This is a genomic window from Flavobacteriales bacterium (assembly GCA_013214975.1).
GTDB lineage: Bacteria > Bacteroidota > Bacteroidia > DT-38 > DT-38 > DT-38.
Window position 1 is genome coordinate 1 of the sequence record JABSPR010000004.1, and the last position, 48,722, is coordinate 48,722.

Annotated in this window: 41 protein-coding genes; 17 read left to right on the forward strand and 24 right to left on the reverse strand. The window is 36.0% G+C overall.

Annotated elements, in window-relative coordinates:
• The coding region (locus HRT72_00165; protein ID NQY66128.1) for a hypothetical protein at window positions 1-629 on the reverse strand (629 nt) is incomplete at its 3' end.
• A 128-nt stretch (window positions 630-757) separates the two neighbouring features.
• Between HRT72_00165 and HRT72_00170 the strand changes: the two genes are divergently transcribed.
• A complete protein-coding gene (locus HRT72_00170; protein NQY66129.1) occupies window positions 758-1,240 on the forward strand; it encodes a DinB family protein in 483 nt (160 codons plus the stop codon).
• A gap of 2 nt (window positions 1,241-1,242) precedes the next feature.
• Here the strand turns inward: HRT72_00170 and HRT72_00175 are convergent, their stop codons facing one another.
• Both HRT72_00175 and HRT72_00180 read right to left on the reverse strand, forming a co-directional pair.
• On the reverse strand, window positions 1,243-1,707 hold the full coding sequence (locus tag HRT72_00175; GenBank protein ID NQY66130.1) for a MazG-related protein: 465 nt from the start codon (window positions 1,705-1,707) through the stop codon (window positions 1,243-1,245).
• Window positions 1,708-1,716: 9 nt separating this feature from the next.
• The gene (locus HRT72_00180) at window positions 1,717-4,149 is read right to left on the reverse strand and encodes a PD40 domain-containing protein (GenBank protein ID NQY66131.1); all 2,433 of its coding nucleotides are present in this window, start codon (window positions 4,147-4,149) and stop codon (window positions 1,717-1,719) included.
• A 228-nt stretch (window positions 4,150-4,377) separates the two neighbouring features.
• Here HRT72_00180 and HRT72_00185 point away from each other — a divergent pair, with 228 nt between their 5' ends.
• Complete coding sequence (locus tag HRT72_00185) at window positions 4,378-5,181, forward strand: hypothetical protein (GenBank protein ID NQY66132.1); 804 nt, start codon at window positions 4,378-4,380, stop codon at window positions 5,179-5,181.
• A gap of 492 nt (window positions 5,182-5,673) precedes the next feature.
• On the opposite strand, the gene HRT72_00190 is transcribed toward HRT72_00185, so the two are convergent.
• From HRT72_00190 to HRT72_00200, 3 genes are all read right to left on the reverse strand, one after another.
• Entirely contained in the window at window positions 5,674-7,023 is a 1,350-nt protein-coding gene (locus HRT72_00190) for a glycosyltransferase (protein NQY66133.1), read from the reverse strand.
• A 67-nt stretch (window positions 7,024-7,090) separates the two neighbouring features.
• Window positions 7,091-7,846 carry a class I SAM-dependent methyltransferase gene (locus HRT72_00195; protein ID NQY66134.1) on the reverse strand — a complete coding sequence of 252 codons (756 nt, stop codon included), beginning with the start codon at window positions 7,844-7,846 and terminating at the stop codon, window positions 7,091-7,093.
• A 47-nt stretch (window positions 7,847-7,893) separates the two neighbouring features.
• A complete protein-coding gene (locus tag HRT72_00200; GenBank protein ID NQY66135.1) occupies window positions 7,894-9,039 on the reverse strand; it encodes a hypothetical protein in 1,146 nt (381 codons plus the stop codon).
• Between the two features lie 354 nt (window positions 9,040-9,393).
• Between HRT72_00200 and HRT72_00205 the strand changes: the two genes are divergently transcribed.
• Together HRT72_00205 and HRT72_00210 are read left to right on the forward strand one after the other, a co-directional pair.
• Window positions 9,394-10,740, forward strand: coding sequence for a gliding motility-associated C-terminal domain-containing protein (locus tag HRT72_00205; protein ID NQY66136.1), 1,347 nt, complete (start codon window positions 9,394-9,396; stop codon window positions 10,738-10,740).
• Between the two features lies 1 nt (window position 10,741).
• Window positions 10,742-12,196, forward strand: a complete 1,455-nt coding sequence (locus HRT72_00210; protein ID NQY66137.1) for a PorP/SprF family type IX secretion system membrane protein — start codon at window positions 10,742-10,744, stop codon at window positions 12,194-12,196.
• A 31-nt stretch (window positions 12,197-12,227) separates the two neighbouring features.
• On the opposite strand, the gene nadD is transcribed toward HRT72_00210, so the two are convergent.
• The 5 genes from nadD to HRT72_00235 are packed head-to-tail and all read right to left on the reverse strand — an operon-like array spanning window position 12,228 to window position 15,532.
• Window positions 12,228-12,791 (reverse strand): nicotinate (nicotinamide) nucleotide adenylyltransferase, encoded by a 564-nt coding sequence (gene nadD, locus HRT72_00215; GenBank protein NQY66138.1) that lies wholly within the window; start codon window positions 12,789-12,791, stop codon window positions 12,228-12,230.
• A 9-nt stretch (window positions 12,792-12,800) separates the two neighbouring features.
• Window positions 12,801-13,361 (reverse strand): guanylate kinase, encoded by a 561-nt coding sequence (gmk, locus tag HRT72_00220; protein NQY66139.1) that lies wholly within the window; start codon window positions 13,359-13,361, stop codon window positions 12,801-12,803.
• Window positions 13,362-13,366: 5 nt separating this feature from the next.
• Window positions 13,367-14,242: a YicC family protein gene (locus HRT72_00225; protein NQY66140.1), complete on the reverse strand. Its 876-nt coding sequence runs from the start codon at window positions 14,240-14,242 to the stop codon at window positions 13,367-13,369.
• Between the two features lie 49 nt (window positions 14,243-14,291).
• Window positions 14,292-15,179 carry a DMT family transporter gene (locus HRT72_00230; GenBank protein ID NQY66141.1) on the reverse strand — a complete coding sequence of 296 codons (888 nt, stop codon included), beginning with the start codon at window positions 15,177-15,179 and terminating at the stop codon, window positions 14,292-14,294.
• Window positions 15,179-15,532 carry a hypothetical protein gene (locus HRT72_00235; GenBank protein NQY66142.1) on the reverse strand — a complete coding sequence of 118 codons (354 nt, stop codon included), beginning with the start codon at window positions 15,530-15,532 and terminating at the stop codon, window positions 15,179-15,181. Before HRT72_00235 ends, HRT72_00230 begins: the two co-directional genes overlap by 1 nt.
• Before the next feature lie 32 nt (window positions 15,533-15,564).
• On the opposite strand from HRT72_00235, the gene HRT72_00240 reads away from it, so the two are divergent.
• Together HRT72_00240 and HRT72_00245 are read left to right on the forward strand one after the other, a co-directional pair.
• Entirely contained in the window at window positions 15,565-16,620 is a 1,056-nt protein-coding gene (locus HRT72_00240; protein NQY66143.1) for a flippase-like domain-containing protein, read from the forward strand.
• A 53-nt stretch (window positions 16,621-16,673) separates the two neighbouring features.
• Complete coding sequence (locus HRT72_00245) at window positions 16,674-17,819, forward strand: cystathionine gamma-synthase (GenBank protein ID NQY66144.1); 1,146 nt, start codon at window positions 16,674-16,676, stop codon at window positions 17,817-17,819.
• Window positions 17,820-17,934: 115 nt separating this feature from the next.
• On the opposite strand, the gene HRT72_00250 is transcribed toward HRT72_00245, so the two are convergent.
• From HRT72_00250 to HRT72_00280, 7 genes are all read right to left on the reverse strand, one after another.
• The gene (locus HRT72_00250; GenBank protein NQY66145.1) at window positions 17,935-18,375 is read right to left on the reverse strand and encodes a hypothetical protein; all 441 of its coding nucleotides are present in this window, start codon (window positions 18,373-18,375) and stop codon (window positions 17,935-17,937) included.
• 19 nt (window positions 18,376-18,394) lie between these two features.
• A complete protein-coding gene (locus tag HRT72_00255) occupies window positions 18,395-19,315 on the reverse strand; it encodes a hypothetical protein (protein ID NQY66146.1) in 921 nt (306 codons plus the stop codon).
• A gap of 87 nt (window positions 19,316-19,402) precedes the next feature.
• Window positions 19,403-22,174, reverse strand: coding sequence for a DNA polymerase I (gene polA / locus HRT72_00260; GenBank protein ID NQY66147.1), 2,772 nt, complete (start codon window positions 22,172-22,174; stop codon window positions 19,403-19,405).
• 1 nt (window position 22,175) lies between these two features.
• Window positions 22,176-23,165, reverse strand: coding sequence for a M28 family peptidase (locus HRT72_00265; GenBank protein NQY66148.1), 990 nt, complete (start codon window positions 23,163-23,165; stop codon window positions 22,176-22,178).
• Window positions 23,155-24,621, reverse strand: a complete 1,467-nt coding sequence (locus HRT72_00270) for a cysteine--tRNA ligase (protein NQY66149.1) — start codon at window positions 24,619-24,621, stop codon at window positions 23,155-23,157. Before HRT72_00270 ends, HRT72_00265 begins: the two co-directional genes overlap by 11 nt.
• Window positions 24,622-24,686: 65 nt before the next feature.
• Window positions 24,687-25,601: a toxin-antitoxin system YwqK family antitoxin gene (locus tag HRT72_00275; protein ID NQY66150.1), complete on the reverse strand. Its 915-nt coding sequence runs from the start codon at window positions 25,599-25,601 to the stop codon at window positions 24,687-24,689.
• Window positions 25,602-25,727: 126 nt separating this feature from the next.
• The gene (locus HRT72_00280; GenBank protein NQY66151.1) at window positions 25,728-26,660 is read right to left on the reverse strand and encodes an NAD-dependent epimerase/dehydratase family protein; all 933 of its coding nucleotides are present in this window, start codon (window positions 26,658-26,660) and stop codon (window positions 25,728-25,730) included.
• A gap of 132 nt (window positions 26,661-26,792) precedes the next feature.
• On the opposite strand from HRT72_00280, the gene HRT72_00285 reads away from it, so the two are divergent.
• Genes HRT72_00285 through HRT72_00295 form a run of 3 tightly spaced genes read left to right on the forward strand, consistent with a single transcriptional unit; the run spans window position 26,793 to window position 28,485 of the window.
• Window positions 26,793-27,248 carry a hypothetical protein gene (locus tag HRT72_00285; protein ID NQY66152.1) on the forward strand — a complete coding sequence of 152 codons (456 nt, stop codon included), beginning with the start codon at window positions 26,793-26,795 and terminating at the stop codon, window positions 27,246-27,248.
• Between the two features lie 10 nt (window positions 27,249-27,258).
• Window positions 27,259-27,744: a leucine-rich repeat domain-containing protein gene (locus HRT72_00290; GenBank protein ID NQY66153.1), complete on the forward strand. Its 486-nt coding sequence runs from the start codon at window positions 27,259-27,261 to the stop codon at window positions 27,742-27,744.
• Between the two features lie 6 nt (window positions 27,745-27,750).
• Entirely contained in the window at window positions 27,751-28,485 is a 735-nt protein-coding gene (locus HRT72_00295; GenBank protein ID NQY66154.1) for a VIT1/CCC1 transporter family protein, read from the forward strand.
• A 3-nt stretch (window positions 28,486-28,488) separates the two neighbouring features.
• On the opposite strand, the gene HRT72_00300 is transcribed toward HRT72_00295, so the two are convergent.
• Genes HRT72_00300 through nadA form a run of 4 tightly spaced genes read right to left on the reverse strand, consistent with a single transcriptional unit; the run spans window position 28,489 to window position 34,134 of the window.
• Window positions 28,489-29,673 carry a hypothetical protein gene (locus tag HRT72_00300; protein NQY66155.1) on the reverse strand — a complete coding sequence of 395 codons (1,185 nt, stop codon included), beginning with the start codon at window positions 29,671-29,673 and terminating at the stop codon, window positions 28,489-28,491.
• 23 nt (window positions 29,674-29,696) lie between these two features.
• Window positions 29,697-31,556, reverse strand: coding sequence for a M1 family metallopeptidase (locus HRT72_00305; GenBank protein ID NQY66156.1), 1,860 nt, complete (start codon window positions 31,554-31,556; stop codon window positions 29,697-29,699).
• A complete protein-coding gene (gene nadB, locus HRT72_00310; GenBank protein NQY66157.1) occupies window positions 31,556-33,121 on the reverse strand; it encodes an L-aspartate oxidase in 1,566 nt (521 codons plus the stop codon). Before nadB ends, HRT72_00305 begins: the two co-directional genes overlap by 1 nt.
• Window positions 33,118-34,134, reverse strand: a complete 1,017-nt coding sequence (nadA, locus tag HRT72_00315) for a quinolinate synthase NadA (protein ID NQY66158.1) — start codon at window positions 34,132-34,134, stop codon at window positions 33,118-33,120. The genes nadB and nadA overlap by 4 nt, the downstream gene beginning before the upstream one ends.
• A gap of 153 nt (window positions 34,135-34,287) precedes the next feature.
• On the opposite strand from nadA, the gene HRT72_00320 reads away from it, so the two are divergent.
• The 6 genes from HRT72_00320 (at window position 34,288) to HRT72_00345 (ending at window position 43,300) form a co-directional block, all read left to right on the forward strand.
• On the forward strand, window positions 34,288-37,392 hold the full coding sequence (locus HRT72_00320; protein NQY66159.1) for a DUF2723 domain-containing protein: 3,105 nt from the start codon (window positions 34,288-34,290) through the stop codon (window positions 37,390-37,392).
• 35 nt (window positions 37,393-37,427) lie between these two features.
• Window positions 37,428-38,045, forward strand: coding sequence for a polysaccharide deacetylase family protein (locus tag HRT72_00325; protein ID NQY66160.1), 618 nt, complete (start codon window positions 37,428-37,430; stop codon window positions 38,043-38,045).
• Window positions 38,046-38,138: 93 nt separating this feature from the next.
• Entirely contained in the window at window positions 38,139-41,213 is a 3,075-nt protein-coding gene (locus HRT72_00330) for a PAS domain S-box protein (protein NQY66161.1), read from the forward strand.
• Complete coding sequence (locus HRT72_00335; GenBank protein ID NQY66162.1) at window positions 41,210-41,764, forward strand: glutathione peroxidase; 555 nt, start codon at window positions 41,210-41,212, stop codon at window positions 41,762-41,764. The genes HRT72_00330 and HRT72_00335 overlap by 4 nt, the downstream gene beginning before the upstream one ends.
• Before the next feature lie 41 nt (window positions 41,765-41,805).
• Window positions 41,806-42,075: a DUF3817 domain-containing protein gene (locus tag HRT72_00340; protein NQY66163.1), complete on the forward strand. Its 270-nt coding sequence runs from the start codon at window positions 41,806-41,808 to the stop codon at window positions 42,073-42,075.
• A gap of 46 nt (window positions 42,076-42,121) precedes the next feature.
• Window positions 42,122-43,300, forward strand: coding sequence for a glycosyltransferase (locus tag HRT72_00345; GenBank protein NQY66164.1), 1,179 nt, complete (start codon window positions 42,122-42,124; stop codon window positions 43,298-43,300).
• Here HRT72_00345 and HRT72_00350 read toward each other — a convergent pair.
• A complete protein-coding gene (locus HRT72_00350) occupies window positions 43,289-44,713 on the reverse strand; it encodes a DUF5106 domain-containing protein (GenBank protein NQY66165.1) in 1,425 nt (474 codons plus the stop codon). The two genes, HRT72_00345 and HRT72_00350, sit on opposite strands and share 12 nt — an antisense overlap.
• Before the next feature lie 399 nt (window positions 44,714-45,112).
• On the opposite strand from HRT72_00350, the gene HRT72_00355 reads away from it, so the two are divergent.
• Both HRT72_00355 and HRT72_00360 read left to right on the forward strand, forming a co-directional pair.
• Complete coding sequence (locus tag HRT72_00355) at window positions 45,113-46,690, forward strand: CoA-acylating methylmalonate-semialdehyde dehydrogenase (protein ID NQY66166.1); 1,578 nt, start codon at window positions 45,113-45,115, stop codon at window positions 46,688-46,690.
• 107 nt (window positions 46,691-46,797) lie between these two features.
• On the forward strand, window positions 46,798-48,084 hold the full coding sequence (locus HRT72_00360; protein NQY66167.1) for an aspartate aminotransferase family protein: 1,287 nt from the start codon (window positions 46,798-46,800) through the stop codon (window positions 48,082-48,084).
• Between the two features lie 242 nt (window positions 48,085-48,326).
• Here the strand turns inward: HRT72_00360 and HRT72_00365 are convergent, their stop codons facing one another.
• Entirely contained in the window at window positions 48,327-48,704 is a 378-nt protein-coding gene (locus HRT72_00365) for a hypothetical protein (GenBank protein ID NQY66168.1), read from the reverse strand.
• Window positions 48,705-48,722 lie beyond the last annotated feature (18 nt).

The following is a 48,722-nucleotide window of genomic DNA, read 5'->3' on the forward strand; positions in this document are numbered from 1 at the left end:
TCAGATGTAGCCATTATCTGGTAATCGTCCATCGGGCTTTCGCTTCCATGTAGATATGCACCTTTTGAATCACTTACCATATGAATTCCACTAATTGGAGGTAAATTAACATAACTGATTAGCGCAATTGTTCCGATGTAGCCAGTTATTACTGTGGTAGACAATTGTGATTCCCAAGTCACACCACCATCTTCAGTTCTGTAAATATTATTGCCCGATGAAACATAATATATATCGTCATCTACAGCACTAACATCGCCATTATCGTGAGAATATATTAGCTCCCAAGATGAGCCACCATCCATGGATTTATATAAACTTGATGCATCCAAAACAAGAAGTTTACTCTCTGATATAAATTCTATTTTTTTAATTCTCTGGGTAGATCCTAACTCAACATCTGCCCAACTTGTTCCTCCATCAATAGATTTAAACAAGATCCCCTCTGAAGTACCCAAGTATCCAACTTGTGAGCTATAAAAGTTAATCGCACTTAAATCTGTCGAATCTGCCGGAGATTCTAGGACTGTATGATTAACTGAATATACGATCTCAACTACCCTCTTTTCACAAGAGTAAATTGCAACCAGGACTATAGTTAGAAGGAAATATTTTGAAAATAATCTCAAATTCGTTGGTCTATTGAATACAAATATATAGTGTTTTAAACAATTGTAAGTTACTAATTCCCCATCTCTTATATCTAAAACGTCTATCTATTATCCTATTTTAACACTTCTTAACCAAACAAGATTAAATGCCTACTCTTTCAAACTATACAAAAGCAATAACCTTTGGTACCGAATACCTATTAAAATTAGTTGATGGTTTTGATGAAGAAGACTGGTTTTACAGTCATGAAGAAAGCAACAACGCACATTGGAATCTTGGCCACATTGTAGAAGAACGAACGTTGTTTCTGCAATCTATCGGTGTAGATGTATCCCCAAATAGCTGGGAAAGCATGTTTACGTTTGGTGAAGAACCCAATGAAGAACAAAGTTCTGTTTCGGCAGAAGAACTAATAGAAGCTTTACGTCAACGAGAAAAGGAATTAGTTAAAGCATTACCCTATGTTAAGGCGAATATGAATCTGCCATTGGCAGATGAAGAATGGCCTATTTGGGATGAGTTTAAAACCGCCGAAGATTACATGAATTTCAACCTATTTCATGAAGGTTATCACATTGGGCAGATTGGTATTGTTCGTAAGATGCGAGGAAAAGGAAGGTTGATGTAGGTCTAACTCAACTGCTCTATATCAATCAAATCTACCTCTCTTCCTAATTTCTTTTTATAGGCAATTAATTGCTGTTTGGGAATTAAAGGAACCGAAATTCCTAAAACTTCGACCAATTCCGAATCTTCAAAATTTATAATCTCTTGTTCCCACTGGTTTGTTTCTGGGTTTCGAAAAACCGTGTTGCCAGCATTTACAATCTCTATCAATTGTCCTTCATAAGAGAATTCTACTATCTCGCATTCCATGATATCGTCTTTATATATCATTGGTCCTTGAGTTATATGCTCCTTTACCAGATCGCATAATTTCCTGAAACTTACAGAAGGAACTTCTATGTCGATGTCGGCCAATTCTCGTCGCGCCCCATAGGCTCGTGCTGCAAAACCACCCAATATCTGAAATGGAATTTCATTAGTGGTAAGCAATTTAACTATCCAGTGCAATGCTTTTTTCGTGTCCTTCATTCCAGGGTTTTATTCTCCTACTTCAATCTCTGGCGTAATCTCTTTGGGTTCCTTATCGCTATCTACCTTTAACAAGTCTGAGCCAGTGCTTACTACTTGAAAGGTGGTTCGTCTATTCTCGGCATGCTGTTCATCTGTACAATCTGATTTAACTTTTCCCTCGCATCCGCAATCGTTCACCAATTCAGATTCTCCATATCCTATTCCCGTTATCCTATCGGGATCAGTAATTTTCCCGCTTATATAGTTTGCCGATGCCTTAGCTCTTTTATCCGATAACTTCATGTTATACTTTTCACTACCTCTACAATCTGTATGAGAGCCTAGCTCTACCACCATCTCTTTATAATCGGTCATAATCTTTACGATTTTATCTAACTCGATTGCCGCATCTTGCCTGATATCCGATTTGTTAACATCAAAACCAATCGCATTAATTTGAACTAAATCCGATAAGTTTTTAACCTCAACATCCATAGAGAAATCCAATAAATCGGAAAATTTCGTTTTGCCATCTATCTTATAAACGACCTCTACATTTAAGGACTTTGTAAAATAGCCTTCCTTGGAAAGTTCAACAGAATACATAGCCTTTTCATCTTTCTTCTTATCACCTATTGATTTCACAAACTCGCCAGTATCTATAGTAATAAACGTAAATGCTTCACCTGTAGATTGATCTACAATTTGTACACGAACCCCACCTAGGCCATCTTTCGTTTTTGAATCGGTTACCAAACCATACCACGATAAGTTGCTGAAAATTTCATCTTCTTCATATTCTGGAATTATTTCGGGCTCCGGTTCTGGAATTACAATTGGCTCTGGAATAGGTTCTGGTTCCGGTTCTGTAGCGGCTATATACTCGAGCTTAATGTTCTTCATGATTTCTTGAAAACCACCAGTGTTCTTAAACTCAAACGTATCTATATACGTCTTATGATTCAACGCTTTTACAACCAGTTTATATCTGGGACCTGGGTTTAATAACATCACATATTTTCCAGTAATACCATTTGGTGTGTACTTTCCAATTAGTTCTCCCGATGCCTCGTCAACTATACTTAGAATAGGTTTTTCTGATCTAAATGGCTTTTCACCTTGCTTTGTAGAAGTTACCTCTCCACCTATCAACACCCCATTAATCTCTTCGCCATTCATATATATAACATATATATCTGACGCCCCAAATCCATCTTCTCGAATCGTTGAATAATAGCCTCGCCTCCCATCTGTAGACAATACAAAAAACAGGTCGTCCTGTACTGTGTTAATTGGGTACCCCAAGTTTTTAGGCTTAGACCAAGTTGTGTCTATCAAATTCGATTGAAAAATATCATGCCCTCCCATGTTCTCATGACCTGTAGAACTAAAAAACAGCTTCGATCCATCGGGATGGATAAAAGGGGACTCCTCATCACCAGATGTATTTATTGTTGGTCCTAAATTCGTTGCCAAACCCCAAGTGCCATTTGGAAGCAATTGAGTCTTATAAAGATCCATTCCTCCTTCACCTCCTATTCGATCGCTACAGAAATAAATAATTCTACCGTTTTCCGTTATTGTTGCGCCCGATTCTATGCCAGCAGATTTTATATCATTCCTATAAATTAATGGGCCTCCCCAGCCATTTCTATTTTGCCTAGCATAATAAAGGTCTCCTGATCCGTAATCGTTCGATTTATAAATAAACATTAACTGCCCATCGGGAGATATTCCAACTGCAGACTCATGTTTCGCAGAATTAATAAGGTGACCTAAATTTCTAGGTTTAGTCCATTCTCCATTCTCTTTTACCGATGAGTAAATATCCTCGAAATATAAACCGTCTAATCTATTCTCTGGACCTCTATTTGAAGGTCTTCTTGTCGTAAATAGCAGCATATTCTCATCCATAGAGAGCACTGGGCCATAGTCTGGGAACATGGTATTAACTTCTCCGCCTAAATTCTCAATCTTTACATTAACAGGGTTAGCTACAGCCGAGATAGCATATTTAGTTATGGCAATCTTGTGTTCTATTTCTTCAGTACTAAAATCTTTCACCCCTAACTCTGGATTCATCTCAAAATTCAAATATTCATTATAGCATTTAAGAGCATTGTCGAAATCCATGGTGGCATGATAAGCCAAGCCCAAATAAAAGAGAGCTTCTATATGACCTCCCTTCGTCGCGAATTGCAAGAATGGAATACAAATCTCTTTATCATTTTCTATAAGATACTTACAAACTCCTATTCTTAAATTAAGTTCTACTATAGAACTATCTAAAGAATAAGCTATCATATAAAACTTAAGAGCTCTTCTAAAATCGAGTTTATAATATGCCTTTTCTCCAGAAACTAAAGCTGGTCTTAAATCCACTTCCGAATATTGGGCATGGCTCACCTGAATCGTCAGAGCAAATGATAAAAGAAGGATAATAAAGTGCCTAAGCGTCATTTAATTACGTCTTTTCCTTTTCTTAAAGATAAATAATTAGATAAATAAACGTCCAAGGAAGACTCCTAGTAAGAGTCCTCAAATTTTAAATACAGGTTATTTACGAGATCCTAATAAAGAAGTTATTGTCGGACATGGATCTATTACACACCTTTCTAGGTACTTAAAAAATATTCTTGAATTTATAATTTTGTATTTTAGTGTCACAACATTCAAAAAACAAACATCATGAAATCTAAAATTCAATCACTGACCTCAGTTATTCTAACTTTTAGTATCCTATTTCTGGCAAGTTGTGAAAAAGCAGAAACCTTACCGAATACTCCTCCTAGTCTTCCTACAGAAGGTAGTTTCGTTTTAAACATGGATAACTTTTCGGATATCACTAAATCCATAGAACCAAAATCAAAAATAGCCACTATAGCAGCGGGATTAACAGTTCTGGTTTGGAATACTATCATGAATGTAACTTTAGTTGTTCCGGTAGCAGCTTTCAAAGAAGCGTTTAATCACGAAGGTAAGTGGGACGTAGATAAAGACGGTTATGTTTGGACATATGATGTAGTGAGTGGATCAAACACTTACGCATGTGAACTGGTTGGATCGGTGGCAGATGCAAGTAGTACTAATTGGGAAATGTATGTTTCAAAGAGTGATGGGTTTCAAAATGTATTGTGGTATGAAGGTACTGTGGCTAACGATCACTCCAGCGCTTCCTGGAAGATGAATAAAGATGGAGACGACCCAACGGCATATCTTGAAATCGGCTATTCTAAGACGGATGAGAACAATGCAACATTGAAATATAAGATTGTAGAAAGTACAGATTATGAGAATTCGTATATCGAATACACTATATCTGATGATGAAATGTACGATAGAAATTACGATGTGTACTCATCGAAGGAGGATGTATACGTTGATATCGTATGGCATAGTACTGAGAAATATGGATCATACACCAACTCCAATTCAAACGAAGGAAACACATTTTGCTGGAATGAATTAGGTGAAGACACTGATTGCGAATAGAGCACTCATATAATCATAAATATTGAAGCCAGAACTTACAATGTAAGTTCGGGCTTCATCTCAATGCAATGACGTGATTGCATTAATCAGGAAACGCTATTTTCAAATTCTCTAGGAGAGGTACTCTATTAAAGTCGTACTTAAAACAAACAATGTAAAAAAGGCTAGAGCCGTTTTTAATAAGATGTAATCTTTTTTGATTTTTTTCATATCCTCTAATTTCATATCACACTTTCAAATAATATGCCAAGAATGGTAAACGATATTTTAGAACACAAAAAAGGTGATTAGTCTTATGATACTAATCACCTTTTAAGTTCAGGTCAGCTTAGATTCTTTTTAATTCTGCAGAACTTCCGTTGACGTTTTTGGGTTCTTACTATATATATCCATCAAACTTGCCTTTCCCCTAGGAGGAATTGCATTTTTATTTCAATAAAAATTGAAATAATATGTATGCAGCTTAATATATGATAGTTACGCCTGAAAAAATTACCAAAATTTTATTTTGGTAGTAGCATACATACACATTCGGAGAAGGATAAAACCATGTTTAAACCGTGAAATATTGGTGTCTCCATAGATACGTTCTTGGTATCGTATTGGTAAATCGATCAATTTTAGATTTAATTTATAGGCTCCGAATATCAGATCAAAATCACCGAAAGGATCAAAATCCCCAAAGAACTTTTTGTTCTTTATCAGTTTCTCATAATCTGTTCTAAACATAACTTTGGTTCCACAAAGAGTATCTTTAATCGATGATTCCAACAACCAAGAGAATGCCATACTAAAGAACTTATTACCTAAGATATTCAAGAAGCGCATGGCGTCCTTCTCCATCGGATACACCAATCGACAACCATTTATGAATTCCCCTTTCCCAAAAGCTAGTGCGTCATAAAATTTCGGAAGTTCTTCTGGAGGCATAGTTAAATCCGCATCTAATATCATTAAGATATCTCCAGTGGCAGCTCGATATCCTTTTCGTACTGCATCGCCTTTTCCCTTTCCTTCCTGTTGCATAATTTTTATATCATGCGTATCGGCATATTTAGATTGTATCTCCTTTATCTTTTCCCATGTGTCGTCGGTAGAATTACCCTCAACAAATATGATCTCTATATGTTTCCCGAATTGAGGCATTCTTAATATTGCATCCTCAATATTTCCGCTCTCATTTCTAGCGGGAATTACAATCGTTGAGCTATATCTGTTCTCAAAATCAGCATCGTCAATTATTGGACGTGAAATGATGTAATTATTTAAACAAAGATTATTTAGTAAAGGAAGTCGAGCAAAGAATTTATTAGCAAACCAGGAGATTACAGGAATATTTATGGGAATCAACACGCCTTTAGCCGATCTGTAAGATTCAAAACCGGTTAGATGCAGCATATTCCGTATATCATTTGGTGTAAGCCAACTCGATTCTGGTGCCTTCTTCTTCAACCTTAATAATTCACCCAAACGAACTATTGGATACCAAAAATAATTCGGACTTGTGATAAAAATTTTAGTCCGTGGATGGCATACTCTCTTCACAGAATTCAAAACATCGATTACATTATCGAATATGCTAACTACATTGCTTAGTACAATGACGTCGTACTTATTATCCAATTGAATATTTTCTGCATCCATTACATGAAACTCAATATCTGGATGAAGTTCTTTTGCGACATCAATCATATTCTCGCTAAAGTCTATCCCCGTTTTATTGATACCCTTTAGAATTGACAGCGTATCTCCTGTACCACATCCTATCTCTAAAACAGAATCGTCTTCATGAATAAAGTAATTATGGTAGTGAGCAATCATCGACCAGTAATACCGATACATTACTCTGTATCGCTTAAAGTTTAGAGCAAAATCTTGAAAGTGCTTATAGAAAAGTTTTCCTACTTTATCAGTCATCAATCTTATTTACTTCGATAGTTTGAAACATAGCAATCGCAGGGAACAATGGCGATAAGATTCTTTCTAGAAAAGATACCACACCAAAACTCCAACCCGGAACAAGAGATTTATAGGATAAACCACCCGTTAATAAATAGCGAAATGGAGTGTGTAATGTTATGCTTCTCAATTTTAAACTTTCGAATTTAGATTGAAAGATATGTAAATCTCTATTAAATATTATCCACGGAAGAGCACCGTTTGCATCTGTCATCGGGCCCATTGAACTAAATTTCCAATCCGCGTTTTCATCGAATAGTTCATGATGAACATTCTTATAGACCAATCTAGAAAAGATGGTATTCGCTGGTTCTACTAAAACGAGTTTCCCTTTGGGTTTTAATACTCGCTGTACTTCGTTGAAAAACTGTTCACAATCTGGAATATGATGCAATACATTAACCATAAAAATAGAATCTAATGTGGCGTCTTCAAAAGGCATCTTCTCCGCCATAAAGCACATATCTACTTCTTCAATATCCATTATATCGGAAGTAATGATACTAGGCATAATAGTTTTCAAGAAACCTCCTCCTGAACCAATTTCAAGATGCTTGGTATCTTCTTCAACAGTTATTCTCTTGATATAATGACTATACCACTCTTCGTGCAATTTTTTCAGAAATGGCTTCGCTAAAATTATTTCGCGATGTACAAGTGAGGCATCTGGCGAATCGAGATTAAGAATATCTGACTCCTTGAACATTGTAAATTAATTTTTCAATGGAGTGAAGGAGAAATCAAATCTTCACTTTAATAATTAGCATAGAATGCCCGAATCTTTCCAGCTAGTTGATCATATATAGGTTTTGTAAACTCTATAAACAGATCCTGTGGCAGTGGCGGGTTAAGTTGCTTTAAACCAAGTATTTTTTTCTGTTCTTTACTTAGAGCTCTTTCATCTCCATTAAAATATCCCCATTCACAGAACCAATTGTAAGTACCAGGAAACTTTTCCTGTGTTAGTACTACATCTGTATTAGGATCGATTATTTTAAAATCGAGTAATCCAGTGGAAATAACCGTTTTTTTAGAAGTATGCAAGGTGGCCTTTACTGTTGCATAAGCTGGATGTACAGTTCCGTTTGGAAGTTTAACTTCAGAAACCACCACACTATCTTTAGAAATTTCCTTCTCTGTTTCCTTTATGTGAGTTTGCCCAACAATAAAATCATCAAATCTTATTTTAATAAGATGATTTACAACTTCTATTCCCTGAGTTTTTGCCTCTTTAGGTGAATAGAACTTTACAAATTCATTAACCGGCAATGTGTGTATTAGCTCGCTAATCTTGTTTTCAAAGAATTCATTGCTAATCTCCATAGACTTTGAAACTTTAGGGAGAGGATCTAATACTACTTTAAGAGTAGCATAAAATTTAGAGTCCGCCATCTTATTAATAACGTCTTTGTATCCAGGTTTAAGGCTATTTGCTTTTTTATAATGTAAATAAGCTTGCTTTGCTCTATTTCTATCAAGCTTGTTCTCTAATTCTTTTTCGGCCAATGCATATCTCACTTCCGCCGCTTTCTCTACTGCTCCATCATACTCAGCGGTGTATCGCACTGCCTGAACAAAGTTCAGGCAAGCAGGACATCTGTTTATCTCATCATACTGGCGATTCATAGCCTTGTACTCTGCCATTACTTTTTCCCATTTATACACATCACCAGATGATTTAAATTGGGCTATTCGTCCTTCATGCCATCCTTTAGCAGCTGGATATGCTTGCGACAGAGCGTCAATAGCCTTCTTATTCTCACCATTCTTTCTAAGTTTCTTCACAGCTTTCAGAACGGCCGCATCATAATTTCCACTTTGATAGGATTTTTGACTACTGTTACATGAAAACAATAGAAACAACGCTACAATGGGCAATACAATAATTCTTCTCATCATTAAATAATTTATCACGGATCGAAGATAGGAAAACAAATTGTGTGCCATATAAATATTCACTTAATCTATATTACAAATGATTCAATATCTCTCCTAAATAAGGGAATCTTATAATAATTAGATGATTGAAATAAAAAAATCGAACACTTTTAATCTTTGCTCGTAGAACGATCACAATTGTATTGAATAAAAATCTACATACATATAACAATAATTCATTTCGATTTGAATGGATTTAGAGTAAAGAATTTTTACATTTGAGCAACTAGCATGCATAAAACAAACACAAACTATACACTTTAAAGAGTTACCGCTTTAATTAACAGCAAAGTAACACACTAGAGCATAAGTATAATGAGAAGATACATTTTATCCATAGTATTAATTTTAGGAGGAGCAATAAGTTCTATTGCCCAAACAACGCCTACAATTGTGTTTTTTCCGCCTAGCGGATGTGTTGACGCTGACTTAACTTTTACGAGTAGCTCGTTTGTGGCGGATGGCATTCAAGACACGGAATGGGATTTCGATAATAATGGAACAATAGATGCTACAGGCCTAACTGTAACAAACCCTTTTACTAATTCTGGTCCGCAATCAGTTAGATTAACCGTTACTTCAAATGCTGGCATTACAAATTCAACAGTTGCAACAGTATTGGTTTATCCAAACCCAAGTGCCGCAATTAGCATTCCAACAGTAGGATGCCTTGAAGCTAACGTTGCGTTTACCGCCACGGATACTTTAATTTTTGATTATAACGATATCGCTACTTTTTCATGGGATTTTGGTGATGGTTCCCCCGTATTAACTGGGTCGTCCGTATCACATACATATACGACTGTTACTACTGGGGTATCCCCTTCCTTAACAATGACTTCTAATGAAGCATGTATAACGGTTGAAACATTTACTTTATCTGTAAACAATGGGCCATTAGCTGCGTTTACAAGTAATATTGCTTGTTTAGGAGATAGTACATACTTAACAAACACATCTACGCCAGGTCTTTCGCCTTTGGCAACTTCTACTTGGTATTTTAATGATCCCTTATCTGATGACAATACTTCAATGGAGATAGGAACAGGCTCTGTGGTTCATGAATATTTGAATGCAGGAACCTATGGAGATACATTAATAGTTATTGACGAAGTGGGATGTATTGACACCGTAATAAATACAGTAACTGTGGAAATCCCTCTTCAAGCTTTAGCTATTTCAGGTAATACTACATTATTTGATCTTGAATCAAGTCTTACTTCTTTAAGTACAACAGAGTCTTTTACATCTTATGCTTGGTATAAATCAGATTCTATTTATTTGGGTAGTTCTACTATACTAGAGAATGTTATGGATTCAGGAAGCTATAGTGTAAGTGTTTTAGATGGAAGTGGATGTTCTTTAAGTACTAGTATTTACATTACTGAAATTAGCGCTACTCTAAGTGCCAAAAATATAATTACTCCAAACGGAGACGGAAAAAATGAAGTATGGATCATTGATGACCTTGCCTCTTTTACGTCATGCGAAGTTCAAATCTTTAACCGTTGGGGGAAAAACGTATATAGTGAGGATATTTATAACAATAGTTGGAATGGAACATTTGAAGGAAATCCCTTACCTGAAGGTGTTTATTTTTACACTGTAAATTGCCCTACAGAAGAAATAAGCGGAACTGGATCAATTACTTTGTTGAGATAAAATGAACGGACGATCTACATATAATATTATCAAAGCTAGCCTGGTTGGGTTATGTCTTGCTATGCCATTTTCTCTTTTGGCACAACAATCTCCTATTACCAACCAGTTTATGACTAACCACTTCGTTTATTCACCTGCATTTGCCGGTGCTGAAGGAGATTGGAAAGGAAATATTTCTTACCGAAAAGAATGGGTAGGAATCTCTGGTGCACCTATTACAAAATTTATTAATGTAAACGGTCCAGTTGCTGGCAACGGTGGCTTCGGCGCTTCATTGATAAGCGAAGATATTGGAATGATTAAATCCACTAATGGATCGTTGAGTTATGCTTACCATTTAGAAGTAGGATCTGATCACACGATAAGTTTTGGTGTTAATGGCGGATTCCATGAGAATCGAATTAATTTATCAGATATGAACGTTGATGATGGCTCTGATGATGTATTCTTAAATTCGATGGGTGGGCTAAACAATTCTTTTGTTGGTACTGCATTAGATATAGGTGCTGGAATTAACTACACGTATGAAGACGCTACCGTTGGAGTAAGCGTACCCAACTTGCTAGGAAATTCAACTTTTTACCAAAATCAAAATAGCAACCTGAACTATACCTACGCTCGACATTATTTAATGCATGCCTCATTTGAGTTTGGAATTAAAGACGACTTATTACGATTTGAACCAATACTAATAGGTAGACTAAGTCAAAATAGCCCTGTTCAAGTTGAAGCTGCAGTACTCACGAAATATGACGACTGGATTTGGGTTGGTCTAGGGTTTAGATCAGGAGGTATTTACCATGCTTCAGGTGGTGCAATGATCAGTGATAAAATAAATATTTTATACTCGTATGAATTTGGATTTGCAGGAATAACAGCTCAATCAAGTGGTTCGCATGAAATTGGATTAGGATTTAATATTAGTGGTAGTGGCGACGGTGGCGGTAGCAAGAAAGACGATGCTCTTGAAGATGTTAAACCTCTGATTGACAGCCTAGGTGCTCTATATGCTGCATTAGAAGCAAGAGTCGATTACGATTCTGTAAGAATAGATAGCTTAGATGCGAGAATATTTGATTTAGAGCATGATGTAGTGGATAACAAAGAAGTTGCTGTTGCAGATATTGGACGAGTTAAAGGAGAAGTTAATGAGCTAGACAGAGCTATTCACGGATCAGAAAACTTATCTGTAATTGATACAGAAACCGGCGAACAACAATCATTGAAACAAGGTTACTATGTTGTGATCGAAGCATTCAGAAGTTTCTCAAATGCCAAGGTTGGAATTATGCAATGGGATAAAAAAGGCAAGACATCGTTCATTGTATTTAATAGCGAACGAGAATGGTACTACATCTACCTATCTGAATACGATTCGTATGAACATGCGAAAAAAGACCGTGATGCAATGCGAGATGCAGGCTATACGGACGTTTGGATCCACAAATTTCAATAACATTTGATATCGACTGATTATTAAGTCGGAATTAATACAGCCTATTTTTCTGAATATAATTCATTACAGAATCTGGTACCATTTCAGTGATATTGCCTTTCTCAGCAATTTGCTCCCTAATAGAGGTAGATGACCATGGTATTAAAGGTGCTTCATTAAAGAATTGATATGCGCCATTAACTTCTACCTCTTTCTTTATATCTCTTGGGTAGACTAGAATCTCATGATTTAAAATAATGTCCTTGTAGTTTTTCCAGAGGTTCAGCGTATCTATATTGTCATCCCCAACAATTAGGCTAAACTTCTTATCTCTATGTAAATCACGTAATAGCTGCAGCGTAGAATAAGTATAATTTGGTTTAGGCAAACCAAATTCTATATCACAAATAGATATCGAAGTATTATTACAGGCTAATCGGCACATTTCTAAGCGCTGATCGCCAGATACCGTTTGACTCATATCCTTAAAGGGATTCGCCGGCGTAACTACTAGCCAAACTTCATCTATACAGTCTTGTTTCATGAAGTATTCTGCAACCGAAATATGACCTTTATGAATTGGATTAAACGACCCGAAAAGCAATCCAATATTCATAGAGTAAATTTATTTAAGGAAAGATCTCACTATTTGCTCAGTCTCTTCACAAGCTACCAAAAGTTGATCATTCACAACAATTTTATCAAATTCTTCCGATCTCAACATTTCCTCTTCTGCTCTTTCCAAACGCTCTTCGATACTTCTTGGAGATTCAGTACCTCTATTAAGCAATCTCTGTTTTAAAGCCTCTTTTGATGGGGGCATAATAAAAATTGATAGCGCTTTATCACCATATTCTTTCTTAATGTTTATTGCACCAAGAACATCTACATCGAATATTACATTCTCACCCAAATCGAATATCCTTTCGAGCTCAGATTTAAGAGTACCATAAAACAAACCGTCATAAACCTCTTCCCATTCTACAAACTCATTTTGAGCCAATTTCTCCTTGAACTCTTTTGTTGAAAGAAAATAGTAGTCTTTCCCATCTACTTCACCAGGTCGCATTTTCCTACTGCAAGCAGAAATAGAAAACCTCAAATTCAAATTGCACTTGATCAAATGTTTCATGATAGTGGTTTTCCCAGCACCTGAAGGAGAAGAAAGAATAATCATTTTTTTCATCCGAACTACAATATATTTAACAGTTGTTCTTTAATCTTCTCTAACTCATCTTTCATCTCAACTATTACCTTTTGCATGCTTGCATCATTTGCCTTAGAGCCAATCGTATTAATCTCTCTCCCCATTTCTTGGGTTATAAAACTTAGTTTCTTACCCTCTGAATTCCCAGATTTCAAAACGTTTATAAAATAATCCAAATGGCTTTTCAATCGCACCTTTTCTTCAGTAATATCAATCTTTTGGAGATAATAAATTAATTCCTGTTCAAGCCGATTTTCATCTATTCTATCTTTTTCAATTAACTCTTCTAACGACTGCTTAATCTTGTCTTTAATATATTCTTCTCTCTTATACTCAAATTTCTCAATCTCAACCAACGCTTTCCCAATCAAGTCTATACGAATTACAACGTCCTTCTCTAATACGTCTCCTTCCATAATCCTGAACGCATCCAGTTCTTTCGCAGCGCTATGTATTCCTTCTCTCACCTTACTCCACTCGTTCTCATCAAAATCATGTGACTTAGATATCATGATATCTGGCATTTTCAGGATCAAACTCAAATAATCGACATTAGAGTCATTATTAAGCCCTTCATTAATTTCCTTCAATTCTTTATAATAAGAATTAACCTTTTCCCTATCTATTTCCTTCCCTTTTTCTCCACCAATGTTCTCATAAGAAATACGCACGTCAATTTTACCTCTAACAAATTTTTCCGCTAAAAAAGATCTTATCTCAAGCTCTTTATCCCTAAACAAATCAGGCATCTTTAAACTAACATCCAATTGCTTACTATTCAATGACTTCATTAGAACTTGAAATCTTCTAATTTCGCCATCAATTAGAGTTTTACCGTAGCCGGTCATTGATTTTATCATGATATAAATATTTTATATAAAGGTAAGGAAAGAGTGAGAAATTCGAAGTCTATTTAACCAATGAGGTTGGCCTGCTCACCAGATAAACTCCACCTAAAATAATTACCACCGAAATAACTTTAATTAGGTCCAATTCATCCTGCCCCATCAGTATAGCAAAGAATGCCGCTAAGAGAGGTTGTAAATAAATATAGGTACTTGCTACCGAAGGAGATAATTTGACAAGAGCAAACGTATTTAACAAATACGCAAAACATGTAGTAACAAAAACTACAAAGAGAACAGCTCCCCAAATATCAAGACCAAAACTGCTCCACTCTACTTCCATTACTTCCGAAAAGCCAAAAGGCATAACGAAAAACACACCGAAAGAGAACACCCATTTAACAACGGTTAAAGGGTTGTATTTCTGTAATAATCCTTTTACCAATGAAATATAAATTCCATAAGAAAGAGAATTGATTAATATATACATATCGCCCTCTATAGTCTCCGAACCGAAAGAGAAATCCTTTTTAAAACTCAATAATAGTAGAGCACCAATTAAGCCAAGTGCTATTCCAGTAATTTTAAAAATTGTAACTCTTTCACGAATAATTACACTAGCTATTATTAATACTAAAATCGGATTGGAAGTCATTATTATTGAAGCGTTTATTGGCGTGGTAAGGTTGAGCCCTTTCAAAAACATCAATTGATTTAAAGCAACACCAAACACAGCGCATAATGCAAATTTCAGATAGTCATTGTTATCTATTTTTTCCTTTTTAGAGATAAAATGCAAACACCAAAAGAAAATTGCCGCACCAGTAGCTCTTAATACTACAAAGCCAAATGGCTCAACAAAATCAGGCATAACCAACTTTGCTATCGAATAATTTACACCATAAATTATGTTAGCAATGAGCAAAGCCACATGGGCCATCCACCTTGTCATTATGCTTTGAGAGTCAATTTTAGTGATTCAATATTATTTTTCGAATTCCCAATAAAGATTTCTTTGTTTATCAAGGAAACCGGTCTTTTAAGAAAAGTATAATCTTCTAATATTAGTTTCTTAATGTCTATTTCAGACAAATTTTTGTCCCCTAACTTCATAGTCCTATATTTGATAGCTTTACGACTAAACAAAGCTTCATAGGAACCACTAAGAGCTCGCATTTCCAATAATTGCTCCTCCGTAATTTTATTACTTTTGATATCTTGTAATTCAAAACTTTCGTCAATGGAAATCTCTTTCAGTATCCTACTGCAAGTTGAGCAAGTTGATAAATGATATATTTTCTTCATTGGTATTTTTTTACAAAATTAGCAATTAACATATGAGTATCTCCGGAACTAAAAAGGAAAGTAAAAGAGTTCTACGATTACGAATGACCGTCTTCCCTATTCTAATAGGTCTAGGCATATCATATTATCTTCTACAAGATGAATTCAAAGAATATGGGATTCCAGAATTTACACTTTCATTAACGAATTGCCTTCTAATATTTGTTATCATTTTATTGGCCTCTTTACGTGATTTGGCTTACATGTATAGAATAAGGATTATAACAGATAAAGTAATTAGCTGGAAAAACTCTTTTAATATTATTTTTCTTTGGGAATTTGCATCCGCAGTAACGCCTTCGATAGTAGGTGGCTCATCGGTAGCATTTTACATACTCTACAAAGAAGGTCTTTCACCAGGAAAGAGCACTGCTACAGTGCTGATCACCGCTCTTTTCGACGAGTTGTTTCTGATTATATTTGCTCCTTTTACTATTCTTTTAGTAGGAAGTTCCGTTGTTTTCAACCAAGATACAGACCTCTCTATCTTTGGCACTCAACTTCCCATAAAGAGTATATTTTACGTAGGCTATGGGATTCTAAGTATTCTCTCCATCGTTTTATTCAGCGCTATTTTTGTGGCACCTAATCTAATTCGGAAAATCATTTTATTAGCTTTCAATCTACCTGTATTAAGATTAAAAAAGGAATTTGGCCTAAAGTTTAGTAATGATTTAGAAACGAGTTCTATAGAATTTCGAAACAAACCAGCTTTTTTCTGGCTTCAAATCGGACTGGCAACTGCTGTATCTTGGCTCTCCAGATACTCTGTTTTAATCTTTATCATTCTTTTATTTACGCCCTTATCTAGCTATAGCATCGTAATAGCAAAACAACTTGTAATGTGGATAATAATGTTGGTTTCTCCTACTCCAGGTAGTTCAGGAATAGCCGAATATATATTCACCTTATTTCTTGCTGGACTTATCCCCGTTTCTATCATCTCAAGCCTCGCTATTTTATGGCGTCTTGTGACATTTTATCCCTATTTGTTTATAGGTGCTCTCATATTGCCTGGATGGACGAAAAGAAAGTTCGCAAAACCCTAGATATAACCGTACTATTTTAGTTTTTTTGCACCTTAAATTTAATAGACGAAATAATGAAATTCGGAACTAAAGTAATACACGCAGCAATTGAACCAGATTCGGCTACAGGAGCAATAATGACTCCAATATACCAGACCTCGACGTTCGTTCAGACTGCACCAGGTGAGCACAAAGGTTATGAGTACTCAAGGTCTCAAAATCCAACTAGACACACTTTAGAAAAGAATTTAGCCGCTTTAGAGAATGCCAAGCATGGATTATGCTTTGCTAGCGGCATGGCAGCAACCGATGCTATCATTAAATTATTAAGCCCAGGTGATGAAGTTATTTCTACGAATGACCTTTACGGTGGTAGTTACAGAATATTCGAAACAATCTTTAAGAACTATGGCATAGTTTTCCATTTTGTTCCAATGAATGATACTGCCGCTATTAAAGAAAAGTTGAATGATAATACTAAAATGATTTGGGTGGAGACACCGACAAATCCAATGATGAATATCATTGATATCAAAGCTGTATCTGAAATATCTAAAAGCAAGGATCTAATCTTAGTTGTAGATAATACTTTTGCATCGCCTTACTTACAAAACCCAATGGATTTAGGTGCAGACATTATTATACATTCAATCACCAAATACATTGGTGGTCATTCGGATGTAATAATGGGTGCTGCCATTTGTAATAATGATAACTTACAAGAAAGATTGGCATTTATTCAAAATACATGTGGTGCTGTTCCAGGACCTCAGGATTCGTTCTTGGTACTAAGAGGTATTAAAACTTTACATCTTAGAATGCAACGTCATTGTGAGAATACAGAAAAAATGGCGAATCACTTACGTAACCATGACAAGGTTGAAAAAGTTTTCTGGCCAGGATTTGAAGATCATCCAAACCATAGTATTGCAAAAGAACAAATGAGTGGCTTCGGAGGAAACTTATCATTTATCATCAGAGGGAATAAAATGGAGGATGCCTATACTTTCTTAAGCAGTGTTAGGGTATTTACTCTTGCAGAGTCTTTAGGTGGTGTTGAGTCATTATGTTCACATCCAGCTTCTATGACCCATGCAGCTATCCCTAAAGAGATAAGAGAACGAAGTGGTGTAGTTGATTCTTTAATACGTTTTAGTGTTGGGGTTGAAGACATAGAAGATCTTATTGTTGATATCGATCAAGCGCTAAGTAAAATATAAATTTAAGTAGTAAGCTTAGATTAAATCAAGCGTTCCAAAAATAAAAGTTTAAGACATAAAAAATGTGAGCATTTGCTCACACTTTTTATTGTTTAATATTAACTCTTCTTTATAATCAGTCTTTAAAACCAATTAGAAGTGAGATACATCCACTAGGTAAAATCCCTGTTGTTGTCTCTGATTTAGGAGCTACAATTCTTATAGTTAATCTTTGCGTCGCATCAACATTAAAATCGAAGTTATCATCTCCGCCTCCGTTGCTATATAATTCTTTACCATCTCCATCAATTAACATAAAGACTACTTCTCCTAGAACTTCTTGTGTTCCAACCAATACTCTATAATCTTGGCCTTTGTAAAACACCATGCCAATTTCAACGGTTTCTCCAGCTGCTATGACAGCACTGTTAAACTGCCCATTATGGATATAAGGTGCCAATTGTGGTACACATTTCTTTTTTGTAAACGATTTACACTGAGCCTGGCTATCAACGTTAATTCCCACTAACATTAAAAAGGCAGATGCCAATACGATATATAATTTTGCTTTTATCATGGTTCTATCTATTAAAATATTAATTGACTATTCCGCTTCTAATTGCGCCTACTTTATCAGCAATTTGTCCTAATAACTCATTAGGAATCAAAATTTCACTTTTAGTAGTAATGCTATGAACTTTAGACTCTTCGTTCAGTTCAACGTTGTTCTCGCCGATTTTTATATCAACCGCTTCAAATATTGTAGACAATTCTGCTAACTGAGCTTTAAGCGCATTCAAATCTTCATCATTAAAGTTCTCTAACAATTTAATCAGATCTTCAAGAGATAATTTTTGTTCTGCAACTCTTTCCAATATTTCATTATTATCAGGTATTTGCAATGCCAATTGTGCTGCAATGTATAAACCTTCAATCCAGCCACCTGTTACAATAACAGCTGAGACATCTGCTCTGTCGTTTTCTTTTAAATACGACTCAGATGACCAATATGATTCAGAAATAATTTGAACCAATGTATCTTTATTACCCAAGTTCTGTTGAATTCTATATACGTTCTCAGCAGAGAATGCACTGGTTATTCCTAATCCATCCGCTAATTTCTTAGCACAAGAAAAATACAACATAGACTCTTGTGTTTGTCCGAATATACTAGTGTAACTTAAATCTGCACCGTATATACCAAGGTTAAGTGCTTTAGAGCTATTTGTTGAATAGTTATCCACATTCTTAACATCGTTTAAAATATCACCAGAATAAGTAGCACCTGTTTTTTTAATAATTGCTGCCATCTCTATTGGTGATGGAATAGCATAAAATATTTTCTCTGAACTAGATTGAATTAACTCATCCTTATTTACGTCAGGAATAGCTTCTTCTTCAGAAACAGCCTCTTCAGACTCCGCTCCTCCTTCCTCACTTGCGCATCCCACAGCAAGAAATACCGCTAACTGAACTAGTAATAAATAAAATATATTTTTTGTTGAAATTGTTTTCATAATACTTAATTAGGTTATATACTGAAATAGTACTGAACAAATATAAAAAATTATTACTATTATTCGTTTTTGAGAACAAAAGGTTACCTAATGAGCCAATAACCAATTTTCTCCTTGCCCCGATTCTACCTTTAATGGAACTTTCATTCTTACAGCATTTTCCATAAAATCAGTAACCATTGGTTCTAAAATTCCTATTTCCTCCTTATGTAGATCAAAAATAAGTTCGTCATGCACTTGCAATAACATCTTAGACTTCATGTCCTTTTTCTCCATCTCATCATTTATATTGATCATAGCAATTTTAATAATATCTGCCGCTGATCCCTGAATAGGAGCATTAATTGCATTTCTTTCTGCAAACCCTCTAACAATTGCATTGTGAGAATTTATATCCTTAAGGTGCCGTTTCCTGCCTAAAATGGTTTCTACATAACCTTGTTCTCTTGCCTTGTCGATTATACCATCCATGTAAGTCTTTATTTGGGGATACTCAGCAAAGTAGCTTTCAATTATATCCTTTGCTTCTTGCCTTTTAATATTTAAACGTTGAGCCAAACCAAAAGCAGAAATTCCATAAATAATTCCAAAGTTTACCATTTTTGCGTTTCTCCTCATATCGTCACTCACCTCATCTAAGCTCACGTGATAGACTTTAGACGCCGTAGCAGTGTGAATATCTATTCCATCATTAAACGCCTTAATCATGCCCTCATCCTCACTCAGATCGGCCATAATTCGAAGCTCTACTTGCGAGTAATCCGCAGAGAACAAAGTGAAATTTTCATTTCGAGGAATAAAAGCCTTCCGTACCTCTCTACCTCTCTCTGTTCTGATTGGGATATTCTGGAGGTTGGGATTAATAGAACTCAATCTTCCTGTAGCCGCAACAGCTTGCATGTAAGATGTATGAATTCTATTTGTATTAGGGTTAACCAATTCGGGTAAGGCATCCACATAAGTAGATTTTAATTTGGTTAACGAACGATAATCTAAAATCTTAGGAATTATCTCATGCTTGGACTCTAATTTAAGTAGTACGTCTTCACTAGTTGAATACTGCCCTGTTTTTGTCTTTTTTGCTTTATCATCTATTTTTAATTCGTCGAACAAAATCTCACCCAGTTGTTTAGGCGAAGACAAATTAAACTCTCTACCAGCCAGCTCTATCACCTTCTTTTGAATCTCAACAATATCTTTCCCTAACTCCTCTGAATAACTTAAAAGCCCCTGAGCATCAAGCATTATCCCTTCAGCCTCCATGTTTGCCAACACAGGAACCAAAGGAATTTCGATATCATAAAACAACCTTTCTAATCCACCTTCTTTAAGCTTTGGCTTAAAATAATTGCTCAATTGGAATGTAATATCTGCATCTTCTGTGGCGTATTCTTTCACCTCGTCCGGCTCTATATCCCGCATGCTTTTCTGATTCTTCCCTTTTTTGCCTATCAACTTCTCAATAGACACGGGAGAATAATGAAGGTATGTTTCAGAAAGTATATTCATATTATGCTTTTGATCTGGATGCAAAAGATAATGTGCTAGCATTGTATCGAACAATTGGCCTTGTACGGATATATTATATCGCTTTAGAATAGAAATATCATACTTAATATTTTGACCTATTTTTTCGATTTTCTGATTGGCAAATACTTCTTTAAATTCAGCTAAGATGCTTAAGGCTTCTTCTCTATTTTCGGGCAGTGGAATATAATACCCGTGATGCGCTCTAAAAGAAAATGATATCCCTACAATCTCTGCTGTTTGAGGATCTATCCCTGTAGTTTCTGTATCAAAACAGAAACTATCTTGTTGTAATAGTTCTCCTATTACAACATCTCGTCCTTGTTCTTTAGCTATTAAGTGGTACTGGTGATCGGTATTTTCAATATTCTTCAATTCAATTAAAGAAACTTCTTCTTCATTATTTTGAATACTAAATAGATCCATCTGACCTTCATCTTTCACGACCTTAATGGAAGTGCCCAAAATCCTTGTGGCGAGTGTTCTAAACTCCATTTCGGCAAACAATTCTGTCAAAGCCTGCGCGTTAGGCTCCTTTATTAGCATATCTGCCTCATTGAATTCAACGGGAGCATCTAATAGAATTGTTGCAAGTCTTTTAGATAGAAATGCTTGCTCTTTAAAATTCTCTACATTTTCTTTTTGCTTCCCTTTTAATTCATGAGTATTCTCGTAAAGCCCTTCCATACTCCCATACTTCTTAATAAATTTCTTTGCCGTTTTCTCTCCAACACCAGGTATCCCAGGAATATTATCCACTGCATCTCCCCACATTCCAAGAATATCTATAACTTGTAATGGATGCTTTATGCTAAACCGTTCACAGATTTCTGGGATTCCCCAAACCTGTGGATCTTCTCCACCTCTTCCTGGTCGAAACATGAAAATGTTTTCTGTAATAAGTTGGCCGAAATCTTTATCGGGCGTCATCATGTACGTAGTAAACCCTTTTTGCTCAGCGATTTTAGCCAATGTCCCGATAACATCATCTGCTTCATAACCTTCGCTCGAAAGGATAGGAATATTAAACCCTTCAATTACTCTTTTAATATATGGTATTGAAATAGCAATATCCTCTGGCATCGACTCCCGGTTAGCTTTATACTCAGAATATTCAATCTCCCTAATATTCTGCCCAGGCAAATCAAAAATAACAGCAATATGCGTTGGTTTTTCTTTTCGAAGAACTTCATAAAGTGTATTGGTAAAGCCCAAAACAGCCGATGTGTTCATTCCTTTAGCATTGTATCTTGGGTTTTTACTAAACGCAAAATAGGCTCTATAAATAAGTGCGAACGCGTCTAAGAGAAATAATTTCTTTTCTTGAGCCATACTAAATTTCGTTATAGATTACATCCAAAACAGTTTGTCCGACTGCTTTTAATGTATTCTTGTCAATTATATCCATTCCGTCTTTATGCGTATGATGAAAATCACCAAAGTTGCCATTAATCAAGTCTATGTTAATTATGTCTACACATGGAATTCCCGTATATCTGTTCACAAAGACATAATCGTCTGTTAATCCGCCAACCTGATCGTAAACGAAATAATCTGAATATCCTATTTGGTTCGCCTTATCCCATATTTTTTTTACTACCCATCCTGCCTTGGACATCGAAAAACCATCTCTTGGAAACGTGGCTCCTTTTGCGCCAACCATATCTAAGCCTATTCCATACATAGCATAAAAGTTATCCATAGGCACATTTTTTCCCCAATATTGAGAACCTAAACACCAAAACTCTTTTCCTAACGGCGTATTAAACCCAGCTGGTGGACCATAATCTTCTGTATCAAAAAAGACAATATCAATCCCAACCTCAGGACCAGATATTTGAATTTGGCGAGCAATTTCCAACAGCACTCCGACTCCACTAGCTCCGTCGTTAGCTCCATCAATCGGTAGATCTTTATCAATTTCATCTTTGTCAGCAATATGCCTAGAATCCCAGTGAGCAAAAAGCAAAACTCTTTTCTTTGATAAAGGTTTATATCTGCCAGTGATATTTATCATCCTTAACTTTTCTCCATTGTATGCCATTACCTCTCCTTTTTGCTCAATCACTGTCAAGCCAAAATCATTAAGCTTTTTAGATAAATATTTTGCGCATTGGAGTTGTGCCTCTGAATTAGGTACTCTTGGGCCGAACTGAACCTGTGTTTTCACATAAGCGAAAGATGAATCGGCGCTAAAATTAGGAACTAATACTTCGGATTTATCAAACTTGGTTTTTCCATTTTCTAGTTCCGAAGTTTCACAACTGGATATTAAAAACACTCCTAGTAGAATAATAGATAGATATGACCAACTATTCCTCATAGTTCCAGGCTACCTTATCTTTTCCATCTTTTAATGAAATTTTAATCTCAGCTAATTTATCTCGAATAAAATCTGCCGAAGAGTAATCTTTATTTTCCTTAGCCTGCTGGCGAAGAGCAATAATTATCTCCATCAAATCATCTACTGAATCATTCGACGAAGAAGATATTTCTTTAAGGCCTAAAACAGAAAACACATAACCACTATATAAAGAATCGATCAACTCCAGGTCATCTTTGGTGATAGTCTCTTTGCCATCCTTAACCGAATTTATAAGTCTTACGCCATCAAACAAAGTTGCAATTAATCCAGGCGTATTAAAATCGTCGTTCATGGCCTCATCACATCTCTTTTTAATGTCTCCAAAGTTTTGTGAAGATGTAGGGCTAGTCGGTAATTCTTTCAGCAAGGAAATTGTTTTCATCAATTTAGTAAATCCCTTTTCTGCAGCTTGTAACGCTTCATTTGAGAAATCTAGAGTACTTGCATAGTGCGTTTGCATCATGAAAAAACGAACCACCATTGGATCATAACCATGGTCCATCAGTTTATTATCTCCTGAGAACAACTCTTCTGGTAAAAGCGAGTTGCCAACAGATTTTCCCATTCGTTGTCCATTAATAGTGAGCATATTGGTATGCATCCAATATTTCGCAAGGTCTTCACCCACACCTGCTACTGTTTGCGCTATTTCACATTCATGATGGGGAAATTTCAGATCCATCCCTCCTCCGTGTATATCGAAAGGAGCTCCTAAATATTTAGATCCCATCACAGAACATTCCAAATGCCATCCAGGAAATCCTTCACCCCAAGGAGAATCCCACTTCATAATGTGTGAATCCGAAGCTTTTTTCCATAAAGCAAAATCACAAGTGTTTCGTTTTTCCGACTGTCCCTCAAGAACCCTTTGGCCAGACATTAAATCTTCGATTTTTCTTCCAGAAAGAATTCCGTAATTATTTGTTTCGTTGTATTTGATAACATCAAAATAAACAGAGCCATTAACCTCATATGCAAGACCATTGTCTATGATTTTGTTAACCATGGCAATCTGCTCAATTATATGGCCCGTAGCCAATGGTTCAATACTAGGCTCAATTGTATTGAACTGCTTCATTACATCATGAAAGCCATTTGCATAACGTGCAGCTATTTCCATTGGCTCAACGTTCTCTAGTCTAGCTTTCTTAGCAATCTTATCTTCACCTTCATCTGCATCATTTTCTAAATGACCAGCATCTGTAATGTTTCGAACATAACGAACCTTATATCCTAGATAGGTTAAGTAACGATAAACAATATCGAACGAAATAAAAGTTCTGCAATTTCCTATATGAACATCGCTGTATACAGTGGGACCGCATACATACATACCAACAAAGGGAGCGTCTAAAGGTTCAAACAGCTCTTTTTGTTTAGTAATTGTATTATAAATTGATAGCTGGTTTTTCATTAAACCAAAGAAAACAAGATTTTAATTAAATAGGAAAATAAATGCTGATTATGTAAGAACAAAGATTATTGTCCTTCTTCGATAACTCCTTCTCCCTGATATTTACCCTTCTTATAGATTGAGATTCCTCCTAAGATTCCATCTCCGTCATAATGATAAACTTTCCCTCTCCATAGTCGACCACCTTTAAAATCTCCAATTTTAGAGATCTGACCATCCCTTCTGTATAATGTATTATGTCCTTCTCCGGTAAAACGTCCAATATTTTTCTGCTCACCATTCTGAACGACAGCAGCCATTTTAACTTCTTCTGGTTCAGGAATAACTTCGGCAACAGGAATTGCAATCTCTTTTACATCATAAATCTTTGTTTTACCAGCATCAAGTACTCCGCCTTCACCATAAAACTTTTCTGACTTAACCTCTCCTGTAGATGTATACTCCGTTACAACTCCCGCTTCTTGACCACCATCCCAGCTTCCTTCTATACGAAGTTGCCCGTTGTCAAAATAATACTTTTGTGTTCCTTCTCGCTTCCCTTTGGCATTAAACGCAAACTCTTGTGCAACCGACCCATTTGGATGCTTACGTACAAAATTACCTACATTCTTATTGTTTTTCCAGGTCCCTGATTCTTGCAATGTTCCATTGTCGTAGTACTCTTTATAATCTCCGTCAGGCTTATTGTTTCTATAATTTACCTCTGATTTAAGCTGCTGATTAGTGAAGTATCTTTTCCACAAACCATTTTTTCTATTATTTGCGTAATCACCTTCTTCTACTTTCTGATCATCATCATAAGCAGCCATCCGCTTCATTCGACCCGTAAAAATCCAATGACCTTGACGCATATTCGAAACATCCTTATAATTTATGGTGTCGCCTGTTTCAGCATCCATGTCAAATGACTGATCAGAACCAAAGGCAGCAGCTGTGGAAACAACTGATATAGACAGAATTATTAATATTTTATTTAACATGTAAAAAATAGCTTTCTCTCTTTTGCAGTAACTAAAACTACGTCAAAAATTATCTAATGTTCAACAAATAGGCCGTTTTTTTTCCCTGAAATATTACTTATTTGAGCTAAAACACTGAAAGACAGATTATGCCGATATATTATCGATCATTTCTTTGCAAATATCTCCTAGCTCAAATTTGTGCTCCCAGCCCCAATCTCTACGTGCTACGCTATCATCTATAACCTGTGGCCAGCTTTCCGCAATTTGCTGTCTAAAATCTGGTTGATATAATGTGTCAAACTCAGGATAAGTCTTTTGAATTTCTCTTGTCAGTTCACCTGGAGAAAAGCTTATAGCGCTTAAGTTATAGGCCGATCTAACTTTAACATCATCCGGGTGCGCGTCCATTAGTTCAATGGTAGCTCTTACTGCATCCTCCATATACATCATTGGCAAAGTCGCGTCTTCTTTCAAAAAACAAGGATAGATATCTCCTTTTGCAGCCGAATAAAATATATTAATTGCATAGTCAGTAGTTCCACCACCTGGAGGTGATTTATAGCTAATAAGTCCTGGATATCTCAAACTTCTCACATCTACTCTATATCTCTTATGAAAATATTCGCACCATCTTTCACCTGCCAACTTTGATATTCCGTAAACCGTATTAGGATCTGTAACTGTATCCTGAGGCGTGTTTACAAACGGAGTAGTTGGTCCGAATACTGCAATCGAACTTGGCCAATAAAGTTTTTTAATCCAATCTTCTTTCGCTAGATGAAGCATATTCATTAAAGAATCCATATTAAGATTCCATCCTAAATCAGGATTTTCTTCGGCCTTCGCAGAAAGCATCGCAGCCAAAAGATAGACTTCCGTGATATTATACTTTTTAACCAAAGTATATACCTGATCCTTATTCATCACATCTAATTGCTCGAAAATACCTTCATACTTAGCATTTCTCACATCCGAAGCAATTACATTGTCTTCACCATGTATCTCCCTAAGTTTTTGCACTAGCTCAGTACCAATTTGCCCCAAAGCACCTATAACTAATATTCGTTTTTTACTCATTAAATCTGATTTTAAAAGAACGCAAAATTATAAAAAAAACATACCTGAGCACTATTACACTGACTTAGCTAGAAGTTTTTTACTTAAATAAAAAAATTACATTTACAGAAGAGTAACCAATTATTGAAGAAAATGAAGAAAGTAATTATCCTTATCATTGGAGGTATAATGATATTAACCACTCAATCAATGGGTCAAAGCTATGAAAAGGCTATTGGAGCAAGGTTAGGATACCCAGGAATGGCGTTAACCTATAAACATGGAATTCAAGATGCTTTTTTAGAATTCATTGTAGGTGCACGCTATGAAGGAGGCGTAAACATTGAAGCAATATATGAACTTCATTGGAAATTAGATCAAAAACTCTTCCCGACAGATGAACTGCACTGGTATCTTGGGGCTGGCGGGTCGATTTGGACAGGTGATGGAGATGCAGCTGTAGGTATTGTCGGAATTATTGGATTAGAATATGTTTTCACAAAAGCACCAATTGCGTTAACTATAGATTACAAACCTGTGATGTATTTAAACAATGGTGCGAATTTTGCTGGAGACCACAGTGCGCTTAGTGTTCGTTATACATTTTAAAAATTAAATTATGTTAAAATCAAAATTATTTTTTTCTTTTATTCTTGTAGTGTTGTTTACGTCAAATTTTGCTCGCTCGCTGCATGCACAAGATAACGTTAGCATGAACGATCTTATGTTCGATGATCAATATTATGATGTTCTTGATAAAGCAATGGCTAATAAAGCAGATGTTAAGTACATGGATATTGCAATGCAAAAACTTAAATCGTTTCCCGTTTCGATATGTACACTTCCAAATGTGGAAAGGTTAAGCTTAGGGTTCAACTATATATCGTCTTTACCTGCTGCAATTGGCAAGATGGAAAAATTGCAATACATAGACATTAGCGGTATGCATAATGGCATTTTCATCCCTAAAGAATTAGCTCAACTTAAAAACTTGAGAGAATTCAAAATGGAAGACATGTTGAATAAAGAAGAAGAGAAAAAAATTGTTGACCGAGTTACAGAATTACTTCCTGATTGCAAAATAGTAACTGGACACACAAAATAATTCAATATGCCGACTCATAACGAACTAGATTTCCATGAGTCAGGCTCTAGGTTCGGGAAGTTTCAAAAATATTTAGGCGAATTTGTGTATGGTGGCATAGACGGTAGCGTAACAACATTTGCCGTTGTTGCCGGCTCTGCAGGCGCAGAATTCAGCACCACAATAATAATGGTTTTAGGCTTTGCCAATCTTCTGGCCGACGGATTTGCCATGTCGGTAGGCAACTATTTATCTAGCAAGGCAGAACACGACAATTTCGACAAACACGAAAAATTAGAATATTGGGAAATCGAAAATCTACGAGATGTTGAAGTAGAAGAGATAAGAACAATTTATTCTGAAAAAGGGTTTCAAGGTGAGCTTCTAGAACAAGTGGTTGAAGTAATTACTGCTGATAAAAAAGTGTGGGTAGACACAATGATGAGAGAAGAATTAGAGATGATTAAAGATAGCAGAAGCCCTTTTAAAACTGCTTTTGTAACCTACCTGGCTTTTATTGTAATTGGTCTTATTCCTTTAATGGCTTATGTACTAGACTATCTTGATATCATCAAAGACCTAGACCTATTTTTAACCTCCAGCATTCTAACCTCACTTGCTTTTGCAATTGTGGGATACATGAAATCTTATGTGAGTGATACCAACAAATTCAAAGGAGTCGTGGAGACGGTGCTTTTAGGCGGGGCCGCAGCAGCGATGTCTTATTTTGTTGGTGATTTACTGAAGGGCTTATTGGTGTAGTACTTACTCAAATGTCCCTTTAAACTCTTTTACATACATGTCTCCTAGCTTTTCTTGTCCAGCTATAAATTTCAAACCCTTCCCTGTTTTTTTGAAAAAAATGAAATCATTTCCTTTATAGTTTTTCAAATCTTTTAGAAACACCCGGCCTTGATTATACTTGAAGGCGACATAATAGTCTGCATTAAAAACATTCCATTTATGTGCTAATACTTGGATATCCTTATTAAAGCAATACCTTTTCTCAAAAAGTTTACCATTTAACTTTACTGTTTCAATTAACCTTTCATCCAATAATTGGAGTATGCCATCTTCAATAAAATGTATGTAAACCTTCTTGGTCCAACTCTCTGTCTTTATTGTTACGGGATGTATAATACCCTTCATTCTCCTTTCTACACCAAATGGGGATAAAACAACCATTTGATCCCAGCCATTTACAGCATCTACTTTGGGTTCATTAATTAATTTAACTACGCTCAACGCTAACTCTTGGTTTGAACCAATGGGTAAAGTTCCCTCAGGGAGATACACGTTTAGCTTTGAGTTAGCAACATGGTAACCGACTATATGTACCAGCATATTCAAATATTCATTTTTAGGGTTTAATTTCAATACATCATTCATTGACAATATGTCATTAAACAAGCCGTCTTCATTCATTCCAAATTTTTTATACTTATTGGACATGCAATGCCCCTCATTTATTTCATAAAAATTATCATAAATAGAAGGAATGGTTTTTGTTAATCTTCTTATAAACTGATTGATTTCTCGATTAAAAATAAATTCTGTATTCCCATCCTTATATTGAACAGAGTTGAAATCCGTACCTCCAAGAAATACGTTTTTAACCTTGATTCCATTAATAAAGGAAACTGTACCATCCTCTGTACTTTTATATTCTAGATTCGTTTTACCAAGTCTTATTTCCCCCCTAACTACAGTTCCATCAATAAAATGGATTTTTCCTCGATGAAATCTGTACTCTTTTGCGCATCCCTTCTTTTGCACGCTATAAGGAAACTTTGAATATGCATATGTATTAGGATAAGCAGGCGTTGCATATATAGAAGTTGCATATGGTAAAGGCGGCTGATAACCTGGAATATTGTACACCCCTGGAGGAACTTGAGCCTTTATAGCGACACCGTAAGATAGAAATATCAAGAGTATTGTTAGTCTCATAACTAGCTTTTAAAATCCGTGAACTATTCAAACAACCTATCCAACGTCTCATAAGAAACAGAATGATAGTTAGCCCTCGCCTTCGAATAAATATCTTTTGCCAATCCAGGATGTTTGTCATCCGAATTAATTAGCTCTTTGTATAATGGAGTTAAGAACTTTCTACGACCTACATTAATTAAGAACTTTTCTACTTCAGGAAATACGGCTGAGTAATTGTTCTCTACACAGAACAACAACCAAGCGGCTAATATTTCCGAATTACCCGATTTCGAAAACTCGAATTCTTCATCAATTCGGGCAATTTGTTCTATCACTAAATCACTCGGAAGATGATGTATAAAATGCAACCATTCGTGGGTAGACCAATCTGCTATTCTAAGATCGCCATACGCTCCGCTCGCCAACATAATAGAAATTGATTCTTCGACTTTTTCAAATTTATCAGAATTGATTTTAGATATAGATTCTGGTAATCCAGGTTCATGAATCCACTCGTCCGTATTAAAGGCAATATTATATCTATCAATTAGATTGGTCTTAATATAAGATTCAACTACATCAGTAGTAACACTAGTAAATTGGAATGTTTTAAAATACCCTTTCAAAAATTCATCAAACTTATCTCTACCGAAAGTTTCTTCCATTTTCCGAAGCATCATGTATCCCTTAGTATAAGGTACTCCCGAAAACCCGTCATCTGGATTTCGTGCTTCTAAATCTATCTCCAATCGAGTATCTGGGTTATCATTTCCCATTTCCTCAATTTCATCTTCTAATTCTTGAAGACTGAGAGAAGAAAGCATCTCTGCATATTCTCTACCATAAAGCTCCTCCATAATACGTTGTTCGAGATAAACGGTAAATCCTTCGTTGATCCATAGATCGTTCCAATTGGCATTAGTAACCAAATTACCAGACCATGAGTGCGCCAATTCATGCGCAATTAAAGAAGTAAGGGATCTGTCTCCAGCAATTATTGTCGGTGTCGCAAACGTTAGCTTAGGGTTCTCCATTCCTCCAAAAGGGAAGCTAGGTGGCAGAACAATAACGTCATATCTCCCCCATGGGTAAGGGCCATACATATTCTCGGTGGCAATCAACATCTTCTCCATATCCGCAAACTCATATGCAGATTCATCCAGCAAATATGATTCGCAATAAACCCCGGTCCGTTCACCTATCGCTTTAAACTCGATGTCTCCCACTGCTATAGCTACTAGATAACTCGGTACCGGAATATCCATTACGAAACTATATTCACCCGTATTGTTTCTGGATTGAGTGTTATCTGCACTCATCACAGCCATCATGCCTTCTGGCACTTTAACCTTAGCATTATAAGTAAATCTAATCCCCGGGCTATCTTGACAAGGAATCCAAGTTCTCGTTAAAATAGCCTGACCTTGCGTATAAAGAAATGGCATCTTCTTACCTCCCGTTTGCTCTGGAGCAAGCCATTGTAAAGCCATTGCAATAGGACTTGTAGTATATTCTATTTCTATAGATTTGGTAGAGCTGGTAATCGGAATAATTAACATGTTACCGTTTTCGTCGCCCTCCTCAATTTTATACTTCACTTTATCTTCCTCTCCTGTATAAACGGAGTGAATTTCTAATCCAAGAATATCTAAAATTATTTCTGAGCCTCCAAAGTTCTCTATCTGATAATTAGCCACACCAGATACCACTTTGCGTTCAAAATCAAGATTAATGGATAGATCGAGGTGCTTAACAACAGCCTCGTTAGGGTTTGAAAAACTATGAGGATCTTTTGAATATTTCGGCACCATATTATCAGTTTGTTCTTTAACAATTTCTTCTCCGCAACCTTGTATAATAAAAAGAGCAATTGGTAGAATCCATAGTAAAATCCTCTTCATTATGCACAATCTATGTTATAATAACCTCCTTTATTTTCTTTTCGATGTCGTGAATGTTTCACAATGAGATAAGCTACAGTTATAAGATTTCTCAATTCGCACAATTGGGGAGATATAATAGTTTTCTCATATAGCTCTTCGGTTTCCGAATAAAGCATATCAAGTCTCTTTCTAACCATTGCAAGTCGATAATTAGATCTAACAATACCAACATAGTCACTCATAAGAGAACGTAATTCTTCCGTACTATGCGTAATGAGAACTTTTTCTTTTGGATGAGAAGTTCCTTCGGCATTCCAATTTGGAATTTCAATGTCATCAAAATTTCCTTTTGGAGCATTTTGTATATCAATAAATGATCTATGCGCAAATACCAAAGCTTCCAATAACGAATTTGATGCAAGTCGATTTGCACCGTGCAAACCAGTTCGGGCGCTTTCACCACCAGCATATAAATTATTGATACTTGTTCTACCATTTTCATCCACCTCAATGCCTCCACATAAATAGTGCGCGGCCGGAACAACCGGAATCATCTTAGAACTCACATCTATTCCTATCGACAAGCATTTCTCTGTGATGTTTGGGAAATGCTTTTCGAATTCTGTTTTATCCAAATGACTACAATCCAGATAAACATATTTTTCTCCACTTTTTTTTAACTCAGAATCGATAGCCTGTGCAACAATATCACGGGAAGCAAGTTCTTTTCTATCATCATACTTACCCATAAATTCTTCGCCATCTCTTGTTTTAAGAATGGCCCCAAAACCCCTCACCGCTTCTGAAATCAAGAAAGCCTGTTCAGCGCCTGGCTCATATAATGCAGTCGGATGAAATTGCACAAATTCCATGTCTTTAATCTTCGCTTTCGCCCTATATGCCAACGCAACTCCATCGCCTGTTGCTATAGATGGATTTGTAGTATTTCTATACGCTTGACCAATGCCACCAGATGCCAACATAGTTACGTCTGCCAGAATACTCTGTATTTCACTACTCTTTTGAGCCAACACATATGCACCATAGCAATTCACTTCGTTGGTTAATTTTCTAGACTGAACCTTTCTATGATGCTCCGTAATCAGATCAATTACGTAATGATGTTCTAACATTTCGATGTTGGAACACATTTTAATCTGCCGAAGCAAAGACATTTCTACTTCGTAGCCTGTTACATCCTTGTGATGAACAATTCGGTTCAATGAATGACCACCTTCTTTTCCTAAATCAAAATCACCAGACTCCTCTTTATCAAAACCCACTCCCCACGAAATCATTTCCTCAAAACGAGCTGGACCTTCCTCAATAACCATTTTTACAATATTCTCATCACACAAGCCATCGCCAGCAATCAAAGTATCGTTGATGTGTTTTTCGAATGAATCTTCTTTACCTGGGAAAACAAAAGCGATACCACCTTGAGCATACTTTGTATTTGATTCGCTCTCGTCTCCTTTTGTAACGATTGTTACTTTCTTATCCGTAAAGTGACGAGCTACTTTTAAGGCGTAGGTAAGTCCAGCTATCCCGGAACCAATTACAAGAAAATCGGTTCTAATCATAAACTTAATTGAACAACCTTTCCTGCCGAAACGTCGAGCATCCTTTCTATTGGAACTAACGCTTTTCTTTGAATTTCTGGGTCAACATGAATTTCAGGAAGTTCATGTTTCATGCACAAATAAAGTTTCTTCATGGTATTCATTTTCATAAAATGACATTCGCTGCATGCGCAAGTATTGTCTTCATGAGCAGGAGCGGCGTATAATTTTTTAGTCGGAACCTCTTTCATCATCTGATGAAGAATACCAGCTTCTGTAGCCACAATAAATTCATCATGGTCTTCATTTTTTACATAATCAATCATACCAGCTGTAGAACCTACGTAAGCTGCCGTTTTCAAAATATGCGTTTCAGACTCTGGGTGAGCGATAATTTTAGCATTGGGATGTTCCGCACTCAATTGTAATAATTTATCAATAGAGAAAGCTTCGTGTACGATGCAAGCTCCATCCCAAAGAAGCATGTCTCTTCCTGTTTCACCGATTAAATACTTTCCTAGATTTTTATCAGGAGCAAAAATGATTGGTTTATCTGCAGGGATGGAGTTAATAATGCTCACTGCATTGGACGAAGTGCAAACAATATCAGTAAGAGCCTTTACATCCGCAGAACAGTTAACATAAGTTACTACCACGTGGTCTGGATGAGCATCCTTAAAGGCTTTAAAATCGTTTGGTGGGCAAGAATCAGCTAAAGAACAACCTGCTTTTAAATCAGGAAGAACTACCTTCTTTGTAGGATTTAAAATCTTTGCGGTCTCCGCCATAAATTGAACTCCTGCAAAAACAATTAAATCCGCATCAGTACGTGCTGCTTCTTGAGAAAGACCTAAGCTATCCCCAACAAAATCCGCAATGTCTTGTATTTCAGGCTCCTGATAGTAGTGCGCAAGAATAACCGCGTTCTTTTCCTTTTTAAGGATATTAATCTCCTTTACTAGGTCAAGACTGTTACTTACCTCTATATCCAAATATCCTCTCTCCTCAATCTCCTTAGACATAATTTCGGCCATAATAATAGTTCCTTACGTGCGTTCACATAGCCTGCAGGCTAAAAGCGAAGCCAAATATACTTCAGACTGATGAATTGACAAATGATTACGAAAAACAAAACGATTATTTCATATTTTCGCTAACTGTAATTTGGCAGTCAAACAAACAACGCAATGGATCAATTTAAAAAACTTAATACACTCGTAGGCTGGATTGTTTTCGCAATCGCAACTACTGTGTATTTCTTAACGATTGAACCGACAGCAAGTTTCTGGGATTGCGGTGAATATATTGCCTCGGCATATAAACTTCAAGTAGGCCACCCTCCTGGAGGACCCTTTTTTCAATTACTAGGCAGGTTCTTTACCCTTTTCGCATTTGGTGATGTTACTCAAGTAGCAAAAATGATTAACGTCCTTTCTGCATTATGTAGCTCGTTTACAATTTTATTTCTTTTCTGGACAATTACTGCCATGGGAAAAAAGCTCGTTGGTGCTAAAGAAGAAATGACTACTGGTCATATATATGCAATTCTAGGCAGTGGAATTGTTGGAGGACTCGCTTATACATTTTCAGATTCATTCTGGTTCTCCGCGGTTGAAGGAGAAGTTTACGCAATGTCATCTTGCTTTACTGCATTAGTTTTTTGGCTTATAGTAAAATGGGAAGATCACGCACATGAAGAACGTTCAGATAAATGGATCGTTTTAATTTCCTATTTAGTTGGGCTTTCCATTGGTGTTCATTTACTAAACTTATTAGCTATTCCTGCCATCGGGATGGTGTATTACTTCAAAAAATTTAAGTACACGAGAAAAGGACTTATCATTGCTTTTATTGTCTCTTTCTCTATACTCGTTATAGTGCAGTATGGCATTATACCAGGATTTATCTGGGTTGCATCGCGCTTTGAACTTCTTTTTGTAAACGATTTTGGTCTACCATTTAACAGTGGCCTTATTGTTTATGGTTCGCTAATAATAGGAGGCATACTTTACGGCCTTAAATGGAGCAAACAAAACGGGTATAAAATACTTAACACAGCTATAATCTGTTTTACATTTATCCTAATTGGTTACTCATCTTATGCACTTATTGTAATTAGATCTAGCGCTAATCCGCCGATGGATGAAAATAACCCTGAGCATGTATTCTCTTTACTTTCTTATTTACAACGGGAACAATATGGTGACAGACCATTATTAACTGGCCAATATTATAACGCACCAATAGACAAAACGGATCCTTATCACGATGGATCGCCTGTGTATTCTAAATCACCTAACAGCGATAAATATTTCATCTCTGATGACCGAAAGGCCACTAAGCCAAACTTCGACAAGAAATTCAAAACCACATTCCCTCGTATGTATAGCTCACAGGGTAGTCATGTGAGAGCTTACAAGAGAATTGCAGATATTAAAGGAAAATCTGTAAAATATGTGAACGAAAGAGGAGAACAGGAAATAATTCAAAAGCCCACATTTGCTGAAAATCTTACCTTCTTCTTTAAGTATCAAATTGGTCATATGTACTTAAGGTATTTTGCTTGGAATTATGTGGGTCGTCAGAACGATTTACAAGGGCATGTAGAATTTGGTAAAGGAAACTGGATAAGTGGGGTTGACTTTATTGATGAGGCATTAGTTGGTCCACAAGATTTACTCCCACCTGAATTGGCTAATAACAAAGCAAAGAACAAATTCTACTTCTTACCACTTCTACTCGGTATACTAGGAATATTAGTTCAATTCAGTAAAAACTGGAAAGATGGTTTCGTAGTACTACTTCTCTTCTTCTTTACTGGTTTGGCCATTGTAATCTACCTTAATCAATACCCATTTCAACCCAGAGAGAGAGATTACGCCTATGTTGGATCATTCTATGCCTTTGCCATTTGGATTGGGATAGGAGTTTATGGCGTATTTGATATTTTCAGACAATACACCAACCCTGTTATCAGTTCAGTAGCAGCTACAGTACTATGTTTACTTCTAGTACCAACAATTATGGCAAAAGAAGGATGGGACGATCACGATAGATCTGACACTTACGCTGCTAGAGATTTTGCTTATAACTACTTAAATAGTTGCGCACCCAATGCCATTTTATTTACAAATGGTGATAACGATACATTCCCACTTTGGTATCTCCAAGATGTTGAAGGCATAAGAACAGATGTGCGAGTCGTTAATCTTAGTTTACTAAATACAGATTGGTATATCGATCAAATGAAGCGTAAAGCATATGATTCTGATCCTACACCATTCTCTCTTACTAAAGACAAATACATCCAAGGAACAAGAGATTACCTTTTGTATTATGACAAAAAACTAAAAGGCTATAGCGATATAGATAAGGTAATGGAATTTATTGCTAGCGATAAAAACCAAACCAAATTACAAACGCGTGGAGGTAAAATGATTAATTACCTGCCGACCAAAAAGATAAAAATACCGGTCGACAAAAAATTCATTTTAGAAAACGGTACGGTTAAGCAAGAACTCGCTGATCAAATATTACCTGCGATCAACTGGGATATTAAGAAAAGTCATCTTGTTAAAAAGAACATGATGATTCTTGACCTACTGGCCACAAATGATTGGAAACGTCCGATTTATTTTGCCATTACAGTAGGTGGCGATAGCTACTTGGATCTTCAACAATATTTCCAATTAGAAGGATTAGCTTATCGACTTGTTCCTTTAAAAACGAACAATGCCGATGGTCAAATTGGAAGAATAGATACTGATATCATGTACGAAAACCTCATGAATAAATTCAAGTGGGGAAATATTTCTGATCCAAATGTTTATTTGAACGAGAATAATATCCGAATGACAATGAACTTCAGAAACAACTTTACAAGATTGGCTGAAGCTCTAATAGCAGAAGGCGATACAGAAAGAGCAAGTAAAGTTGCTGATCGTTGTTTTGATATTATGCCACACGAGAGTATTCCGTATAATCTGTTTGTTCTGCCGTTAGCAGAAGTTTATTATAACGTAGGGGAAATTGAAAAAGGTAATGAGGTTATCCAAATATTGGCAAATAAATATGAGAAAGAATTAGACTACTATTTCTCTATGAAATTAAACTATTTGAATGCAACTAAACGGGATCTTCAGCAGGCTATGTCTATCATGCAGCGTTTATCTATGATAACTGAGAAATATGAGCAGACCGAGCTAAATGAAATACTTGAAGCCAAGTTTAAATCTTTAGAGGAGTTGTATATACAACGAATGACTGCACTAAATCAACAATACCCTTCTTAGGTATTCTCGATATTACTTGATTTATTTGCTAAATCATGTATTTCATTCAACCATCATTTTTAGCACGTCGCGTTTATCATGAATGCACGTGGAGAATTCCGAACGGAAATACTATCTATCTCACATTCGATGACGGACCAACAACAGAAGTAACCGAGTGGATATTAGAATTCCTATCTAACGAGAATATTAAAGCTACTTTCTTTTGCACAGGTAAAGCTGTGGTTAAAGAAAAAGATCTTTTCGACAGAATTATAAAAGATGATCATAGAATAGGAAATCACACTTTCAACCATCCAAATGGCTGGAAAAGTAATAATACAGATTATATAAAAGACGTTGCGCAAGCCGCTAATGTTATTCCCTCCAACCTATTCAGACCACCTTATGGCAAGGTATCCAAACGTCAGATTAGAGAATTACGAAAAGATTATAATATAATTATGTGGGATATTCTTTCCGGCGATTTTGATAAATCGATCTCTAAAGAAAAATGCGCGAAAAATGTAATAACCAATTTAAGGGATGGATCCATCATAGTTTTTCACGACACAATTAAATCTTTTGATAAATTAAGATACTGTTTGCCTATCTTGGTAAAACATGCTACAATAAATGGTTTTAAATTCTCAAAATTACCTGATTTCAAGTAGGATAATTATTGAAAATCTAACCTAAATTAGAAAAACAAATAGGCATAGAAATACGTATTAAAAAAATTAAAACACGACCAAGAACAACTTAGGATGATCGAATTATTATGGGAATTAAATTTTGACAGGTCGATACCGATTCTGTTATCCCTAATCCCTGGTCTTCTTTCCTTATCAATCTTCATCTATGCCCTTATTAGACTGCCTAAATCTGGAATTACGGCAACCTTTGCCTTGTTCGTATTCTCTACATTCATTTGGCAATTAAGCGATACTCTTATTAGAGCTTCCGAACAATACTTTGTTGCTAAGTTATGGCAAGATTTATTGTTTGCTGGTGTATTATTTATAGGTCCATTTAGTCTTCATTTCACCCTACTCTACACTGAGCGTAAAAAAATTACACGTTCCTATTTCTTGATTTTCATTTTATACTTCCCTGCTTTCTTCTTCGAAGTTGCCGAGGGAGGAAATTTATTTCGTCATGCTATAGTTTTTGATTCATTCTGGGGATGGGTTAGTGCCCCAACATTCGAATTTCTAAATACGCTTGAAGCTTCATGGATTGCCAGTTGCGGGTTAATAACTCTCCTTTTACTTGGGAATTATGCATACAAAATGAAAGATGTAGAGGTGAGAAACAAACAGTCTCTATTGATCTTTATTGGTTATGTAATTCCTGCATCACAAGGCATTTTAACACAGTACTTACTTCCATTTTTCTTTGATGCATCAGACAACCCACTTACTACGACTACAACTGTGGTTTTCTCAACTTGTGTAGTTATTGCATTAGCAAAGTATCGGCTTTTATCTTATAACCCTTTACTTACATCCGACAACCTTATTCGAACAATGAATGAGGGAATATTAGTAACAGATCATGTAGGTGTTACTAAATACGTAAATGAACGATTCTGCAAAATAATTGGATACTCACAAGGGGAGCTAATCGATCAAAAGGCCGAAGACGTCTTCGTACCTGTTAAAGAAATTGACAAACTGAACGAAGGTCGAGCGAAAAGAGGGGAAGGAGAAAGTTCGGAGTATGAAATGGAACTAATAAATAAGAACGATGAAACGATTCAGACTTGGATAAGTGCAACTCCTTATTTCAATCCGGATGGTCATAATATAGGATCACTCGTAATTGTTACAGATATCACCAAAAGAAAACGAGCTCAGTTGGCCAGAGAAATAGCGTTTAATATCACCAAATCTGCCAATAGAGGAATTAGAGACATCAATTCATTAGGAAGACTGATCTACTCCGAAATAATTCAGTTAATCCCTAAAGCAAATTTTTATATCTCGTTGGTTAATGAAGAAACCAATATAGTACACTTTCCATTTTGGATTCATGAAGGTATAGACTATTCAGGAACAGTGGAAAGAGAATTTTCAAATGGGTTTTCGGAATTCATTATTACAACCGGACAAAGTGTTTATTTAAAAGGGAGAGAAGTAAATGATTTTGTAGACAGAAATGAATTAGGTCATGTAGAGGTTGTCCCTGCAATCTATTTAGCAACACCGCTTAAACATCTTGGAAAAGTGATTGGAGTACTTGCCTTGCAATCGGATTACAATCAAAACGAATATGACGAAAACGACTTTGAATTTTTAAAATTTATTTCAGGTCAGGTTGCCTCGTTTATCGATAAACAAGAGATGCTAGAAGAACAACAACAACGTGAAGCCGATCTTCTTTTCTTCCGAAATATCATTGACCAGTCAAATGATTTTATTTCTGTTGTTGATATAGACAATGGAAATATTGTTGACGTAAACGAACGAACCTGCCAAAAGCTTGGGTATTCAAAAGAAGAAATGACCAACATGCTCTACACCGAAATCCATATTGTAGAGGAGGATTATATCTGGAACGATTATCTAATGAAACTTAGATCTGGTAATCAAGTTATTGAATCCTGCTTTTACCGATCGAAGGATGGTATAGATACTCCTGTAGAAATGAACATGAGTATTGTGACTATAGACCTTGTTGAATATCTAGTAGCCGTTGGGCGTGATGTAAAAGAACAAGAAGATGCAAGATCTGCTCTCGAAAGATCCGAAAAACAATTATCACACCTCGTTGAAAACTTAGATGTATCCGTTTATGCTGTCGAAATAATATCAGAAGACCCATTAGTAGAAAAATTGCTCTACCAAAGCAAGCAAATTGAAAAATTTGCTGGATTCAAAATAGGTAATTTTAGTGACATCGCAGCCTGGGATCAACATGTCCATCCAGAAGATATTGATCAATTAGTAGCTGATGTTCAGCACATGCTTAAAACCCATGAGTCAATGACTAGCGAATATCGATTCTATCATCGCGAAACAAAAAAAATAATTTGGGTGGAAGAAAACTACCGTCCAGTAAAAATTGTAGACGGCAAAGTTAAAACCTACTATGGTGCAATTAGAGATGTTACGGAAAGGAAAAACAATGAGAAGAAATTAGCATCAGCTCATAAAGAATTAGAAGCTTTTATTTATAAAGCGTCTCATGATTTAAAGGGTCCCCTTTCCTCTAGTTTAGGCTTGGTAAATATTGCTCGATTAGAATCGGGGGAAGAAAATGAGTCGAAGTATTTCGATCATATAGAAGGTTCATTAAAGAAACTAGAAAATATCCTAGATGACCTTCGGCAAGTTGCTATCATTAAACAAGGTGTAATTGAGAAAAGCGAGATTAATATTATTAATTCTATTGAGGACATTATTTCCACCTTTAAATTTTATAATGAATTTGAATCTATTGACTTTAAATTTGACAATTCAATAGGAGATACAATATTCACAGATAGAAGTTTACTTGAATTATGCTTACGAAATACTATAGAGAATGCTGTAAAGTATCAGAAATACAACTTCAAAGAATCCTTTGTCCATTTCAATCTTAGCAACACTCCAACGGGAATTAAAATAATAATCAAGGATAATGGGATTGGTATAGATGCCGATCACATTCATACTATATTCGACATGTTTGTGCGGGCTAATCAAACGTCAAAAGGGACAGGTCTTGGTCTTTACATTTCCAAAAATGCGATTGAAAAACTAGGCGGAACAATTAGCGTAGAAAGCAAAAAAGGCTGGGGAACAACTTTCGAAATAAATCTTCCAATATCCATAGCAGAAGAAGATACTCCATCATGAACAATGTTTTCATTGCACTAATATCTATGAGCATATTTAGTTTTTTTTCTAGCGCTAAAGCCCAAACACCCTACACAGATTTTTATTCGTTAACTGCGGAGGATATACATGGCAGCGACTTCCAGTTTGCACAGCTCAAAGGAAAAAAAACGTTAATCGTAAATACCGCTTCCAAATGCGGATTCACACCTCAATACAACGAACTTCAAGAATTGTATAGAAAATACAAAGATCGAAATTTTACTATTATCGCTTTTCCTAGTAATGATTTCTTGTTTCAAGAACCTGGTAACAATGAAACTATTGAACAGTTTTGCAGAGATCAATACGAAATAACTTTTCCAATCATGTCTAAAGTCAAGGTATCCGGAAGCAATAAGCATTCTGTATATCAATTCCTTACAATGAAATCAAATAATGGAAAATTAAATTCTAAGGTGAAATGGAATTTTCAAAAATACTTAGTAGATGAGAACGGCGTTCTCGTAAAAACACTCCCACCAAAAACTAGTCCTTTAGATATTGAAATAACAACTTGGATTGAAAATTAAAAACTATGAATTCAGAATCATCAGATAGTACACTTTATAAAATGTTTAGATTAATTGCCTTCTTGGAAGGACTCTCTTTTATTCTTTTACTGGGGGTGGCTGTACCTTTAAAGCACATGATGGGAATGCCTGAACCAGTTTCAATTCTTGGAATGGCACATGGAGTTCTTTTTATGCTCTATGTTATATTTGTGCTAATGCTTCAACCTTCTCAGGAATGGCCTGCCAAAACAACGGCACTAATATTACTGCTTTCAATTCTCCCTTTGGGTACTTTCTATGGAGAGCGTAAACAATTTTGGACTAAATAAATTATTAGTTTTAGAATTAAATTTTTAGAGCAGATATATTTACGGCATGTTTAAACCTACAATACTTTTTACAAGTAGCTGGTACCCCAGTCGGGTTCACGATACACTCGGGAATTTTGTATCGCGCCATGCCGAAGCGGTTGCAATCCAAACAAGAGTAGTTGCGCTGTACGTTACATCAGATCCTGATCTCAAAGAAGATATCGATATAGAATTTACAGAAAAAAATAATGTTGAGACTATAATAGTCTATTACAAAAAAGTTAATTCAAGTTTTCCAATCTTAAGTCAATTTCAGAAATACAAACGAAATATAAATGCTTTCGAAATTGGTCTTCTTTGGATAAAGGATAATTTGAATATCGAATCGTTTGATTTAGTACATCATAATATCACCTACCCAACAGGTATATTCCCGATGCGCTTAAAAGAACATAAGGACACCCCTTACATAATCTCCGAAAATTTTACAGGATTTCTACCCGCTGGAAGACACAAATACAAAGGACTTCTAATGAAATACCTTTGTAAGAAGATAACTAGGAATGCAACTATTATTTGTCCTGTTTCCTTAGACCTAGAGAAGTCAATGAAGCAATTGGGATTTGATTCCGAGTATGTAATCGTCCCCAATGTAGTCGACACAATTACATTTCATACAAAAGAGGATGAGCCCTCTCAATTGGGTGAGAAAATTAAATTTATCCATGTTTCCACTTTAGATGAAAAGCATAAAAACGTAAAAGGCATACTCCGAGTAATACAGAAACTATCCAACGCTTTCGATGTAGAATTAAACATTATTCATGATGAAGATTCCAGCCTTCTCAAAACCTATTGTGAAGATTTAAAAATAGCAGGCCGTGTAAATTTCCTTGGACAGAAAGATGCTAAAGGGGTTTCCGAAGAACTTCGTAACAACGACATATTTATACTTTTCAGCAACTATGAAAATTTACCATGTGTTGTATTAGAATCAATTGCTTGTGGCGTCCCTGTAATCTCTTCGGATGTTGGTGGAACACGTGAACACCTTTCGTCGGAATTTGGAGAACTAGTATCTCCTTTGGACGAAGAAGCTCTGCTTAATAAAATTAAATTTATGATTGAAAATTACAGCAAATACGACCCAAAGGCTCTTCACCATTATGCACAATTACACTTCAGCAAGGAAAATGTAGGAAAACAGTTTATGCGCGTTTACGAGGAAGTATTACTTAAATAGATCTTGTAGTACGTAATCTAAGCGGGCTGGAGTAATTTTTTTTGTAATTATCTTTTTATTCTCATCTAGTAGAATTAATAATGGCGTGCTAAAAATGTCGAAATAAGTTCTAAACTCACTCTTATAACCAACATCCTCCACGTTAATCCAATTCAGTTTTGTTTTATCAATGTAAGCGAGCCAATCTAACTTAGTCTTCATCAGACCGACAGAATATACCTCTAGTTGGGTCCGGTCGTATTTTTCGTAAACTTCTTTTAAAATAGGTGTCGCTAGTTTACAATGACCGCAATTGGGATCCCAAAACCACATTACCGTGTACTTCGCTGGTATATCATAAAGGGCTTTTACTTCGCCATTAATATCCTTCAATTTAAGATTGGGAACACTATTTCCTTCTAGTAGATGAACTAGTTTTTTTGCGCGATTTACAATTTGATTTACTTGTTCATCCGTAAACCAATCAACTACACCTGTAACAAAATATCGATCTACAATATTTACAAAAACCGCATCCATTTCGGTCTGTATCGATTTCTGATACTTATTTGTAAAAATCGTAATGATATATTTAAATAGTTCCCTATTCCCTTTTGTGCCTCTTAATAAATATTCTAAACTATTAAGAACGGAGTCCTTTTGCTGCATTGTTAACTCATCCATATAATACTCCAACTTATTACTAAATACAGGAGTACGCAACAACCTCACATCAGACAGATCCGTTTTATCAAAATAATGCTCTTGCATATACCGGTATACAAATAGATCACGCTCCTCCTCATCTTTCGGCAAGTCCTTTTTGGGTGGCTCAATTTTATGCATGGCATTAAGTAAAAGTGTAAAAATCATATCCGGATTCTTCTTAGTAAAGGTTTTCGAATAAGACTGTTGTCTACTTAATATTTCATCATATCTCTTTTCAAAATATTTGGTCGAATCTTCGCCGGGAAGGAGCGTATCTAGTTTACTATTTATTCTCGTTACCTCTGTCTGATCTCTCTTATTCGTTACTTTCCATTCCTGGAAGTACTCATTTTCTTTCGAACCAATAATTTTTAAATTTTTTTCAAAATTAGCCGTATCTGTTTCCAAACTAAAGTATTGTTCGTTGATAATAAACTCGAATAACTTTTCTTGTTTATAAACAACCCCATAAACCCCTGCCTCTAGTTCATCATCACCTTTAAAACTAAAGTTCCCCTTACTATCAATAGTAACAGTGTCGACGTAATACATTCTTTTACCATAATAATTGGCCAAGTGTATAGTCGAATCACGAAGGCCATTTATCTTCACACTAATCTCGTGCCCTTTTCCAGAATTACCAGCGAAAGATTCATTGGTAGAGGCAACACTCATTAGTATACATACTACAATTATTACGAAAAAGGCTCTCATTCTTTTTATCATTTTTGTTATTCTTCAAAATTAAACATTCAATTCCCCACTACACAAGAAAAAATAAGATTACAATAAGCATGCAAAATTCAAGACAGAATCACACGAGCAAAGAATGGCTCTCAATCAGATCATTCTTCCAATAGCCACTATTTCATAGATATAGTTTATCCAATTATATTGGTTAATTATAAATTAGCAAACATGCTTTTCTCTGATAATCAATGTTATTATGAAAGGCTCTATTCAACACTGGAAATAATCATTTACACCCTCGTCAAAATTGATTGAAAAAAACTTGCTTTTTTCTAAAATAAATTATCTTTACATCCCCTTAAAAACTAAGGCAAAGAGATTATTTAGTACGAATTATAAAAAGAACGATTTTTTAACAACTAAAAGATTAACAAAATGTCTGAAACAGTTACAAAAACAGAAAGTGGACAAACCACTACAACTGGCACACCAATTAAATTAAAATACTTCTGCGACAATCAGTTTGTAGAGTCAAAAACTGACAAATACACAGATTGTTTCAATCCTTCTACAGGGGAAGTATCACACTTGGCTCCTCAATGTACTCCAACAGAAGTTGAAGAATGTATCGCATCTGCGAAAGCTGCTTACCCAGCATGGTCTAACACTCCTCCTAATAAGAGAGTTCAAGTTTTATTTAAGCTTAAAACTTTATTAGACGAGCATTTAGATGAGTTAACCGAGATTGTTGCTTTATCGGAAGGTAAAAAATGGGACGAAGCTAAAGGTGATGTTCTTAAAGCTATCGAAGTTGTAGAATTTGCTTGTGGTGTTCCTGAATTGATGAAAGGAGATTCTATCATGAACGTTTCTAACGGGTATGATACTGTTCTTTATGTTGAGTCATTAGGGGTTTTTGCAGGTATCGCACCTTGGAACTTCCCAGCTATGATCCCAATGGGATGGTTTGCTCCATTATGTATTGCTACTGGTAACACTTTCGTATTGAAAGCTGCTACTCCAGTTCCACAAGTAGTATTCAGATTTGCTGAGCTATGGGTTGAAGCAGGTTTACCTAAAGGTGTGTTAAACATCGTTACTGCTGGTAGAGATGAAGCTGAAATCTTCTTAAGACATAAAGATATCGTTGGTGTAACATTCGTAGGTTCTACAGGTGTTGGGAAACACATTTACAAAACGGCTGCTGCAAACGGTAAAAGAGTTCAAGCTTTAACTGAAGCTAAAAACCACGCATTGGTATTAGCTGATTGTAAATTAGACAGAACTGCAAGAGGTATCATCAACGCTTATACAGGTTGTGCAGGTCACAGATGTATGGCTTTACCAGTTGTTGTTGTTGAAGATTCTATCGCTGACGAATTAGTTGCTTTACTTAAAAAGTATTCTGAAGATGTTAAAATGGGTCACTCAACTGACATGACTACTGATATGGGTCCTGTTGTTACAGCTAGCCAAAAGAAAAGTGTTGAAGGTTGGATCGATAAAGGTGTTGAAGAAGGAGCTACTCTAGTATTAGATGGTAGAGGTGCAACTGTTGGAGGCCTTGAAGGCGGATACTGGGTTGGACCAACAATCTTCGATAACGTAACAGAAGAAATGACTGTAGGTTCTGAAGAAATATTTGGACCAGTACTTTGCATCAAAAGAGTTAAAGATTTCGAAGAAGGAATTAACATTATGAATGCTAGCCGATTTGCAAATGGATCTGCGATCTACACGCAAAATGGTTACTATGCTAGAGAGTTCGCTAAAAGAACAGATGCTGGTATGGTAGGTGTTAATGTTGGTATCCCTGTGCCAGTTGGCATGTTTGGATTCACAGGACATAAAGATTCATTCTTTGGAGATCTTCATGCAATGGGTCATGATGGAGTTAGATTCTTTACAGAGCAAAAGAATGTTACTTCAACTTGGTTCGATGAAACAGTTCCAGAAGAAATCGGTGGAAAAGTTGATACTTGGGATGGTATGTTACCAGACGCTGAAAAATAATCAGTAATCTAAGTTCAATTTAAGAGCAAGAAAACAGAATGGGAATTTTCTATAGATAGGAGATTCCCATTTTATTTAAAAGATTTAATATAAGAACACAACAGAATATGAAAACAAAAGAATTATACGACAAATACCTTATTACAGGTATGGTTGCTGGGTTTGAGCCGATCGAAATCGCTGATGCTACAGATACAAAAATTACCGGAACAGATGGTAAAGAATTTTTAGATTGCTTCAGCGGAATCTCAGTTGTAAACGCAGGTCATGGTCATCCAAAAGTTGTTGCAGCTGCAAAAGAGCAAATGGATAAATACATCCATACTTGTACATACGTGTACTATCAGCCAAGAGCTGGAGAGCTAGCTCAAAAATTAGCAGAAATTACTCCAGGCAACTTGCAAAAATCTTTCTTCGGAAGTAGTGGTGCAGAAGCTATTGAAGGTGCTATGCGTTTAGCTAAGCATTATACTGGCGGAAATGAATTTGTTGCTTTAACAAACAGTTTCCACGGTAGAACTTACGCTACTCTTTCTATCACTGGTAACAGCGGAAGAAAAATTAGTGGTGGTCCTTACATGCCAGGTGCAGTATTCACTCAATCACCTTTCTTTTATAGATGCCCTTGGGGATCTAAAACAGAAGAAGAATGTGGAGAAAAAGCTGCTAAAGCTTTGATCGAAACTGTTAAGTTACACACATCAAATAACGTTGCTGCATTTATCGCAGAAGGCTTAATGGGTGAAGGTGGTCTTATCGTTCCTCCTGACAATTTCTTCCCACTTGTTAAGGACTGGTTAGAAAAAGAAGGCATCTTGTTTATCTGTGATGAAGTACAGTCAGGATTTGGTAGAACTGGTAAAATGTTCGGTATCGATCATTATGGTGTTACTCCAGATATCATGACTATGGCTAAAGGTATCGCTGATGGTTTCCCATTAAGTGCTTTTACTGCTAGAGAAGAAGTTGGAAATGCATTTACTCCTGGATCTCATTTATCTACTTTCGGTGGAAACGCTGTAAGCTGTGCTGCTGCGATTGCAAATATCGAAGTACTTCAAGATGGTTTAGTTGAAAACTCAGCTGCAAGAGGTGAGCAATTAAAAGCTGGATTAATCGAAATGCAAAATGAATTCCCAATTATGGGTGATGTTAGAGGTAGAGGTTTAATGATTGGTGTTGACTTGATCAAAGACGCTGCTAAAACTCCTAATACTGAAGCAGCCGCTGCAATCAAAGCAGCTTGTCGTGAGGCAGGTGTGTTAATTGGTGTTGGTGGTGCTGCTAACGTTCTTAGAGTTCAGCCTCCATTAACGTTTACTTCTGATAATGTTGATCACGTTTTAGCTACTATTAAAGAAGCTATGCAAGGAATCAATACTCAGTTAGCATAAGCAATATTGAATATTAAAAAAGCTCGGTTCTTAATTGATCCGAGCTTTTTTTTGCTTCATACTTCCGTGGTTGCATCTTCGGAAAAACTTCAATAAAACTTGTTCTCGATGCACCGATGAAGAATTGACACTCGAACTGACAGGTTTTAAATGCGGTTCAAAAATCATTGTCCGTTCGAGTGAATTCCGTAAAACGGAATTTGTATTGAGAACAAAATGATTTGGTTCGGGTAATTGACTCTCTACCCTAATATATCCTCAATACTAGTCCTTGTAGCTTTCACCGAATCTGGCTCTTTCAAAGCCAATTGTCCACAGGCACCATGAATATCTCTACCAAGGTTTTTACGAATCGTAACTGAAATACCCGTTTCCTCAATCTTTCTTTTAAAGAGTTGAGCTTGCTCTCTCGAAGTGGCTTCTAAGTCTTTGTCTGTTTTATTGTAGACAATAAGATTCACATGTAAAAGATGCTTCCGTCCCATTTTAAGAAGTCTTCGTCCTAGTTCACCGGCATCGCTTTCTTGATCATTCTTACCGTCGAGCAGGATGTATTCAATAAACACTTTTCTGTTTGTTTTATTCAAGTGATACTCCATTGCCTCAAGCAACTTATCCATTGGGTAAGGCTTGTTAAT

Bases quoted from the DNA above. Each gene is read 5' to 3' on its own strand.
- HRT72_00295 (NQY66154.1), top strand. From the start codon at position 27,751: ATGCCGACTCATAACGAACTAGATTTCCATGAGTCAGGCTCTAGGTTC.
- HRT72_00205 (NQY66136.1), top strand. From the start codon at position 9,394: ATGAGAAGATACATTTTATCCATAGTATTAATTTTAGGAGGAGCAATA.
- HRT72_00340 (NQY66163.1), top strand. From the start codon at position 41,806: ATGTTTAGATTAATTGCCTTCTTGGAAGGACTCTCTTTTATTCTTTTA.
- polA (NQY66147.1), bottom strand. From the start codon at position 22,174: ATGGCTCAAGAAAAGAAATTATTTCTCTTAGACGCGTTCGCACTTATT.
- nadA (NQY66158.1), bottom strand. From the start codon at position 34,134: ATGGCCGAAATTATGTCTAAGGAGATTGAGGAGAGAGGATATTTGGAT.
- HRT72_00185 (NQY66132.1), top strand. From the start codon at position 4,378: ATGAAATCTAAAATTCAATCACTGACCTCAGTTATTCTAACTTTTAGT.
- HRT72_00175 (NQY66130.1), bottom strand. From the start codon at position 1,707: ATGAAGGACACGAAAAAAGCATTGCACTGGATAGTTAAATTGCTTACC.
- HRT72_00190 (NQY66133.1), bottom strand. From the start codon at position 7,023: ATGTATCGGTATTACTGGTCGATGATTGCTCACTACCATAATTACTTT.
- HRT72_00280 (NQY66151.1), bottom strand. From the start codon at position 26,660: ATGAGTAAAAAACGAATATTAGTTATAGGTGCTTTGGGGCAAATTGGT.
- nadB (NQY66157.1), bottom strand. From the start codon at position 33,121: ATGATTAGAACCGATTTTCTTGTAATTGGTTCCGGGATAGCTGGACTT.
- HRT72_00195 (NQY66134.1), bottom strand. From the start codon at position 7,846: ATGTTCAAGGAGTCAGATATTCTTAATCTCGATTCGCCAGATGCCTCA.
- HRT72_00320 (NQY66159.1), top strand. From the start codon at position 34,288: ATGGATCAATTTAAAAAACTTAATACACTCGTAGGCTGGATTGTTTTC.
- HRT72_00325 (NQY66160.1), top strand. From the start codon at position 37,428: ATGTATTTCATTCAACCATCATTTTTAGCACGTCGCGTTTATCATGAA.
- HRT72_00225 (NQY66140.1), bottom strand. From the start codon at position 14,242: ATGATAAAATCAATGACCGGCTACGGTAAAACTCTAATTGATGGCGAA.
- HRT72_00245 (NQY66144.1), top strand. From the start codon at position 16,674: ATGAAATTCGGAACTAAAGTAATACACGCAGCAATTGAACCAGATTCG.
- HRT72_00210 (NQY66137.1), top strand. From the start codon at position 10,742: ATGAACGGACGATCTACATATAATATTATCAAAGCTAGCCTGGTTGGG.
- HRT72_00255 (NQY66146.1), bottom strand. From the start codon at position 19,315: ATGAAAACAATTTCAACAAAAAATATATTTTATTTATTACTAGTTCAG.
- HRT72_00235 (NQY66142.1), bottom strand. From the start codon at position 15,532: ATGAAGAAAATATATCATTTATCAACTTGCTCAACTTGCAGTAGGATA.
- HRT72_00345 (NQY66164.1), top strand. From the start codon at position 42,122: ATGTTTAAACCTACAATACTTTTTACAAGTAGCTGGTACCCCAGTCGG.
- HRT72_00335 (NQY66162.1), top strand. From the start codon at position 41,210: ATGAACAATGTTTTCATTGCACTAATATCTATGAGCATATTTAGTTTT.
- HRT72_00285 (NQY66152.1), top strand. From the start codon at position 26,793: ATGAAGAAAGTAATTATCCTTATCATTGGAGGTATAATGATATTAACC.
- HRT72_00350 (NQY66165.1), bottom strand. From the start codon at position 44,713: ATGATAAAAAGAATGAGAGCCTTTTTCGTAATAATTGTAGTATGTATA.
- HRT72_00240 (NQY66143.1), top strand. From the start codon at position 15,565: ATGAGTATCTCCGGAACTAAAAAGGAAAGTAAAAGAGTTCTACGATTA.
- HRT72_00180 (NQY66131.1), bottom strand. From the start codon at position 4,149: ATGACGCTTAGGCACTTTATTATCCTTCTTTTATCATTTGCTCTGACG.
- HRT72_00360 (NQY66167.1), top strand. From the start codon at position 46,798: ATGAAAACAAAAGAATTATACGACAAATACCTTATTACAGGTATGGTT.
- HRT72_00330 (NQY66161.1), top strand. From the start codon at position 38,139: ATGATCGAATTATTATGGGAATTAAATTTTGACAGGTCGATACCGATT.
- HRT72_00355 (NQY66166.1), top strand. From the start codon at position 45,113: ATGTCTGAAACAGTTACAAAAACAGAAAGTGGACAAACCACTACAACT.
- HRT72_00365 (NQY66168.1), bottom strand. From the start codon at position 48,704: ATGGATAAGTTGCTTGAGGCAATGGAGTATCACTTGAATAAAACAAAC.
- HRT72_00265 (NQY66148.1), bottom strand. From the start codon at position 23,165: ATGAGGAATAGTTGGTCATATCTATCTATTATTCTACTAGGAGTGTTT.
- HRT72_00290 (NQY66153.1), top strand. From the start codon at position 27,259: ATGTTAAAATCAAAATTATTTTTTTCTTTTATTCTTGTAGTGTTGTTT.
- HRT72_00250 (NQY66145.1), bottom strand. From the start codon at position 18,375: ATGATAAAAGCAAAATTATATATCGTATTGGCATCTGCCTTTTTAATG.
- HRT72_00305 (NQY66156.1), bottom strand. From the start codon at position 31,556: ATGAAGAGGATTTTACTATGGATTCTACCAATTGCTCTTTTTATTATA.
- HRT72_00270 (NQY66149.1), bottom strand. From the start codon at position 24,621: ATGAAAAACCAGCTATCAATTTATAATACAATTACTAAACAAAAAGAG.
- HRT72_00170 (NQY66129.1), top strand. From the start codon at position 758: ATGCCTACTCTTTCAAACTATACAAAAGCAATAACCTTTGGTACCGAA.
- HRT72_00230 (NQY66141.1), bottom strand. From the start codon at position 15,179: ATGACAAGGTGGATGGCCCATGTGGCTTTGCTCATTGCTAACATAATT.
- HRT72_00275 (NQY66150.1), bottom strand. From the start codon at position 25,601: ATGTTAAATAAAATATTAATAATTCTGTCTATATCAGTTGTTTCCACA.
- HRT72_00300 (NQY66155.1), bottom strand. From the start codon at position 29,673: ATGAGACTAACAATACTCTTGATATTTCTATCTTACGGTGTCGCTATA.
- HRT72_00200 (NQY66135.1), bottom strand. From the start codon at position 9,039: ATGATGAGAAGAATTATTGTATTGCCCATTGTAGCGTTGTTTCTATTG.
- nadD (NQY66138.1), bottom strand. From the start codon at position 12,791: ATGAATATTGGATTGCTTTTCGGGTCGTTTAATCCAATTCATAAAGGT.
- gmk (NQY66139.1), bottom strand. From the start codon at position 13,361: ATGAAAAAAATGATTATTCTTTCTTCTCCTTCAGGTGCTGGGAAAACC.